The 57,283-nt window shown below is 71.5% G+C and carries 50 protein-coding genes (2 of these 50 running past the window's edge); 28 read left to right on the top strand and 22 right to left on the bottom strand.

Features of this window, described 5'->3' with window-relative positions; all coding sequences use genetic code 11:
• Together ACK8N7_RS05820 and ACK8N7_RS05825 are read right to left on the bottom strand one after the other, a co-directional pair.
• Positions 1–88: the beginning of an ABC transporter ATP-binding protein gene (locus ACK8N7_RS05820; RefSeq protein ID WP_319347915.1), read on the bottom strand. It extends 593 nt beyond the left edge of the window; only the first 88 of its 681 coding nucleotides appear in the window; the start codon lies at positions 86–88; its stop codon lies beyond the left edge, outside the window.
• Positions 85–1,176 carry an ABC transporter permease gene (locus ACK8N7_RS05825; RefSeq protein WP_500441290.1) on the bottom strand — a complete coding sequence of 364 codons (1,092 nt, stop codon included), beginning with the start codon at positions 1,174–1,176 and terminating at the stop codon, positions 85–87. The genes ACK8N7_RS05820 and ACK8N7_RS05825 overlap by 4 nt, the downstream gene beginning before the upstream one ends.
• 110 nt (positions 1,177–1,286) lie before the next feature.
• Between ACK8N7_RS05825 and ACK8N7_RS05830 the strand changes: the two genes are divergently transcribed.
• Together ACK8N7_RS05830 and ACK8N7_RS05835 are read left to right on the top strand one after the other, a co-directional pair.
• Complete coding sequence (locus ACK8N7_RS05830; RefSeq protein WP_500441292.1) at positions 1,287–2,537, top strand: sensor histidine kinase; 1,251 nt, start codon at positions 1,287–1,289, stop codon at positions 2,535–2,537.
• A complete protein-coding gene (locus ACK8N7_RS05835) occupies positions 2,534–3,178 on the top strand; it encodes a response regulator (protein WP_403211113.1) in 645 nt (214 codons plus the stop codon). The genes ACK8N7_RS05830 and ACK8N7_RS05835 overlap by 4 nt, the downstream gene beginning before the upstream one ends.
• Positions 3,179–3,200: 22 nt before the next feature.
• Here ACK8N7_RS05835 and ACK8N7_RS05840 read toward each other — a convergent pair whose 3' ends face one another.
• Complete coding sequence (locus tag ACK8N7_RS05840; protein WP_500441294.1) at positions 3,201–3,515, bottom strand: DUF5955 family protein; 315 nt, start codon at positions 3,513–3,515, stop codon at positions 3,201–3,203.
• 191 nt (positions 3,516–3,706) lie between these two features.
• Between ACK8N7_RS05840 and ACK8N7_RS05845 the strand changes: the two genes are divergently transcribed.
• Entirely contained in the window at positions 3,707–4,312 is a 606-nt protein-coding gene (locus ACK8N7_RS05845) for a nucleotidyltransferase family protein (RefSeq protein ID WP_403211115.1), read from the top strand.
• Between the two features lie 257 nt (positions 4,313–4,569).
• Positions 4,570–6,189: a malate synthase A gene (aceB, locus tag ACK8N7_RS05850; protein ID WP_403211117.1), complete on the top strand. Its 1,620-nt coding sequence runs from the start codon at positions 4,570–4,572 to the stop codon at positions 6,187–6,189.
• A 91-nt stretch (positions 6,190–6,280) separates the two neighbouring features.
• On the opposite strand, the gene ACK8N7_RS05855 is transcribed toward aceB, so the two are convergent.
• Positions 6,281–6,886 (bottom strand): SMI1/KNR4 family protein, encoded by a 606-nt coding sequence (locus ACK8N7_RS05855; protein WP_403211119.1) that lies wholly within the window; start codon positions 6,884–6,886, stop codon positions 6,281–6,283.
• A 163-nt stretch (positions 6,887–7,049) separates the two neighbouring features.
• On the opposite strand from ACK8N7_RS05855, the gene ACK8N7_RS05860 reads away from it, so the two are divergent.
• Positions 7,050–7,919 (top strand): alpha/beta fold hydrolase, encoded by an 870-nt coding sequence (locus ACK8N7_RS05860; RefSeq protein ID WP_403211121.1) that lies wholly within the window; start codon positions 7,050–7,052, stop codon positions 7,917–7,919.
• A 66-nt stretch (positions 7,920–7,985) separates the two neighbouring features.
• Here ACK8N7_RS05860 and ACK8N7_RS05865 read toward each other — a convergent pair whose 3' ends face one another.
• Positions 7,986–8,837: an SDR family oxidoreductase gene (locus tag ACK8N7_RS05865; protein ID WP_500441297.1), complete on the bottom strand. Its 852-nt coding sequence runs from the start codon at positions 8,835–8,837 to the stop codon at positions 7,986–7,988.
• Positions 8,838–8,900: 63 nt separating this feature from the next.
• Between ACK8N7_RS05865 and ACK8N7_RS05870 the strand changes: the two genes are divergently transcribed.
• Positions 8,901–9,311: a winged helix-turn-helix transcriptional regulator gene (locus ACK8N7_RS05870; protein ID WP_500441299.1), complete on the top strand. Its 411-nt coding sequence runs from the start codon at positions 8,901–8,903 to the stop codon at positions 9,309–9,311.
• On the opposite strand, the gene ACK8N7_RS05875 is transcribed toward ACK8N7_RS05870, so the two are convergent.
• Both ACK8N7_RS05875 and ACK8N7_RS05880 read right to left on the bottom strand, forming a co-directional pair.
• Positions 9,218–10,750: a YfcC family protein gene (locus ACK8N7_RS05875; RefSeq protein ID WP_403211127.1), complete on the bottom strand. Its 1,533-nt coding sequence runs from the start codon at positions 10,748–10,750 to the stop codon at positions 9,218–9,220. The genes ACK8N7_RS05870 and ACK8N7_RS05875 overlap by 94 nt on opposite strands.
• Positions 10,751–10,980: 230 nt before the next feature.
• Positions 10,981–11,976 carry a fibronectin type III domain-containing protein gene (locus ACK8N7_RS05880; RefSeq protein WP_500441301.1) on the bottom strand — a complete coding sequence of 332 codons (996 nt, stop codon included), beginning with the start codon at positions 11,974–11,976 and terminating at the stop codon, positions 10,981–10,983.
• A 186-nt stretch (positions 11,977–12,162) separates the two neighbouring features.
• Here ACK8N7_RS05880 and ACK8N7_RS05885 point away from each other — a divergent pair, with 186 nt between their 5' ends.
• Together ACK8N7_RS05885 and ACK8N7_RS05890 are read left to right on the top strand one after the other, a co-directional pair.
• Positions 12,163–12,792, top strand: coding sequence for a TIGR03086 family metal-binding protein (locus ACK8N7_RS05885; protein WP_500441303.1), 630 nt, complete (start codon positions 12,163–12,165; stop codon positions 12,790–12,792).
• 124 nt (positions 12,793–12,916) lie between these two features.
• The gene (locus ACK8N7_RS05890) at positions 12,917–13,294 is read left to right on the top strand and encodes a VOC family protein (RefSeq protein ID WP_403211133.1); all 378 of its coding nucleotides are present in this window, start codon (positions 12,917–12,919) and stop codon (positions 13,292–13,294) included.
• On the opposite strand, the gene ACK8N7_RS05895 is transcribed toward ACK8N7_RS05890, so the two are convergent.
• Together ACK8N7_RS05895 and ACK8N7_RS05900 are read right to left on the bottom strand one after the other, a co-directional pair.
• Positions 13,281–15,455 (bottom strand): hypothetical protein, encoded by a 2,175-nt coding sequence (locus tag ACK8N7_RS05895; protein WP_500441305.1) that lies wholly within the window; start codon positions 15,453–15,455, stop codon positions 13,281–13,283. The two genes, ACK8N7_RS05890 and ACK8N7_RS05895, sit on opposite strands and share 14 nt — an antisense overlap.
• A 115-nt stretch (positions 15,456–15,570) precedes the next feature.
• A complete protein-coding gene (locus tag ACK8N7_RS05900; protein ID WP_500441307.1) occupies positions 15,571–16,254 on the bottom strand; it encodes an alpha/beta fold hydrolase in 684 nt (227 codons plus the stop codon).
• 65 nt (positions 16,255–16,319) lie between these two features.
• On the opposite strand from ACK8N7_RS05900, the gene ACK8N7_RS05905 reads away from it, so the two are divergent.
• Positions 16,320–17,141, top strand: coding sequence for a chitosanase (locus tag ACK8N7_RS05905; RefSeq protein WP_403211138.1), 822 nt, complete (start codon positions 16,320–16,322; stop codon positions 17,139–17,141).
• 99 nt (positions 17,142–17,240) lie between these two features.
• Here ACK8N7_RS05905 and ACK8N7_RS05910 read toward each other — a convergent pair whose 3' ends face one another.
• From ACK8N7_RS05910 to ACK8N7_RS05955, 10 genes are all read right to left on the bottom strand, one after another.
• Positions 17,241–18,653 carry a nucleobase:cation symporter-2 family protein gene (locus tag ACK8N7_RS05910; RefSeq protein ID WP_403211140.1) on the bottom strand — a complete coding sequence of 471 codons (1,413 nt, stop codon included), beginning with the start codon at positions 18,651–18,653 and terminating at the stop codon, positions 17,241–17,243.
• 385 nt (positions 18,654–19,038) lie between these two features.
• On the bottom strand, positions 19,039–20,427 hold the full coding sequence (locus ACK8N7_RS05915; protein WP_403211142.1) for an 8-oxoguanine deaminase: 1,389 nt from the start codon (positions 20,425–20,427) through the stop codon (positions 19,039–19,041).
• 45 nt (positions 20,428–20,472) lie between these two features.
• Complete coding sequence (locus ACK8N7_RS05920; protein WP_500441309.1) at positions 20,473–21,522, bottom strand: solute carrier family 23 protein; 1,050 nt, start codon at positions 21,520–21,522, stop codon at positions 20,473–20,475.
• A gap of 68 nt (positions 21,523–21,590) precedes the next feature.
• Positions 21,591–22,514, bottom strand: a complete 924-nt coding sequence (gene pucL, locus ACK8N7_RS05925; protein ID WP_403211146.1) for a factor-independent urate hydroxylase — start codon at positions 22,512–22,514, stop codon at positions 21,591–21,593.
• Positions 22,515–22,521: 7 nt separating this feature from the next.
• A complete protein-coding gene (gene uraH / locus ACK8N7_RS05930) occupies positions 22,522–22,911 on the bottom strand; it encodes a hydroxyisourate hydrolase (RefSeq protein WP_403211148.1) in 390 nt (129 codons plus the stop codon).
• A 20-nt stretch (positions 22,912–22,931) separates the two neighbouring features.
• Positions 22,932–23,468 carry a 2-oxo-4-hydroxy-4-carboxy-5-ureidoimidazoline decarboxylase gene (gene uraD / locus ACK8N7_RS05935; protein WP_355082077.1) on the bottom strand — a complete coding sequence of 179 codons (537 nt, stop codon included), beginning with the start codon at positions 23,466–23,468 and terminating at the stop codon, positions 22,932–22,934.
• Positions 23,469–23,632: 164 nt separating this feature from the next.
• Entirely contained in the window at positions 23,633–24,031 is a 399-nt protein-coding gene (locus ACK8N7_RS05940) for a helix-turn-helix domain-containing protein (RefSeq protein ID WP_403211150.1), read from the bottom strand.
• Entirely contained in the window at positions 24,028–24,279 is a 252-nt protein-coding gene (locus ACK8N7_RS05945) for a thiamine-binding protein (RefSeq protein ID WP_015612345.1), read from the bottom strand. Before ACK8N7_RS05945 ends, ACK8N7_RS05940 begins: the two co-directional genes overlap by 4 nt.
• A gap of 108 nt (positions 24,280–24,387) precedes the next feature.
• Positions 24,388–25,581: a lactonase family protein gene (locus ACK8N7_RS05950; RefSeq protein WP_500441313.1), complete on the bottom strand. Its 1,194-nt coding sequence runs from the start codon at positions 25,579–25,581 to the stop codon at positions 24,388–24,390.
• A 123-nt stretch (positions 25,582–25,704) separates the two neighbouring features.
• Positions 25,705–26,544, bottom strand: coding sequence for a GntR family transcriptional regulator (locus ACK8N7_RS05955; RefSeq protein WP_403211154.1), 840 nt, complete (start codon positions 26,542–26,544; stop codon positions 25,705–25,707).
• 287 nt (positions 26,545–26,831) lie between these two features.
• Between ACK8N7_RS05955 and ACK8N7_RS05960 the strand changes: the two genes are divergently transcribed.
• The 17 genes from ACK8N7_RS05960 to ACK8N7_RS06040 all read left to right on the top strand — a co-directional run bounded on the left by ACK8N7_RS05960 (position 26,832) and on the right by ACK8N7_RS06040 (position 50,393).
• Positions 26,832–28,094 carry an extracellular solute-binding protein gene (locus tag ACK8N7_RS05960; protein ID WP_500441315.1) on the top strand — a complete coding sequence of 421 codons (1,263 nt, stop codon included), beginning with the start codon at positions 26,832–26,834 and terminating at the stop codon, positions 28,092–28,094.
• Between the two features lie 42 nt (positions 28,095–28,136).
• Positions 28,137–29,117 carry a carbohydrate ABC transporter permease gene (locus ACK8N7_RS05965; RefSeq protein WP_500445695.1) on the top strand — a complete coding sequence of 327 codons (981 nt, stop codon included), beginning with the start codon at positions 28,137–28,139 and terminating at the stop codon, positions 29,115–29,117.
• The gene (locus ACK8N7_RS05970; protein WP_403211158.1) at positions 29,114–29,959 is read left to right on the top strand and encodes a carbohydrate ABC transporter permease; all 846 of its coding nucleotides are present in this window, start codon (positions 29,114–29,116) and stop codon (positions 29,957–29,959) included. Before ACK8N7_RS05965 ends, ACK8N7_RS05970 begins: the two co-directional genes overlap by 4 nt.
• 58 nt (positions 29,960–30,017) lie before the next feature.
• Positions 30,018–31,631, top strand: a complete 1,614-nt coding sequence (locus ACK8N7_RS05975) for a beta-N-acetylhexosaminidase (RefSeq protein WP_500441317.1) — start codon at positions 30,018–30,020, stop codon at positions 31,629–31,631.
• Positions 31,632–31,668: 37 nt separating this feature from the next.
• The gene (locus tag ACK8N7_RS05980) at positions 31,669–33,129 is read left to right on the top strand and encodes a cellulose binding domain-containing protein (protein ID WP_403211162.1); all 1,461 of its coding nucleotides are present in this window, start codon (positions 31,669–31,671) and stop codon (positions 33,127–33,129) included.
• 239 nt (positions 33,130–33,368) lie between these two features.
• Positions 33,369–34,208: a TIM barrel protein gene (locus tag ACK8N7_RS05985; RefSeq protein ID WP_500441319.1), complete on the top strand. Its 840-nt coding sequence runs from the start codon at positions 33,369–33,371 to the stop codon at positions 34,206–34,208.
• An 81-nt stretch (positions 34,209–34,289) separates the two neighbouring features.
• Complete coding sequence (locus ACK8N7_RS05990; RefSeq protein WP_500441321.1) at positions 34,290–35,183, top strand: 2-hydroxy-3-oxopropionate reductase; 894 nt, start codon at positions 34,290–34,292, stop codon at positions 35,181–35,183.
• A gap of 210 nt (positions 35,184–35,393) precedes the next feature.
• Entirely contained in the window at positions 35,394–36,851 is a 1,458-nt protein-coding gene (locus ACK8N7_RS05995; RefSeq protein ID WP_403211168.1) for a catalase, read from the top strand.
• A gap of 546 nt (positions 36,852–37,397) precedes the next feature.
• Positions 37,398–38,444 (top strand): iron-containing redox enzyme family protein, encoded by a 1,047-nt coding sequence (locus ACK8N7_RS06000; RefSeq protein WP_403211619.1) that lies wholly within the window; start codon positions 37,398–37,400, stop codon positions 38,442–38,444.
• Between the two features lie 32 nt (positions 38,445–38,476).
• On the top strand, positions 38,477–39,169 hold the full coding sequence (locus ACK8N7_RS06005) for a 2OG-Fe dioxygenase family protein (protein ID WP_403211170.1): 693 nt from the start codon (positions 38,477–38,479) through the stop codon (positions 39,167–39,169).
• Positions 39,170–39,240: 71 nt separating this feature from the next.
• Positions 39,241–40,143, top strand: a complete 903-nt coding sequence (dapF, locus tag ACK8N7_RS06010) for a diaminopimelate epimerase (RefSeq protein WP_500441322.1) — start codon at positions 39,241–39,243, stop codon at positions 40,141–40,143.
• Positions 40,140–41,279 (top strand): pyridoxal phosphate-dependent aminotransferase, encoded by a 1,140-nt coding sequence (locus ACK8N7_RS06015; protein ID WP_403211174.1) that lies wholly within the window; start codon positions 40,140–40,142, stop codon positions 41,277–41,279. Before dapF ends, ACK8N7_RS06015 begins: the two co-directional genes overlap by 4 nt.
• Positions 41,280–41,281: 2 nt before the next feature.
• Positions 41,282–44,461 (top strand): non-ribosomal peptide synthetase, encoded by a 3,180-nt coding sequence (locus tag ACK8N7_RS06020; RefSeq protein ID WP_500441323.1) that lies wholly within the window; start codon positions 41,282–41,284, stop codon positions 44,459–44,461.
• Positions 44,454–45,857 carry a serine hydroxymethyltransferase gene (gene glyA, locus ACK8N7_RS06025; RefSeq protein WP_500441324.1) on the top strand — a complete coding sequence of 468 codons (1,404 nt, stop codon included), beginning with the start codon at positions 44,454–44,456 and terminating at the stop codon, positions 45,855–45,857. Before ACK8N7_RS06020 ends, glyA begins: the two co-directional genes overlap by 8 nt.
• The gene (locus ACK8N7_RS06030; RefSeq protein WP_500441326.1) at positions 45,854–48,265 is read left to right on the top strand and encodes a non-ribosomal peptide synthetase; all 2,412 of its coding nucleotides are present in this window, start codon (positions 45,854–45,856) and stop codon (positions 48,263–48,265) included. Before glyA ends, ACK8N7_RS06030 begins: the two co-directional genes overlap by 4 nt.
• Positions 48,262–49,077 (top strand): thioesterase domain-containing protein, encoded by an 816-nt coding sequence (locus tag ACK8N7_RS06035; RefSeq protein WP_500441328.1) that lies wholly within the window; start codon positions 48,262–48,264, stop codon positions 49,075–49,077. The genes ACK8N7_RS06030 and ACK8N7_RS06035 overlap by 4 nt, the downstream gene beginning before the upstream one ends.
• A complete protein-coding gene (locus ACK8N7_RS06040) occupies positions 49,074–50,393 on the top strand; it encodes an MFS transporter (RefSeq protein ID WP_403211184.1) in 1,320 nt (439 codons plus the stop codon). Before ACK8N7_RS06035 ends, ACK8N7_RS06040 begins: the two co-directional genes overlap by 4 nt.
• Positions 50,394–50,464: 71 nt before the next feature.
• On the opposite strand, the gene ACK8N7_RS06045 is transcribed toward ACK8N7_RS06040, so the two are convergent.
• Positions 50,465–52,084, bottom strand: coding sequence for an AfsR/SARP family transcriptional regulator (locus ACK8N7_RS06045; RefSeq protein WP_403211186.1), 1,620 nt, complete (start codon positions 52,082–52,084; stop codon positions 50,465–50,467).
• 892 nt (positions 52,085–52,976) lie between these two features.
• Here ACK8N7_RS06045 and ACK8N7_RS06050 point away from each other — a divergent pair.
• Complete coding sequence (locus tag ACK8N7_RS06050) at positions 52,977–53,717, top strand: TetR/AcrR family transcriptional regulator (protein ID WP_388409233.1); 741 nt, start codon at positions 52,977–52,979, stop codon at positions 53,715–53,717.
• Here the strand turns inward: ACK8N7_RS06050 and ACK8N7_RS06055 are convergent, their stop codons facing one another.
• Both ACK8N7_RS06055 and gcl read right to left on the bottom strand, forming a co-directional pair.
• On the bottom strand, positions 53,718–54,635 hold the full coding sequence (locus ACK8N7_RS06055) for a pyridoxamine 5'-phosphate oxidase family protein (RefSeq protein WP_403211188.1): 918 nt from the start codon (positions 54,633–54,635) through the stop codon (positions 53,718–53,720).
• 157 nt (positions 54,636–54,792) lie between these two features.
• On the bottom strand, positions 54,793–56,577 hold the full coding sequence (gcl, locus tag ACK8N7_RS06060; protein WP_403211190.1) for a glyoxylate carboligase: 1,785 nt from the start codon (positions 56,575–56,577) through the stop codon (positions 54,793–54,795).
• A gap of 284 nt (positions 56,578–56,861) precedes the next feature.
• On the opposite strand from gcl, the gene ACK8N7_RS06065 reads away from it, so the two are divergent.
• Positions 56,862–57,283, top strand: the 5' portion of a protein-coding gene (locus ACK8N7_RS06065; protein ID WP_403211192.1) for a hypothetical protein. The gene runs 289 nt beyond the window's last position; 422 of the gene's 711 nt are visible here — the first part of the coding sequence; it begins with the start codon at positions 56,862–56,864; the stop codon falls past the right edge of the window.

Genomic DNA, 57,283 nt, shown 5'->3' on the forward strand with positions numbered 1-57,283 from the left:
GAACCTCCAGGGAGACCCGGTCCAGGGCGGTGAGCCGCCCGTCGCCGTCCGGGTAGGTGAGGGTCACATCGGTGAGGGTGAGCGTCATCGGGCACTCCCGAGTGCGATGAGGGGGTCGACGGCGGTGATCCGCCGGATGGACAGGGCGGCCCCGAAGGCGCCGAGGGCGATCATGATCACTGTCGGCACCAGGACGGTCGCCGCGTCCAGCACGAACGGCACCGGCCCTCCGCCGATCAGGACCCCGGCCCCGGCGGCGAGCGCGGTGCCGAGGCCCGTACCGAGGGCGAGCATCACCACGGCCTGCCCGAGGGCGTCGCGCAGGAGGTACGGGGTGGAGGCGCCCAGCGCCTTCAGTACGGCGATGTCGCCGCTGCGCTGGATGGTCCAGACGGTGAAGAAAGCGCCGATGACCAGGGCGGAGATGGCGAAGAGGAAGCCGCGCATGAGTTGCAGCGAGCCGTTCTCCGCCTGGTAGGAGCCGATCGCGGTGAGGGAGTCGTCGAGGGAGAGGGTGCGGGTGCCGGCCGTCTCGTCCCCGGCCGCCAGGTCGGCGGAGCCGGTGGTGGTCAGGGCGATCACGGTGGCCTGCTCGGCGGGGCCCGCGCCGTCGTGGCCGATGTGCTGCCAGTCGTCGAGGGTGGTCCAGACGACGGGCGTGTGGCTGTACGAGGCGTCTCCCGCGACGGCGGCGACCTCCCGCTCCGTCCGGCCGAGCGCGATCTTGTCGCCGACCGCCGCACCTAGCTCCTCGGCCGCCTTCTCGGAGAGCACGACCCGTCCCGGACCGATCCCTTCCGGCGTTTCCGGCGCCAGGGTGCCGTCCGGTTCGACGCCGAAGGCGGAGACAGCGGCCGTACGGTCACCGGGGGCGGTGGCGTTCAGCGTCCGGATGCCCAGCGGCTGCGCGGCCCCGACCCCGGGGCGCTCTGCCCAGGCCCGCCAGTCGTCCTCGCGGACGGTCGAGTTGGCGAAGGACACCGACCGGTCGCCCGGCGGGGCGGCGAACGCGAGGTGGTCGGCGTCCAGACCGGTGACGGCCGAGACGTTCTCCCTGGCCAGGCCGGCCGTCAGACCGGACAGCAGGCCCACGAGCAGCGTGATCAGGACCACGACCGAACCCATGAGCGCGAACCGGCCCCTGGCGAACCGGAGGTCTCTCCATGCGACGAACATGGGTCCATCGTCGGCTGTCCGGGGTGGGGAGACATCGCGCGGGGGGAGGTCGTCGGATCAACCTTTCGATTGACCGGCCGCGCGGGGGCCGCCGCTACGCTGGACGGACCATGGATTCGCGTTCGCACACCCACGTCACCGCTGCCCTGCGGCTCTGTCTGCACGCGCTGCTGACGGGCCTGCTGGCCCTGGCGGCGGTCCGCGCGGTGGGCGGGAACGCACCGCACGCGGGTGCGGTGGTGGCGCTGACGCTGGTGACGGCGGGGGTGTACGGGGTTGGGGCGCTCGCGGGGGCGGGGGCGCGCGCCACCTCCGTACAGCAGGGGGCGCTCACCTCGTGCCTGCGCCCCGGGACCAGGGCGGCGGCCCTCTGGCTGGCCGGGCTCTGCGGCCTGTGGCTCGCGCTGCTCGTCCTGTCGGCGGACGCCCTGTGGGTGGCCTTCCCGCTCTACTTCCTCCAGTTGCATCTGCTGCCGACGCGCTGGGGCATCCCCACCGTCGTCGTCACCGCGGCGGCCGCGATCACGAGCTTCGTCGTACACCGTCAGGAGATCACCCCGGGCGCGTTCATCGGCCCGCTGCTCGGCGCGGCCGTCGCCGTCGCCACGGTCCTCGGGTACGACGCGCTGTTCCGGGAGAGCGAGCGGCGCCGGGAGCTGATCGTGGAGCTGGTCGCCACCCGGGCGGAGCTGGCCGAGGCGGAACGTACGGCGGGCACCCTCGCCGAGCGCGAACGGCTCGCCCGGGAGATCCACGACACGCTCGCCCAGGGCCTGTCCAGCATCCAGCTCCTGCTGCGCGCGGCCGAGCGGACGCTGCCCCATCAGGCGCCCGCCACCGCGCACGTGCGCGCCGCCCGTGAGGCCGCCCAGGCCAATCTGGCCGAGGCCCGTTCCTTCGTCCGCGCGCTGACCCCGCCGGACCTGGAGCACGGTTCGCTGGCGGCGGCGCTGGAGCGGCTCTGCGCCCGGACGACCGCGCCGGGCCTCACCGTACGGTTCGCGGTCAGCGGTATGCCGGTGGAGCTGCCGACGCCGTACGAGGTGGCTCTGTTGCGGACCGCCCAGTCGGCGCTGGCCAACACGGTGCGCCACGCGGGGGCGGGCCGGGCGGAGATCACGCTGAGCTTCATGGACACCTCCGTGGCGCTGGACGTCGTGGACGACGGCCGGGGCTTCGACCCCTCGGGGGCGCCGGTGGACGAGCGCGGCGACGGCGGTTTCGGGCTGCCCGCGATGCGGTCGCGGGCCGCCACGCTGGGCGGCACGCTGAGCGTGGAGTCGGCGCCGGGCCAGGGCACGGCGCTGGCGGTCACGCTGCCGGTGACGGGCCCGGCCCAGGACGGGGAGCGTGCCGCATGAGCGAGGGGAACGCCATCCGGCTGCTGCTCGCCGACGACCACCCCGTCGTCCGCGCGGGGCTGCGCGCGGTCCTGGACACCGAGCCGGACTTCCGTGTCGCGGGCGAGGCCGCCACCGCCGAGGAGGCGGTGGCGCTGGCGGCGGCGGGCGGTTTCGACGTCGTCCTCATGGACCTCCAGTTCGGCCCGGGTCCGGGAATGCACGGCTCCGAGGCCACGGCGGCGATCACCGCCGCGCCGGGCGGCCCCCGCGTCCTGATCCTCACCACGTACGACTCCGACGCGGACATCCTGGCGGCGGTCGAGGCGGGCGCGAGCGGCTATCTGCTGAAGGACGCGCCCCCGCAGGAGCTGGCGGGCGCGGTACGCACGGCGGCGGCGGGCCGCTCGGCGCTCGCGCCCTCGGTGGCCCACCGGCTGATGGACCGGATGCGCACGCCCGCCGAGGCGCTGACGCGCCGGGAGCTGGAGGTGCTGCAATGGGTCGGGGAAGGCCTGTCCAACCTCCAGATCAGCAAGAAGCTGTTCCTGAGCCAGGCCACGGTCAAGTCCCACCTGGTGCACATCTACGCGAAGCTGGGCGTGGACTCCCGTACGTCGGCGGTCGCGGCGGCGACGGCCCGCAGGCTGATCCGCCGCTGATTCCACCCGGCGACGCCCGGCCTCACCCGCGCGGCGGCTCCCCGAAGAGATCCACCGCGTTGCGTACGTCGCGCAGTGGAGCCGCGAGTGCGCTGACCGAGCCGATCGACCCCGCGATCAGCAGCAACGAGCTGCGCATACCCGGGATCTCCGGGACCCCGCCGACCGCGATGGCATCGAGTGCCTCGAGCTCCTCCTCGGCGATGGGCCGGTCCGGGAACTCGAAGGCGAGCGAGGCCAGCTCCCGGCGCAGCCGGGAGACGGCTGTACGCAGCTCCGCCACCCGCGGGTCCTCATCACTGCCGGTGACCCGCTTCTGCCCCACGCTTCGCAACACAGCACTCCCCCTCGCACGTCCCTGTGCCCGTGTGACCCCCGGACCCCGGGGCTGTGGCCAAGTACCGGGTTCCGCCCGCAAGTTAACGCCATGACAGGCAGTGCGCGCCACTCCACGGACAGAAATCAGGGTGCCCCCTGAGAGTGACATGCGTGTCGCGTGTGCGAATGGCTCGGTGATATCCAGGGCTCATGGCTTCTCAAGCGACGAATCCGAAGGTGGCGGGGGTGCTGCTCGCCGCGGGCGGCGGCCGGCGGCTCGGCGGCCGCCCCAAGGCCCTGCTGGAACACCGCGGCCGCCCCCTGGTCGAGCACGCCCTGCGGGCGCTGCGCAACGGCGGCTGCGGCCCGCTCCATGTGGTGCTGGGCGCGGCGGCCGACGAGGTGCGCGCTCGGGCCGATCTCACGGGTTCCGTGGCGACCGTCAATCCGGGATGGGAGGAGGGCATGGGCTCCTCGCTCCGGCTGGGCCTGGCCGCGCTGGCCGGTGCGGGCGCGGACGCGGTGATCGTCCTGCTGGTGGACCAGCCGGGGATCGGGGCGGAGGCGGTGGCGCGGGTGCGTCTGGCCTACCGGTCGCGGACGAGCCTGGTGGCCGCCTCGTACGACGGGGAGCGCGGCCATCCGGTGCTGTTCGGGGCGGACCGGTGGGCGGACATCGCGGCGGGGGCGGTGGGCGATCAGGGGGCCCGGGCCTATCTGCGGGAGCACCGCGATGCGATCACGCTCGTGGAGTGTTCGGATGTGGCGCAGGCGTACGACATCGACACCGCGCAGGACCTGAGCCATCTGGAGTGACCTTGACGGACCCCGTGAACACTCCGTACCCGCTCTGGCACGCTGCGCCGCCGAGGGGCCGTTTCTGTCGACCCGGAGAATCTCGACATCAACAAACCATTGAACTTCCACCATGAGGAAACTACTATCCACTGGTCAGAAGCCCTCTGAACCTCAGACGGCACCCACGGCCGTATCTCGGAGCCATGGCACGCCGTGCCGTCTCAGGCGACCCGGCGGCCATGAGACGCCGCCGCCCGCTGAAGGAGTGACAGCTCATGTCCGCACCAGCGCCGTCCACGCTGGCCATCGTCGATGCCGAGCCCCTGCCCCGGCAGGAAGAGGTCCTGACCGACGCGGCCCTCGCGTTCGTGGCCGAGCTGCACCGGCAGTTCACGCCGCGCCGCAATGAGCTGCTCGCCCGGCGCACCGAGCGCCGCGCCGAGATCGCCCGTACCTCCACGCTGGACTTCCTGCCCGAGACGGCGGCGGTCCGTGCGGACGACTCCTGGAAGGTCGCCCCGGCCCCGGCCGCGCTGAACGACCGCCGGGTGGAGATCACCGGTCCGACCGACCGCAAGATGACGATCAACGCGCTGAACTCGGGCGCCCGCATCTGGCTCGCCGACTTCGAGGACGCCTCCGCTCCCACCTGGGAGAACGTGATCCTCGGCCAGCTCAATCTGACCGACGCCTACGAGCGCCGCATCGACTTCACCGACCCGAAGTCGGGCAAGTCGTACGCGCTGAAGCCCGCCGACGAACTCGCCACCGTCGTCACCCGCCCCCGCGGCTGGCACCTGGACGAGCGCCACATCCAGCTGGACGGCACCCCGGTGCCCGGCGCGCTGGTCGACTTCGGCCTCTACTTCTTCCACAACGCCCAGCGCCTGATCGACCTGGGCAAGGGCCCGTACTTCTACCTGCCGAAGACGGAGTCGCACCTGGAGGCCCGCCTCTGGAACGACATCTTCGTCTTCGCCCAGGAGTACGTCGGCATCCCGCAGGGCACGGTACGCGCGACGGTCCTGATCGAGACGATCACCGCCGCGTACGAGATGGAGGAGATCCTCTACGAGCTGCGCGACCACGCCTCCGGGCTGAACGCCGGCCGCTGGGACTACCTCTTCTCCATCGTCAAGAACTTCCGTGACGGCGGCGCCAAGTTCGTCCTGCCGGACCGCAACGCGGTGACGATGACCGCCCCGTTCATGCGGGCGTACACCGAACTCCTGGTCCGCACCTGCCACAAGCGCGGCGCGCACGCGATCGGCGGCATGGCCGCCTTCATCCCCTCGCGCCGCGACGCCGAGGTCAACAAGGTGGCCTTCGAGAAGGTCAAGGCCGACAAGGACCGCGAGGCGAACGACGGCTTCGACGGCTCCTGGGTCGCCCACCCCGACCTGGTGCCGATCGCGCTGGCCTCCTTCGACGCGGTCCTCGGCGAGAAGCCGAACCAGAAGGACCGGCTGCGCGAGGACGTCTCGGTGGCTGCGGGCGACCTCATCGCCATCGACACCCTCGACGCCAAGCCCACGTACGACGGCCTGCGCAACGCCGTCGCGGTCGGCATCCGCTACATCGAGGCCTGGCTGCGGGGCCTGGGCGCGGTCGCCATCTTCAACCTGATGGAGGACGCGGCCACCGCCGAGATCTCCCGCTCCCAGATCTGGCAGTGGATCAACGCGGACGTGGTCTTCGAGAACGGCGAGCACGCCACCGCGGAGCTGGCCCGCAAGGTCGCCGCCGAGGAACTGGCCGCGGTCCGCGAGGAGATCGGCGAGGAGAGCTTCACCGCCGGCAAGTGGCAGCAGGCCCACGACCTCCTGCTCCAGGTCTCCCTGGACCAGGACTACGCGGACTTCCTGACCCTGCCGGCGTACGAGCAGCTGCGCTGACCGGTCCGGCCGAAGCTCCGTCACCGCCCCCGGCACCGCACAGCGCCGGGGGCGGTGCGGTTGTCCGGGGTCCCCGGGGCCCCCGGGTTTTTCACCCGAAGCCGAAGCGGCGGTTCAGCTGGGCCATGTCCCAGTCCACGACGACACCCTCGGACCGATCGCGCCAGTCCAGGAAGCCCTCGTCGTCGACATACGGTTCGTAGTCGCCCCAGACACCGTCGTGGAGCCCCCGGGCCGTGGACGCGAGGTACGCCCCCAATGACGCCCACGCCCCCTCGTAGGAGAACGAACCGCCCTCGTCCTTCGCGTGGTCCCCGATCCGGCCGAAGGAGGGGCCGGGCTCCTGGCTGACGAAGAGGCTGTTGCCGCATCCGTCGTGAGCGACGGGAATCCAGCGGGGCTGCCACCAGGGGCGCTCTCCCGGGCCACGCCGTTGGTCCGCCCGCCGGTACGCGCGGTACTCCTCCACGATCAGGCGGGTGCCGTGGAGCTCGTGAAGGGGCGGGAGGAGGAACCCGCCCGACCCGTCGTGCCGGGCTAGGGACGCCACCAGTTCGGCAGGGAACGCGCAGCCGACCGCGTCCTGCGCCGCTCGGATCTCCCCCGGGGTGGCCGGAGGCGGAAGATCCGCGTGGCGGACGGGGGCGTTGGCGCGGAGCCATTCCTCGATCCGGTCCCATGCCTCGTCGACGGTCATGGGCACAGCATCGCCGGGGCGGTGTGGGCCCTGCAAGGAGCCGGGGTGGTCGGGGTGTTCGGGGTGTTCGGGGTCTTCGGGGTCTTCGGAGCCTTCCATGGTGAGGTAAGGGTGAAGGGGCGCCGGCCGATGAGTTTCCGGAGCGGGGCCGGTCTGTACAGGCATGAAGACCCACACACTTGAGACCCCCGGTGCCGACCTCGTCCACGACGTGCGCGGACCGCTGCCCACCGCCGACGGGCGCCCGCCGCTGCTCATGATCGGGCAGCCCATGGACGCCGGCGGCTTCGCCGCGCTCGCGGCGCGCTTCCCTGACCGGACCGTCGCCACCTACGACCCGCGCGGACTCGGGCGCAGCATCCGTAAAGACGGGCGGACCGACCACACGCCGGAGACCCAGGCCGACGATGTGCACGCCGTCATCGGCGCGCTGGGGGCCGGGCCGGTCGAGATGTTCGCCAGCAGCGGTGGGGCGGTCACCGCGCTCGCCGTCGTGGCGAAGTACCCGGCTGACGTGACCGTCCTGGTCGCTCACGAGCCGCCGCTCATCACCCTCACTCCGGACGGCCCGGCGGCCGTGCGGGCACGGGCCGGTGTCCTGGAGGCGTACACGAAACGGGGGTGGGGGGCCGGGATGGCCGCGTTCGTGGCGATGACCTCGTGGGAGGGCGAGTTCACCGAGGAGTACTTCGCGCAGGCCGAGGCCGATCCCGCCGCGTTCGGGATGCCCACCGGGGACGACGGCTCGCGTGACGACCCGCTGCTGTCCGACCGTTCCTGGGCGATCAGCAGCTACCGGCCGGACGCCGACGCGATCGCCGCGGCCCCGACCCGCGTGGTGATCGCCGTGGGCGAGGAGTCCACGAACGTGCAGACCGGGCGCACCTCCGTCGCCACCGCCGAACTGCTGGGGCAGCGGGTGACCGTCTTCCCGAGCCACCACGGCGGCTTCCTCGACGGGGAGTTCGGATATCCGGGGAAGCCGGACGAGTTCGGGCAGCGGCTGCGAGAGGTGCTCGACGGCACCTCGTAGCCCTCGGTACGGAGCCTGTCGGCGGGCATGGCGTCCGGGCCCGCCCGCCCGGTACCGCGCGCCCGCCTAGAGGCCCAGGTCGGCCAGCCACCGGCCCGTGCTCCTGGGGTCCCGTCCGAGCAGCTTCTGGGCGGACCGCTCGGGAGCGATGGCATGGTCCGTGAGCTCGCCGAGCGCCCGGTAGAGGCCGGCGACGCCCGCTGCGGGGCCCTCGCCGAGCAGGGGCGCTATCGACGTGCCGAAGGCGGCGGGCGTGATCGCCTCGTAGGAGACCTCGCGCCCGAGGTGCTCGCCGAACGCCCCGGCCAGGTCCGGACCGGTGATCGCGGGAAGCTGTCCGACGTCGATGGTGCCGGTGACGTCGGGGCGGTCGAACAGGTCGGCGACGACATCGGCGATGTCGAGGTGCGAGGCCCAGGAGACCGGGAAGTCGGCGCGCAGCGGGTAGCGCAGAGCTCCCTGCTCGCGGGCGGCTCCGACGACCTGCGGCAGGAGCAGGTTCTCCAGGAACAGCCGGGGCCGGACGACCGCGTAGGAGATGTCGCCCGCCTCCAGCCCGTCGGTCAGCGTCGAGACCGCGCTGTCCGCCGGTTCCGGAAGCCCGCCGCCTCCGGAGCCACTGGTGGAGAAGACCACCCGGGCCGGCGACGCCTCCCGGATCGCGGCGACGATGTTGTGCGCGTACCGGACGCGGTCCGCCTCCGCGCCGAGGGGCAGATGGACGAATACGCCGGCGGCGCCCCGATAGAGGTCGGTCAGCTGCTGGGCGGAGGAGCAGTCGGCGGCGACGGTCGCCGGGCCCTGGGCTGCCGCGCCGGCGCGGCGGGCGAGGGGGACGACCGGCTTGCCGGCGGCGGCGAGCACGGAGACGACAGGGGCACCTTGGGCGCCGGTGGCGCCGTGGATCACGTAGGTCATGGACCCATTAGTGCATGTGATGCATCAGTTACTTCAACTGCACTAATGGGTTAGCGTGGAACCATGTCCACGACTTCTCTGCCCGAATGCGGCGTCGCCCGGTTCCTCACGCTGCTCGGCGGCCCGTGGGCCACGCTGATCGTGCGCGAGCTTCTGCACGGCCCCCACCGCTTCACCGAACTCCGTGACGCCCTGCCCGGGATCAGCCCGCACACCCTGACCAGCAGACTCCGGCAGTTCGAGGCGACCGGCATCGTCACCCGCACCGCGTACGCCGAGATCCCGCCTCGCGTGGAGTACCGGCTCACCCCTCTCGGTGAGGGTCTGCGCGATGTGCTGGACGCCATGGCCGCCTGGGGCGTGACCGTTCCCGAGCCCCCTCAGGTCCACACCGCCCCCAGCGCCACGAACCCGCAGATCAGCACGGCCAGGACGGCCAGCAGCGGCCAGACGAACCGCAGGTACTTGTCGTAGCCGATCTTCGCCAGCGCCACCCCGCCGATGGTGACCGCCGTCGTCGGGACCCAGAGGTTCATCCAGCCGCTCGCCGCCTGCCAGGCCGTGACGACCACCGCACGGGAAACGCCCGCGAAGTCGGCGAGGGGGGCCAGGATCGGCATCGCCAGGGTGGCGTGGCCGGAGGTGGAGGGGATGAGGAAGGCCAGCGGCAGGTTGACGAGGAAGACGAAGACCGCGAAGAGCGCCGACGACGTCCCCGAGACCACGCCCTCGATCGAGTGCAGCACGGTGTCCGTGATCTGCGAGTTGTTCATGATGACGGTGACACCGCGCGCGAGCACGATGACGAGCGCCGGGGAGATGAAGTCGGCCGCGCCCTGGATGATCGTCGAGCTGAGCTTCTGCTCGCCGAACCGGGCGACGACGCCCACCAGGACCGCCGCGACCAGGAAGAGCGCGGCCAGTTGCGGGAAGGACCAGCCCAGTTCGAAGCCGTACGGGGTGGCGTCGGCGTCGCCCGTGAGGGCCCCGGCCCACGGGACGACCGAGAAGATCATGAAGGCGAAGACCAGGGCGACGAGGACCAGGACGACCTGGTGCAGCCGGGTCAGCTCCGGGGGTTCCTCCGCGTCCGCCGCGTTGTGTTCGCGGTCGCCGGGGAGGAAGCCGGAGAGCGAGCGCTCGGGGTTCCTGCGGACGCGGTTGGCGTACCGGATGACATAGGCGATCGTCACCGCCGTCAGGACCACCCACATGATCGCGCGCAGCACGATGCCGTCGCCGAGCGAGATGTCGGCGGCGGACGAGGCCACTCCGGTGGCGAAGGGGTTGACCGTGGAGCAGAGCACGCCGATGCCCGCGCCCAGGATGATCGTGCCGGTGGCCACCATCCGGTCGTAGCCGAGGGCCAGCATCAGCGGGATGATCAGGCCGTAGAACCCGAGCGTCTCCTCCGCGAAGCCCTCGACCGTGCCGAGCAGCGAGAAGACGAGCATCACGCCCGCGATGAGCAGCGCGCCCCGGTCGCGCAGGCGGTGTGCGAGGCGGCCGATGCCCCGGTCCAGGGCGCCGGTGGCGAAGACCACCGTGATGAACGCGCCGATGGCGAGGACGAAGAGGAACACGCCCGCGCTGCCGTACAGCTCGCCGGCCAGGTCCGGGCCGACCACGCCCGTCTTCGCGTCCTGGACGCCGTAGAGGCCGTTGACCGGGGAGAGGAAGAGGTCGTTCAAGCGGTCGACGAAGCCCTGGTCGGAGTCGACGCGGTGGTACGTGCCCTGGACCGGGGCTCCGTCCTCGTTGCGGTCGTAGACGCCGGGCGGGACGAGGAAGGCCAGGACCCAGACGCCGAGCGTGACGACCACGAGGATGGTGAGGGCGCTGGGGAAGGTGAACTTCCGCCTGGCCGGGGGCTCCTCCTCCCGGGCGGGTTTCGTGTCGGCCGCGCTGCTCATGCGGTGCTCCCGCCGGGAGCGGGAGCGGGGCCGGGCCCCGATCCCGCCGCTCCTCCGCCTGTGCCACCACCCGTCTCGGTGCCGTACGCCGCCGTGTACTCCATCGGCGCGCCGTCTCCCAGGTCCATGCGTCAGCCCCTTCGGTCCTCCGGCCCTCCGGCCTTCTGGGATCAATGGACCATAAGGGGCGGGGCGCCGCACGCCTGGGAGGCGGATGGGCCGACGTCGCGTCAGTCCGCCAGGACGATCGTGGGCTGGGCCGAGAAGTCACCCCACTTGCCGTCCGGGAGCTTGGCCCTGAGTTTCACCGAGTAGCGGGTGCCGGCCGGTTCCGCGAGGTTCAGCCGGTAGGTGGCCCGGCCCTTCGGAGGCGTACCGCCCCAGACGATGGTGGTGGTCAGCTTGCCGTTCAGATAGAGCTGGTAGGCGGGGATCACGCCGCCCGTGTCGGGCTGGTCCCAGGACAGGTCGACGGTGAACTCGGCGCCCTCCTTGCCGATCTCGGTGCGCAGCCCGGTGGGGGCGGTGCTCGCGGGGGCGCCGGGGGCGGACTCGGTGGTGAGGTCGAGCGCGTTGCTGTCGGGAGAGGACTTGTCGGAGGCGTCCCGGGCCCGGACGGTGAAGGTGTAGACGGTTCCCGGGCGCAGGCCCGCGAGCTTCGCCGTCGTCTCGGAGGACGGGACGCTGTGGATCCTGGAGCCTTCCTGGTAGATGTCGTACGAGGTGACGCCGACGTCGTCCGTGGACTTGCCCCAGGTGAGGGTGGCCACGCGGCTTCCGTCGGCGGTGCCGGTCAGCTTCGCCGGGACGGTGGGGGCCGTGTCGTCCTTGGGCGGGGTGGCCTGGGTGGTGACGGGGATGGCCTCACTGGGCGCGGAGAGGTTCCCGGCCGTGTCCTTGGAGCGGACGGTGAAGGTGTAGCCGGTCGAGGCCGTCAGCCCGTTGACGTCGATCATGTGCTTGGCCGCCGGGACGCTCTTGACCTTGGTCTTCCCTCGGTAGACCTCGTAACCGGCGACCGCCTTGTCGTCGGAGGCGGCCTCCCACATGACGTGCACCGAGGTGGAGCTGCTCGCCTGCGCGGTCACGCCCTTCGGGGTGCTGGGACGCTTCGTGTCGGCGTCGGCGGTACCGCCGCAGGCAGTGAGGAGGGGGGCGAGGAGCAGGGCGGCGGAACAGGCAAACGCGGCAGATATGTGGGGGCGTTGCACGGTGGTGCCTTCCATCCGGACAGCAATGGTCCAGACCTGTATGACATGGCCTGGGGGTTGCCGACAAGAGGACGGAGAGGAACCTTCCGCTATGTGGTGGTGTGCGCCGCGCGCCCGGGCCGGTGAACCCCTCGTACCTCCGCTGCCGAGCTCGCCGTGGATCCTCCGATGAGTTCTCGGTGGCGGAACCGTCTGCCCTGTATGAACTCCGACAGCACGCACGCCTCCACCCCCGCTCCCCTCCCCGATCTGGAGCCGGCCGCCCGGCGGATCGCCGGTCTGCTCGGTGCGATCGACGACGGCCGGCTGGGCGGCCCCACACCCTGCACGGACTATGCCGTACGGGAGCTGCTGGCCCACCTCACCGGGCTGGCCGCCGCCTTCCGTGACGCGGCCCGCAAGGACCTCGGGGCGAGCACGGCCCTCTCCCCGGACTCCGCCCTGCCCGTCCTCGACGACGACTGGCGTGAGGTGCTGCCCCGGCGGCTGGAGGAGGTGGCGGCGGCCTGGCGCTCCGCCGACGCGTGGACGGGGATGACGCGGGCGGGCGGGGTGGAGCTGCCGGGCGAGGTGGCGGGGGCCGTCGCGCTCAACGAACTCGTCGTCCACGGCTGGGACCTGGCCCGGTCGACCGGGCAGCCGTACGAGGCCGGAGAGACCGAACTGCGCTCCTGCGAGGCCCTGCTGGCACCGGCCGACGACGATCCGGACGGCGAGAGCCTCTTCGGGCCGCCCGTCCCGGTGCCGGTCGGCGCCCCGCTGCTGGACCGGGTGATCGGCCTCAGCGGCCGCCGGCCGGACTGGCAGCCGGACCGGCGGCCGGGGAGCTGAGGGGCGGCGGCACACTGCTCGGTTCCGTTCCGGTGCCTCTCGCACCAAAAAGTGCGTTCTTCCACGTCAGACCCTTCGCACCTACGGTTTCCCAGTATCCGGAAGAGACCGAGGGAGCGCAGTGATGACCATCCTGAAGACCTACGCACGCCTCTGGACCGACGACCTCGACCGGGCGCTGCCGCTGCTGGAGGAGCTGACCGGCGAGCAGCCCCACCTGCGGCTGGCGTTCCACGAGATCACCCTCGCCGCCATCGGGAACTTCCTGGTCATCGGCGGCCCGGTCGAAGAACGCGCGCGGTACGGCCACGCCTCGGCCACCGTCGTCGTCGACGACCTCGACGCCCTCCGGGCCACGCTGGAGTCCGCCGACGCCACCATCACCACCCCCGCGACCAGCGGCCCGACCGGGCGGTTCCTCCACGCCCGCCACGCGGACGGGGCGGAGATCGAGTACGTCGAATGGATTCCGGAACTGGTCGGCCGGATCATCCACGCCTGACTGCGGCGCGCACCCGGGCTCGCAGCCGTTCGTCGGCGGCCTCGATCGTGCCGTCCAGCCCGGACCTCACCACTCTCAGGTCCCGCTCCCCCAGCGCCGCGAGCCGCGCCCGGTGCACGTCGGACAGGGCGTCCGCGCCGAGCGCCACCAGTGCGTCCACGGCCTCGAAGGGGGCGGTGCCCGCTTCCGCCGCGTCCAGCAGGAGCCCGGCCGCGCGCCCGGCGTCCAGCTCGTCGGGGGCGATGGCACGCAGGGCCGCCACCGCCGACGGCACCTGTCCGGGGTCGGTGAGCAGCGCCTTCAGTACGGGGACGAGCGGCCGGGCCGCCGGGCCGAGGCCCCCGGCCGCCCGGGCGGCGCGGATCAGGGTCCAGCGCCGCCAGAGCGCTTCGGTGTCGCCGAGCACCCCGGCCAGCACCGGCACCGCCTCCGCCGCGTCGCCGGTGATCCGGTGCAGGGCGACGGCGACCGCGATGTCGTCGTCCGTCTGCGGGTTGTTCCGCTCGGTGCCGGGGGCGTTGAGGGCGGCGCGCAGTGCGGGTAGGAGCGGTGCGGCAGGGGGCCCGACGGCGGCGGCGGCCGTCGCCGCCTCCCGTATCCGCTCATCGGATCCCCCGCCTCCCCCGGCACTCTCCGTGAGCCGCCCGGCGAGCAGGGGCAGCAACAGGCCGTGGTCGCCGGTCAGTTCGTGGAGCGCACGAGCCGCCTCGATCCGGTCGTCCACCGGTCCGGTCCCGGCCCGCGCGCGCAGCGCCTCGGCCACCTCCGCGCGCTGGTCGGGCGGGCAGACGGCGACCAGCACCTTGGGCAGCAGCCGGGGGTGTGACGGCAGTGCGGCGAGCAGCTCGGGCACGGCGGCGGCCGCGTCCGGGCCCCAGGCCGTGAGCACCGCCGCCAGCCGGAACGAAGTGGTGGTGCCGGACTCCGTCGTGGCGAGCCGCCGCCGGAGCGCCACCAGCAGCTCGGGGTCGTACGGCACGACCGGCAGGGACCCGGCGGGCCCGCCGCACGCGGCTCCGAGCGCCCGGGGCCGCCGCTCCGGATCCCGGGCGAGCAGGGGCGCGGCCCGTACCGGGTCGACGGCGACCAGCACTTCGAGGGCCCGGTCCGCCGCATCGCCCTCGCCCGTCGCGCGCACCGCCAGCGCGTCGGCGGCGGGAGCCCCCGACGCACCGAGCCTCCCGAGCGCCGACAGGGCACCGGACACATCGTCCGGCCCGTCGTCCACGGCCACCGATATCAGCGCGGGGGCCAGCCGCGCGGGTGCGCTGCGGGAGAGCTCGCACGCTGTCGTGGCCGCCCACACCGCCTCGGCGCGGGCCTCCGGATCGTCGCTGCGCAGCGCGGCGTCCAGCAGCGTGAGCACCGCCTCCCGGTCCGGCTCGGTGTTCCGGTCCAGCAGGGTCAGGGTGAGGTGGTGCAGGGGTTCGTTGCGGGAGAGGTCGAACCGGTCGGCGACCAGAGGGTCCAGGGGAAGCAGGGCCAGCACGGCCTCGTGGTGGGCCCGGGTCCAGGGCAACCCGATGTCCACGCAGGCCAGCACGGCCGCGATCCGCAGCTCCGGCGGGCTGTCCGGGCCGAGGGCCCCGGTCGCCGCCGGTATGGCCCCCTCGGGGTCCAACCGGGACCTGGCCGCCAGGAGTTCGGCGCGGACCAGCGGGTCGCTCTCGACGGCCGCCCGGTCCCGGAGCACCGGCGCCGCGGGTCCGGCCGCGGCCGCTCCCGTCACCCCCACCGCCCAGGCGGCGGCCTGGCGTACGGCACGGTCCTCGTGGCCCACCGAGGCCAGGAGCAGCGGCAGTTGCTCGGCGACGGCCCGGCGGCAGGCCACCTCGTCGCTCTCCTCGGACGCACTCCCGCCCGGGTCCGCGCCGCCCTCCGCTATCCCGCCGATCAGCAGGAGCACGTCCGGCGTACGGATGCCCGCCGCGGCGATCCGGGCCAGGAAGGGCACCGCCTTCGCCGAGGCCTCGTACACCGAGCCCTGGTGCAGGATGCTGCCGTACAGCTCGCTCTGCGCCTCCTCGGCCGCCGCGTCGTCGTCCCCGGCGAGGGCGCGCAGGAAGCCGGGGACGTCCTCGGCGCTGCCGTAGGCGTGGGAGTAGGAAGTCCAGGGCTGGGCGTCCGGTTCGGCGAGGAACAGGGCACGGTCGAAGTCCATGGTGCCGATCATGGCAGCCGCCACTGACAACGCCCCGGCCCCGGCATGCCCCTGTCTCCGCCATCCAAGGCCGGACCGGCCCACGGCAGGGTCGCCCCACGGCAGGACCGGCGCCTCAGCTGGTGAAGAACTCCGTGATGTGCGGGGCCACCTGGTCGGCCCGGGTCTCGTGCATCCGGTGGCCGCCCGGGACCGTGATCATCCGGCAGTCCGGGATCAGCGAGGCCATGTCCGCCTGGCGCTCCTGCGGCATACGGCTCTCCGGACCGCCGGTGATGATCATCGTGGGGGCGACGATCTCGCCGAGGCCCTCGGACGCGTCGGGACCGGGGTCGGCGAGCTGGTCGCGTACGGCGGGCACCGCGTTCTCGTCGTAGTCCACCGGGCCATCGGGCCGCCCGGCCGGGCCCGGGTCGCCGGGGAAGGGGGCCGGGGTCTCCACCAGCACCAGCCGCTCCACCCGGTCGGAGTGCTCCTGGGCCAGCAGCCGGGCGACGACGCCGCCCATGCCGTGGCCGACGAGGCCGACCCGGTTCAGCTCCAGCTCGTCGAGGAAGCCGACGACGTCCTCGACCATCAGCTCCAGGTCGTACTCGTCGGGCCAGTCACTCTCGCCGTGGCCCCGCAGGTCCAGGGCGAAGACCCGCCACTCCTGGCCCAGCAGGGGGCCGGCCGCCTCCCAGTCCGCGGCGGAACCGCCGAGGCCGTGCAGCAGCACGACGGGCGAGCCGAACGCATCGCCCCAGGTCCGGTACGCGAGGCGCACATCGCCGACATCCACAACTGACTGATCTTCCATACCCCTGACGCTACAGCCGCCGGGCGGCCGTCCGCTCCAGGGCCCCGGCCTGGCAGGCTGGGCGGGTGAAGCACATCGTCCGCGCCCTGCGCCTGCCCCTCGCCGCCGCTCTCCTCACGGCCGCCGCCCTGACCGGATGCTCCGGATCCGCGTCCCAGGATCCGGAGGCGGGGCTGGCCGACCCGGCGAAGAAGCGGATCGCCATGCAGCTGGTCTCCAGTGCGGAGAACTCCTCGCTGGACTGGGAGGCGCAGTACCCGTACATCGAGGACATCGGGGACGGCCGGGGGTACACGGCGGGCATCATCGGGTTCTGTTCCGGCACCGGTGACATGAGGAAGGTCGTCGAACGGTACGCCAAGGCGCGCCCCGGCAATCCGCTGGAGCGGTTCCTGCCCGCACTGCGCGCGGTGGAGGGCAGCGACTCCCACGCCGGGCTCGGCGAACCGTTCACGCAGGCGTGGGCGAAGGCGGCCGAGGACTCCGTCTTCCGCGCCGCGCAGGACGCGGAGCGGGACGCCGCCTATTTCGATCCGGCGGTGGAGCAGGCGGAGAAGGACGGGCTCGGGGCGCTGGGGCAGTTCATCTACTACGACGCGTACGTGATGCACGGCGCGGGTGACACGGAAGGCTCGGTCGGGTTCCGGACGATGCGCCGCGAGGCCCTGGCGGCGTCCCGGCCGCCCGCGCGGGGCGGTGACGAGAAGGCGTATCTGAACGCCTTCCTCGATGCCCGCGTCGCCGCGATCGGCCGGGAGCCTTCGCACACCGACGCCAGCCGGGTGGAGAGCGCCCAGCGCGTCTTCGTACGGGAGGGGAAGCTCCAGCTGGAGACACCGCTGCGGTGGAAGGTGTACGGGGACAGCTACCGCATCGACGGAAGCTGAGGCGCGACCGGGGCGAGGCCCCGCACCGGCCGGAGGTGAGGCACGGCCGAAGCCCCGCGCGGGACGCGGGGCTTCACCGGGCTGCGTACGGCGGATGCGTCAGTGGACACCCACCCCGGCAGCCGCCGGCACCACGTGCTCGCCGTGGTGCTGCTCCTCGTCCTCCGCGTCCGGCTTGCGGCCGAAGTGGTTGAAGGCGAGGTTCAGCACGATGGCCACGACGCAGCCGGTGGAGATGCCCGAGTCGAGGACGACCAGCAGGCTCTCCGGGAAGGCGTGGTAGAACTGCGGCGCCGCGATCGGGATCAGGCCGATACCGAGGGCCGCCGCCACGATCAGCGCGTTCTCGCCCTTCTCCATGGCGGCGGTGGCCAGGGTCTGGATGCCGCTGGCCGCGACCGTGCCGAAGAGGACGATGCCCGCGCCGCCGAGCACCGGCAGCGGTACGAGGGCGATGACGGAGGCGGCGACGGGCACCAGGCCGAGCACGATGAGGATGCCGCCGCCCGCCGCGACGACGAAGCGGCTGCGGATCTTCGTCATGGCGACGAGGCCGACGTTCTGGGCGAAGGCGCTGCACATGAACCCGTTGAAGATCGGGCTGATGGCGCTGCCCAGGGTGTCGGCGCGCAGGCCGCCCTCGATGATCTTCTCGTCGGCCGGGCGGCCGACGATCTTGCCGAGTGCCAGCATGTCGGCGGTGGACTCGGTCATGCAGACCAGCATCACGATGCACATGGAGATGATGGCGGCGATCTCGAACTGCGGGCCGCCGAAGGCGAACGGCGTGGGGAAGCCGACCACGTCGGCGTTCTTGATGGCGCTGAAGTCGGTGATGCCGGCGGGGATGGCGATCAGGGTGCCGATGACCAGGCCGAGGAGGATCGCGATCTGCTGGAGGAAGCCCCGCAGCAGCTTGCGCAGGGCCAGCACGATCACCAGGGTCACGGCGGCCATGGTGATGTTGGTCATCGAACCGTAGTCGTCCGCCGTCGCGTTGCCGCCCTGGGACCAGTTGAAGGCGACCGGCAGGAGCGAGACACCTATGAGGGTGATGACGGTGCCGGTGACGACCGGGGGGAAGAAGCGGACCAGTTTGCAGAAGTAGGGGGCGAGGACGAAGCCCAGGATGCTCGCGACGATGATCGCCCCGAATATGACGGCTATCCCGTCGTGTCCCCGGTCCTTGCCTATCGCGATCATCGGGGCCACACCGGCGAAGGAGACGCCGTTGACGAAGGGCAGCCGGGCTCCGACCTTCCAGAAGCCGATGGTCTGGAGGAGGGTGGCGATGCCTGCGGTGAACAGGCTCGCCCCCATCAGGAAGGCGGTCTCCTTGGCGGTGAGGCCGACGGCCGGTCCCACGATCAGGGGTGGCGCCACCACCCCGGCGTACATGGCGGCCACATGCTGCAGGCCGCTGGTGAACATCTTCAGTGGGGGAAGGGTCTCGTCGACCGGATGTTTCCGGCGGTCTGCTGCTTCTGCTTCTGTGACGGCATCGTCCGTCACGTCGAGGGCGGCTGCATCTGCGTCTTTGCGAAACCTGGGCTCAGCGGCCACGGCGGTTCCTCCGGTCGGTTACACGTCGTCGGCGACGTGGGGTTCAGGGAGGTGGTGCGTAAGTGGTGCGGCGGTGCTTGCGGCTCTCTCAGGTGGTGCAGGTCGTGCAGGTCGTGCAGAGGGGGGTGCGGAGGGCGCGCACGTTGGGGGCGTGCGGGCAGCGTTCATCACCGGTCCGGCGGCGCCCACCATCGGGTGCGCGTCCGCCGGACCGGCTGCCGCGGACCCCGCTCGGGTCCACGGCGGCCGGTCTCGGGCCGTCCCCCTCGACCGGCCGGTCGGGGATACCTCCGGGAGTCGTGGACAGCCCGGCGGTTGGGGGATACCTCCGGAGTCAGGCTCCGGCGGCGATCTGCGCGAGGCGGCGGGCCTCGTCGCGGGTGACGCGGGCGATGGCGTCCTCGTCCACCGTGGTGAGGTGGTTGCCCTCGACGACCGGCTTGCCGTCGACGAGGGAGAGGGTCACCGGGGCGGCCGCGCCGAAGATGAGCGCGGTCACCGGGTCGGCGATCGAGGAGTGGGCCAGGGTGTCCAGCTTCCACAGGACGAGGTCGGCGAGCTTGCCGGCCTCCAGGGAGCCGATCTGGTCGGCGCGGCCCAGTACCTGGGCTCCGCCGAAGGTCCCGAGGCGCAGGGCCTGACGGGCGTTCAGGGCGGCCTCGCGGTGGGCGCCGAGGCGGTTGATGAGGAGGGCGTTGCGCAGCTCGGTGTGGAGTTCGCCGGACTCGTTGGAGGCGGTGCCGTCCACGCCGAGGCCGACCGGGACGCCGGCGGCGAGCATGTCGGGGACGCGGGCGATCCCCGCGGCGAGGCGGGCGTTGGAGGAGGGGCAGTGGGCGACGCCCGTTCCCGTACGGGCGAAGGCCGCGATGTCGGAGTCGTTCATGTGGACGCAGTGCGCCATCCACACATCGCTGCCGAGCCAGCCGGTCGACTCGAAGTAGTCGGTCGGGCCCATCCCGAACAGTTCCTTGCAGAACTGCTCCTCCTCGACGGTCTCCGAGCCATGGGTGTGCAGCCGTACGTTCTTGCGCCGGGCCAGCTCCGCGCCCTGGCGCATCAGTTCGGTGGAGACCGAGAACGGCGAGCAGGGGGCGACGGCGACCTGGGTCATCGAGTCGAAGGAGGCGTCGTGGTGGGCGTCGATCGTCGCCTCGGTGGCGGCGAGCGCGCCTTCGAGGGTCTCGACGGCGAAGTCCGGGGGCAGGCCGCCGTCCTTCTCGCTGCGGTCCATGGAGCCCCGGGCGAGGGTGAACCGTACGCCCATCTCGCGGGCGGCCCCGATGATGGCGCCGGACAGGTCGCCGGAGCCCTTGGGGAAGACGTAGTGGTGGTCCATGGCGGTGGTGACGCCGCCGCGGGCCATCATGGCGAGCGAGCCCTGCGCGGCGGCGCGGGCCATCGGCTCGTCGATGCGCGCCCAGGTCGGGTAGAGGGCGACCAGCCAGTTGAAGAGGTTGTGGTCGGTGGCAAGGCCCCGGGTGATCCACTGGTAGAAGTGGTGATGGGTGTTGACCAGTCCGGGCGTCGCCAGGTGCCCGGTGCCGTCGATCCGCCGGACGACCCCGGTGAGGCCCTCCGGTGCCTGGCCGGCGCCGACGGACTCGATGCGGTTGTCCGCCACGACGATGTACCCGGAGGCGTACTCCGTGTCGTGGGCGTCGACGGTGGCGATCGAACAGTTCTCGATGACGATGCGCTGAGGGTCTGCCGAAGCTGCCATGGTGCTTCCTTCTTCTCTCTGTGGCGATGTGGGCACGGCAGGACCCTAGGAGGATTTGAGTGCCACAGCGGGGCGGCTGTGGGTGCCGAGATGGTGGAAGAACAGGGTTGAGTACGACCGCGACCAGGGCTCCCGCACTGATCCCGGAGCCGAGGACGGTCTGGGCCCAGGCCGGGAATCCGGCGTAGAAGGTGGGCGCGGCGAGCGGGATGATGCCCGCGCGCAGATCTCACCGAGGGCCAGCATGCCGGCCGAGGACTCCGTCATCAGGACGAGCATGACGATGCAGAGGGAGAGGATGGCGGCGGGGTGGAACTCCGGTGCGCCGAAGGCGAAGGGGGTCGGCAGGGCGGCGAGCGGTGCGGACTTCAGCGCGGAGAAGTCGGCGAGCCCGAACGGGATCGCGGCCAGTGTGCCGACGAACATGCAGACCAGCAGGGCCACTTGTTTGAGGAAGCCGCGGCCGAAGCGCTGGATGAGCAGGATGACGACGAGGGTGAAGGCGGCCAGCGCCAGGTATTTCATGGCGCCGAAGTCTTCGGCGGTGGCGTCGCCGCCCCGCGCCCAGGCGACCGGCACGGGCATGAGGGTGACGCCGATGAGGGTGATGACCACGCCGGTGACGAGCGGCGGGAAGAAGCGCAGCAGTCTGCCGAAGAACGGTCCGACCGTCAGGCAGAAGACTCCGGCGACGAGCACCGCCCCGTAGATCGCGGGGAGTTGGTGTCCGGGCGCGCTGGTCTCGGCGATGGCGAGCATCGGCGCGATACCGGCGGAAGAGGCCGCGTTGACGAACGGCAGCCGGTTCCCGGCGATCGTGCCGACCCCCACGGTCTGGAGGATGGTGGCGAGTCCGGCGATCAGAAGGCTCGCGGCGATGAGCCTGGTCATCCCGGCGGTGTCCAGGCCGACGGCCTGGCCGATGATCAGCGGAGGGGTGACGACGCCCGCGTACATGGCGGCGATGTGCTGGAGTGCGGCGGGAACGAGCCGGGCGGGAGGAAGCTTCTCGTCGACCGGGTGAACTGCCGTGCCGGTAAGGGTTTTCGGGGCTTCGCACGGGCCTTCGGCCGGCCCCGTTGCAGGCTGTGCCATGGGTGTTTCCTCCGGGATGACCGACCCCCGCCCAACTGCGGGCGGGCGGGGGCGGGTTCAGTGCCGCGTCAGAGGTTGGTCATGTCGACCGGGATCTTCGGCTCGACGCCGTCCCGGAGCACGGTGGCCTCGATCAGACCGTAGGGGCGGTCCGCCGCGAAGTAGACCTCGTTGTCGTTCTTGAGTCCGAACGGTTCGAGGTCCACCAGGAAGTGGTGGTTGTTCGGCAGCGAGAAGCGGATCTCGTCGATCTCGCTGCGGCTGTTGATGATCCGCGAACCCATTTGGTACAGGGTCTGCTGGAGCGAGAGGGAGTACGTCTCGGCGAAGGCCTGGAGCATGTGCTTGCGCGCCTGCTCGTAGGACTTCTCCCAGTTCGGCATGCGCTGCTCGTCGCTGGTCCAGTTGTACCGCCACCTGGCGGAGACGTCCGTCGCCAGGATGCGGTCGTACGCCTCCTTCAGCGTCGTGTACTTGTCCTTGACGTAGCCCCAGAACTCGGAGTTGGTCGAGTTCATCACCGTCAGGTCCTTGAGGCCCGAGATGACCTCCCAGTTCTCACCGTCGTAGGTGATCTGGGAGACGCGGGTCTCCTGGCCCTTGCGGACGAAGGAGTGCTTGACCTCGTCGGCGCCGATGAACCTGGAGTTGCCGTCGGAGGTCGCGATGCGCTCCCAGGTGTACTCCTCGATCCGGATCCGGGCCCGGTGGATCGGCTCCTGCGAGGAGACGAAGTGCCGGGCGAGGTGGATGCCGAACTGCTCGGCGGACTCGATCCCGTGCTCCTTGGCGAACGCGTACACCGTGTTCTTGGTGGTGTCGGTCGGCAGGACGTTGGCGTTGGAGCCGGAGTAGTGCACATCGTCCATGTCGCCGGAGAGGGCGACCGAGACGTTGAGGTCCTTGATGTGGTGGGTGTCGCCGTCCCGCGTGATCTTTACGACGCGGTTCTCTGCTTTGCCGTACTGGTTCTGGCCGAGAATCGTGGGCATGTCGGTGCTAGCTCCCTCGGTAAACGGAGTAGCCGAACGGGTTGAGCAGCAGCGGTACGTGATAGTGCTCGCCCGGGACGACCGCGAACGCGATGGCCACCTCCGGGAAGAACGCGCCGCTGTCCCTTACGCGGGGGGCGTCCTGCTGCGCCTCGGCTTGCTTCTTGGAAAAGTACGTCTCGGTGTCGAATTCGAGACGCACATGGGTCGTTCCTTCCGGCAGCGCCGGCAGGTCCTTGCAGCGCCCGTCCGCATCGGTGGCGGAGGCTCCGAGCGTCACGTACGGCGAGCCGCTGCCGCTGCGGGCGGCGAGCGAGACGGCGACGGACGCGGCGGGGCGTCCGATGCTGGTGTCCAGGATGTGGGTGGACACCGATGCGGTCGTGTCGGTACTCAAGACCGTCACTCTCCTTGATCTCAAGAGTCCTGCACGGGAGCTTCCTCTGCGAGGGTCTCCCGCACCAGACGGGTCAGCCGGATGCGGTTGATCTTGCCCAGTTCGGTGCGCACGATCTCCCGCTCCTGCTCGGGCGAGTTCCCGGTCCGGGACTTCACCGCGTCGCGCATCTGCTCACCGGTGGCGCCGGTGGCACAGATCAGGAAGACATGTCCGAACCGCTCCTGGTAGGCCAGGTTCAGTTCGAGCATCTCGGTCTTGAGCTCCTCGGAGGCGCCGGCCATGCCCCGCTGCTCGCGGGAGGAGGTCGGGTCGCCGGGGATCGGACGCCCGATCGGCGGGTGGCCCGCCATCGCCTCGGCCAGGTCCTCCGCGGTGAGCTCGGCCATGGCGGCGTCGCTCGCGGAGAGCAGGGCTTCCTCGGTGGCGTACGGACGGCCGGCGAGGACGGTCTCTCCCCAGGCCGCACTGGCACAGACCTCGTGCAGTGCGGGGGTGGCCTCGCCGTCCGCCAGGGTGTTGAACCGGGTGAGGCCCGGTGTGGAGCTCGAAGTCACGGGAGCCTCCGTGGCTGTTTTTCGCTGTGCGTTGTTCGGGCTGCGGATAGCTAACGCCCTCCGCAACACGACGTCAACACTTTGTTGAAATCTCGCGAACGGAGAAAGCCGCCGTCCCGGTATGCGGACAGCGGCTTTCCTGTGCGTTCGGCGGGTTCGGCCAACTACTCACCCTTGGCCGAATGTTCCCTGTTCAGGTAGTTGTACACGGTGAAGCGGCTGACGCCCAGGGCACCGGCCACCGTCTCCACCCCGTGCCGCACGGAGAAGGCACCGCGTGCCTCCAGGGTCCGGACGACGGACTGCTTGGCCTTCCGGTCCAGGTCGGCAAGCGGCATCCCGTGCCGTCTCTCCAGTGCGGCGAGGACGTGGTCGAGCGAGTCGGAGAGCTGGGGCAGCCGTACGGCTATGACGTCCTGGCCCTCCCACGCGAGCACCACGTCGTCCGGCTGGGCCTGCTCGGGGCCGAGCAGCTCGGCGCCCATCGCGTCGACGAGCGGCTTGACCGCCGATACGAAGGGGTGGTCGACGGTGACCGGAGAGTGATCGGCGGATTCGGTCACCGGCCCTCCTCCCCGATCACATTGACCTGGAGCGAGACCCGGGTGGCGCCCGAGGCCAGGGCCCGGCGCAGCAGGGAGTCCACGGCGGTGAGCACCTCGTCCGCGCCCCCTTCCGCCGTGTTGCCGAACGGGCCGACGTCCACGGCGTCGAGCCCGGCGCTCTGGATGACCTCGCGGGCCACCACCGCGTGGGCGGGCGCCTCGTCGAGATCGAAGGGCTCGGTGGTGAATTCCACCCTCAAGCGCACTGTGCCTCCCTGATGTCCTCGCCGCGGGTGCGGGCGCGCGGCTCGGCCACGACTCTAACCGCTGCACGGGACCCCGCCCGGGTGCCCGCTGGGCCCCTGCGGCGGTGGTCAGGGCAGCGGCAGGACACAGACCGCGACCGGCGCCGGGAGCGGACCGCCCGCCGGGGCCAGGGAGCCGTCGGGGCCGACCCGGAAGGCGGTGACGGTGGAGGAGCGCTGGTTGGCGGCGAAGAGCAGGGAGCTGTCCGGGGAGAGGGCGAGCTGGCGCGGCCAGTCACCGCCGACGGGCACGGTGTCCAGCAGCCGCAGGACCGCCCCGCCGTCCTCCACCGCGTATCGGGCGAGGCTGTTGGGGCCCCGGTTGGCGAGGTACGCGTACGAGCCGTCGCCGGTGACGACGAGCTGGGCCGGGTAGCCGGTGTCCGACCCGGTGGACTGCCCCACGCCCGGGGTGAGGGCGCCGGAACCGGGGTCGTACGCGCAGACGACCGTGGTGTTGTCCAGCTCGCAGGCCAGATAGGCGAAGCACCCGCCGGGGTGGAAGGTGAGGTGGCGCGGGCCCGAGCCGGGTGCCAGGGCGGCGCGGGAGACCTCGGTGAGCGTTCCGGCGGACTCGTCGAGGCGGTACGTGTGGACCGTGTCGGTGCCGAGGTCGACGGCCAGGACATGGCCACCGTCGGGGGCGGTGACGATCTGGTGGGCGTGCGGCCCGTTCTGGCCGGGGCCGGGCGGCGGGGAGCTGTGGGTGACCAGGTCGGTGCGCTCGCCGAGCGAGCCGTCCTCCGCGATGGGGTGCACGGCGACGCTGCCGGAGGTGTAGTTCGCGCTGAGCAGCCAGTGCCCGGACGGGTGGACGGAGAGGTGGGTGGGGCCGGAACCGCCGGTGGGGCGGGTGCCGAGCACCTCGTACGTCCCGTCCGGCGCGAGCGCCACGGCGGTGACCGCGCCCGCGTCCTGCTCGGCGACCGCGTAGACCGTGGCGCCGGAGGGGTGCAGGGCCAGGTAGGAGGGGTTCTCGACGCCGGTGATCACGGGTCCCGGGGTGATCGTTCCGGTGGCGGTGTCGTACGTGGCGGTGCCGATGCCGGTACCGCCGCCCTCGGCGGAGGTGTACGTGCCGAGCAGGAGGGGGCGGGTGGCGCGGGGGCTGCCGGGCGGGGCCGGGGTGGCGGTCGGGCGGGCCGTGGCGCGGGCGGGGGTGGCGAGGGCGGGAGCGGCGGCCAGGGCGGCTCCCGCCAGCAGGCCGCCGAGGAGGCTCCGGCGGCTGGGCAGGGCGGGGCGCGGGCGGGGGGCTGCGTTCATGCGAGGCACCTCGTGTGGGGGTTCGGCTGCTTCGGATGTGTCCGCCACCCTGGCGCGCCGACGCCCCAACGACAAGAGGCGCAACCGGAGTTGCACCCCGCGCAACGCCGTTCGGGCCCGGGGTCACGCGCCCGCCTGGATGTCCCCCCTGGTGGAGGAGGTGATCGCGTCGCCGTGCGCGAAGTCGCCCGGCGGGATGCCCGGGTGGTGGCCCTCCCGGTCCGGGGCGACCTCGGCGGCCGGGCCCAGTGCGAGGCGGGAGACGATCCGGTAGCGGTCACCCCGGTAGAGCGAGTGGACGTACTCCACCGGCCGGCCGGCCGTGTCCGAGGTCAGCCGCTCGAAGAGCAGGGCCGGGGAGAGCTCGGGGACGTCGAGCAGCTTGGCCTCGGCTCGGGTGACGACGGTGGGCTCGATGGCCTGGACCGCCTCGTGGACATGCACGCCGTGGGTGGTGCGCAGATGCTCGTACAGGTCGCCGCTCTCCAGCTCCTGGGCACTGAGGCCCGGCACCAGCTCGGCCCGGATGTGCAGGTGCTCGATGGCCATCGGCGCTCCGTCGACCAACCGCAGCCGCGCCACGTAGACGATCTCGGCGGCGGGTGACATCCGCAGCTTGCGGCCGACCCGGGCCCCCGCCTGGAGGGTGGTGAACTCCAGCAGCCGGCTCGACCAGGCGCCCGCCGCCTGCGGCACGGTCAGCGCCCGGTCCCCCGCCACCAGCTCCTGGGTGATCTTGGCGGGCGCGACGAACATGCCCCGCCCGTGTTCGCGCACCAGGAGCCCGGCGGCGACCAGCTCGTCGACCGCCGCGCGCACGGTCGGCCGCGACACATCGAGCAGGGAGCACAGGGCCCGCTCCGAGGGGATCGCGTCGCCGGGGCTGCGCGACTCGATCAGCTCCAGCACTGCATCGCGCGTCCGCTCCCGTTTGAGCACCGTCCCCGGCACATCCGCTTCCACGCGCTCCCCTCCCGACGGGTCCATTTTCCTTACCAGTTGACCGGGCTTTCGAGACAACTGGCCTGCTGGTCAGGCGAAGTGTAGCGCCTACCGTCGGCGACCAGGGCGGACGTGTTACGAGCACATCACCAAATCACCTTCATACGCAGGGGGTTGACGGCCTCATTGGTCTATGCCACCTTCAACCCCCATCGAGAGGTGAGCTGTCCAGTGGACTTCACTGGTCAGGTGGTCAGGTGGTCGGGCCGGACTCAGGTCGGACTCAGTTCTGCTTTCCGAGGTGAACCGTGAAGTACCGCTTGCTTGCCGGTGGGTCCGTGCTCGTCCTGACCGCCGCGCTCAGTGCCTGTGGTCCGCCGTCCGACTCCGCGGGTGGGGACGGACGGACGACGGTGGATGTCTGGCTGATGCGCGACAGCGTCTCGGACACCTTCCAGAAGGAGTTCACCGCGGACTTCGAGAAACGCCACCCGAAGATCGACGTGAAGATCCAGATCCAGGAGTGGGACGGGATCGGCCAGAAGATCACCGCCGCCCTGGCCAGCAACGACGCCCCGGACGTCATCGAGGCGGGCAACACCCAGGTGGCGCAGTTCGCCGAGAGCGGCGGGCTGCTCGACCTCAGCGACCGGACCGACGAGCTGAACGGCGAGGACTGGCTGAGCGGTCTTGCGGAGCCGGGGGCGTACGAGGGGAAGCAGTACGGCATCCCGTACTACGCGGCGAACCGCGTGGTGATCCACCGCACCGACCTCTTCGAGAAGGCGGGCATCGACGCCGCCACGATCAAGACCCGAGAGCAGTGGATCGACGCCACCGCCAAGCTCAACAAGGGCGGTACGCAGGGCATCTACCTGCCCGGACAGCTCTGGTACGCGCTGGCCGGCTTCATCTGGGACGAGGGCGGCGACCTCGCCACCGAGTCCGGCGGAAAGTGGTCCGGCGCGCTGGACACCCCCGAGGCGCTGCGCGGCATGGCCTTCTACGAGGAGCTCCAGGCGCTCGGCAAGGGGCCCAAGGACTCCGACGAGGACGACCCGCCGCAGGCCGAGGTGATGGCGCAGGGACAGGTGGCCCAGGTCATCTCCACCCCGGGCGGCGCCAACGTCATCGTGGAGAAGAACCCCGAACTCAAGGGCAAGCTGGCCTTCTTCCCCATCCCGGGCAAGACCGCCGGCACCCCGGGCTCGGTCTTCACCGGCGGCTCCGACCTCGTCGTACCGGCCGCCGCGGCCCATCCCGACGAGGCGCTCACCTTCATCAAGGAGCTGACCGGGGACGAGTGGCAGAAGAAGCTCGCCGTCGCCATGAGCTACGTACCGAACCGCACCTCGCTCGCCCCCGCCGTCGCCGGTGACCCGGGTGCGGCGGCGATGGCGGTCGGCGCCGCCAACGGCCATGCCACGCCCAACACCCCGGGGTGGGCGGCGGTCGAGGCGGAGAACCCGATCAAGGACTACATGACGGCCGTGCTCACCGGGGGCGATCCGGCCAAGGAGGCGGCGAAGGCCTCGCAGGACATCACCCGGGCCATGAACGCCGGTTCCTGACCCGGCCCCACCCGATCACCAGCCACAGGAAGGATGCGTGCCGTGCCGGTCGTCGCCGAACGGACCCCAGCACCCCGCACACCCCGGCAGCGACCGGCCCCACGCCCCGCCGCACGCAAGGAGCCGGCAGGCCGGGCGCACAGCTTCTGGCCGTACGCCCTGATCGCACCCGCCATCGGCGGCATGCTCTATCTGCTGGTCTATCCGCTGGTGCGGGCCGTCCTGATCTCGTTCCAGGACTTCCGGCTCCGCCAACTGATCGCCGGTGAGGCGGAGTTCGTCGGGCTGCGGAATTACCGCACGCTGCTGGCGGACCCGCGGTTCTGGGAGGTGGTCCGCCGCACCTTCCTGTTCATGGCGGTCAATGTCGTCCTGATCATGGTGATCGCCACGCTGGTCGCCCTGATGGTGGAGCGGCTGCGCCGGGCCGGGCGGACGGTGGTGCTCTGCTCGCTGGTGCTGGCCTGGGCGATGCCGGTGGTGGCGGCGACCACGGTGTTCCAGTGGCTGTTCCACTCGGAGTTCGGCATCGTCAACTGGGCGCTGACCTCGATCGGTCTCGACTCCTTCGAGCGCTACCCGTGGTTCGCGAACGGGACGGCCGCGTTCGCCATCCTGGTGACGCTGATCGTCTGGCAGTCGGTGCCGTTCGCCGCGATCACCCTGTATTCCGCGCTGACCACTGTGCCGCTGGAGCTGTACGAGTCGGCGCGGCTGGACGGGGCGGGCGCGGGGCGGATCTTCCGCTCGGTGACCTTCCCGATGCTCCGGCCGATCTTCCTGCTGGTCTTCTCGCTGGAGGTGATCTGGACGTTCAAGGCGTTCGTGCAGATCTGGGTGATGACCCGGGGCGGACCGGGCGACGCCACCACGATCCTGCCGGTCTACGCGGTGCAGACGGCCCTCTCCAGCCAGCGGTACGACCTGGGCTCGGCCGCATCGATGATCACCGTGGTCCTGATGTCCGGGGTGCTCGTCCTCTACTTCCGCCAGATGTTCCGCCAGGAGGACGAGACCCGATGAACACCCGTACCGTACGCCCCCGACTGCGGCGCCTCCCCCTGAACATCGCCGCCGCCGTGACCGTCGTGGTCTGTCTCTTCCCCGTCTACTGGATGATCTCCACGGCCTTCAAGCCGTCGAAGGACATCCAGTCGGCCGACCCGCAGCTCTTCCCGCACACCTGGACCCTCGACCACTTCCGACGGGCCGTGGAAGCCGACGGGTTCGCGCTGTTCTGGCGCAACAGCATCCTGGTCACGCTGGGCGCGGTCCTGCTCGCGCTGCTGGTGGCGCTGGGAGCGGCGTTCGCCGTGGCGCGTATGCGGTGGAAAGGCCGGCGGCAGTTCATGCTGATGGTCTTCATCGCGCAGATGGCGCCCTGGGAGTCGCTGATCATCCCCGTCTACATCATCTCCCGCGACACCGACATGCTCGACCGGCTGCCGACGCTGACGCTGATCTACTTCATGATCACGCTGCCGTTCACCATCGTGGTGCTGCGCGGCTTCATCGGGACCATCCCGCCGGAGCTGGAGGAGGCCGCCCAGGTCGACGGCTGCACCCGGACCGGGGCGTTCTGGCGGGTGGCGATGCCGCTGCTTGCGCCCGGTCTCATGGCGACCTCGCTGTTCGGTTTCATCACCGCCTGGAACGAGTTCGCCTACGCCAACTTCCTGATCATCAAGCAGCAGGACAACCGGACCCTGCCGGTCTGGCTGTCGTCCTTCCAGAACACCTTCGGCACCGACTGGGGCGCCACGATGGCCGCCTCCACGCTCTTCGCGCTGCCCGCCCTGGTGATCTTCCTGCTGCTCCAGCGCCATGTCACCTCCGGCTTCGCCGCCGGTGCCGTCAAGGGCTGAGAGCCCGGGACCACCCGCGCCCGTCCCCGTACGCCCGCGAACCGAATCCGGAGACCCCGTGCCCGTATCGCGCCCCGACCTCGCCCTTCTCCCCCGGCCCACCAAGGTCTCCTCGCTGGGCGGCCGGCTGGTCCTCGACCGTGACACCGCCGTCCGGGCGCTCCCGGGCGCCCAACCGGCGGCCGCCCTGCTGCGCTCCCTGGTCGGCCCGGCCGCCGGGCTGCCGCTCGCCCCGTCGCCGGAGGGACGGATCGTCCTCGCGCTGGACGAGCAGCTCGGCGGCCTCGGCCAGGAGGGGTACGGGCTCACGGTCGGCCCGCAGGCCCTCCTCCTGCGCGCCGCCCACCCGACCGGGCTGCTCCGGGGCGTCCAGACCGTCCGCCAGCTCCTGCCCGCCGAGGCCCTGTCGGGCGGAGCACCGGGTTCCGGCGCCTGGGAGCTGCCGTGCGCCGAGATCACCGACGTACCGGACCGGCCGTGGCGCGGGGCGATGCTGGACGTGGCCCGGCACTTCCAGCCGGTCGGGTATCTGCGCCGGTACGTGGACCTGTTGGCGCTGCACAAGCTGAACACCCTGCACCTCCACCTCACCGACGACCAGGGCTGGCGGATGCCGGTCGACGCCTACCCCCGGCTGACCTCGGTCGGGGCGCAGCGGGCCCGGTCGCAGAAGGGGCCGAGCGGTCCGGACGGGGCGCACTTCGACGGCGTACCGCACGAAGGGGCTTACACCAAGGCGGAGTTGCGGGGGCTCGTGCGGTACGCGGCGGAGCGCGGGGTCACCGTCGTGCCGGAGATCGAGATGCCCGGCCATGTGCGGGCCGCGCTCGCCGCCTATCCGGAGCTGGGGAACGACCCGGCGCGGAGGCTGGACGTCTGGACCCGCTGGGGCGTCTGCGACACGGTCCTCGGAGTGCACGAGGAGGTCTTCGACTTCTGCCGGGCGGTGCTGGAGGAGGTCATGGACGTCTTCCCGTCGCCGTACATCCACATCGGCGGGGAGGAGTGCCCGACCACCGAGTGGGAGAACAGCCCGGCCGCCCGGGAACGCGCGGCGGCCGAGGGTCTCGCGGACCCGGCGGCGCTGCACGGCTGGTTCATGGGCCGGATCGGCGCGTTCCTGGTGGAGCGCGGGCGGATCCCGCTCGGCTGGGCCGAGACCGGCACCGAACTCCCCCTGGATTTCACGGTGATGACCTGGCGCGACCCCTCGCACGCGCTGGCCGCCGCCCGCCGGGGCCATCAGGTGATCGCCGCCCACCACCGGGCCACCTACCTCGACTACGCCCAGACCGGCGACCCGTCCGAACCGGTCGCCCAGCCCGGCGCCCCGGTGACCCTGCGCACGGTCCACGGCTACGAGCCGGCCCCCGCCGCATGGGCGGAGGCCGAGCGGGCGCGGGTGCTCGGGACGCAGGCCCAGCTGTGGACCGAGTACGTCCGCACGCCGGAGGAGATCGAGTACCTCAGCTACCCGCGGCTCTGCGCGCTGGCCGACCGTGCCTGGTCCGGCGGGCGCGGCGACTGGCCGGGGTTCGTCGAGCGGCTGCACCACCACACCGCCCGGCTGGACGCCCTGGGCGTCCCCTACCGCCCGCTGGACGCAGGGTCGCTCGCGGCCGCGTCCGGTCCCTCGGCAACCCCCTCAGGAACAGCGCGACCCCACTCGTAACCCGTCCCCCACCACCGTTCCGGAGAGGAACACACCAGTGAACACACCAGCCGACACCCCCCGCACGAAGCACCGCAGGAGCAGGCTGCGCACCGCCGCCGCCTCCGCCGCGGCCGTCGCTCTGGCCGCCACCGGTCTGGCCGCGCTGCCGTCCTCGGCGTCGGCCGCGGCGGACGGGATCGTCGTCCAGTACCGTACGAGCGCGTCCGGCGCGAGCGCCGACCAGAGCGAGCCGTGGCTGAAGGTGCGCAACGCCGGCGCCACCTCCGTACCGCTGAGCAGTGTCAAGGTGCGCTACTACTTCAAGGCCGACTCCCCTTCCGCCGCTTACCGGTTCGCCTGTTCCTGGGCGGTGAAGGGGTGCGCGAACATCACCGGCACCTTCGGGACGCTCGCCTCCCCGACGGCCACCGCCGACCGCTATCTGGAGATCGGCTTCACCCCGGGCGCGGGTTCACTGGCGCCGGGGGCGGACACCGGTGACATGCAGCTCCGGTTCCACCAGGCGTCCTGGGCCCGGCTCGTCCAGTCCGACGACTACTCCTTCGGCCCGGAGCGGACCGCGTACGGCGACTGGTCCAAGGTGACGGCCCAGGTGAACGGCGCGACCGTCTGGGGCGAGGCGCCCGGGGGCAACGGGCCGACCGACCCGCCGGACCCCACGGACCCGCCCACCGACCCGCCGGGGGACGCGCCGAGGCTGTTCGACGACTTCAACTACGGCTCGCACACCGACCCGAGGATCAACGCGAACGGCTGGAGCGTACGGTCCAACTCCGGCGGTCCCGGAGTGCCGGGCGCGACCTGGGCTCCGGAGAACGTCACCTTCGCCTCGCAGAGCGGGAACGCGGTGATGAACCTGGAGACCTCCACGGCGGGGACGGGGGGCTCGACCGAGCACACCGAGATCCTGACGCAGTCGATGAAGTTCAAGAACGGGACGTACGCGTCGCGGGTGAAGTTCAGCGACGCGCCGCGCTCGGGCCCGGACGGCGACCGGATCGTGCAGACGTTCTTCACGATCAACGACCTCAAGGCGCCGATGGCGGACGACTACGCGGAGTACGACTTCGAGTATCTGCCGAACGGCGGCTGGGGCGAGCCGGCCAACATCCTCTACACCACCTCGTGGGAGACCTACCGGCCCGACCCGTGGGAGGCGGTCAACGCGCACAGCGAGTCCCGGCAGTCCTTCGCCGGCTGGCACGACCTGGTGGTGACCATCGACAACAGCCAGATCACGTACTACGTCGACGGGCAGCACTTCGGGACGCACGGGGCGGCCTATCTGCCCGAGCGGCCCATGTCGATCAACTTCAACCAGTGGCTGATCGACCTGGAGGGGCAGCCGAGCACCACGCCCCGCGCCTACGACCAGCAGGTGGACTACGTCCTGCATGTGAAGGACCAGGTGCTCACCCCGTCGCAGGTCAACGCGATGGTGGGGGCGTACCGCAGTGCGGGGACGACGTTCCAGGACACGGTTCCGGCCGGGTAGCGGGGGCACCCACGGCGTGAGAGCCGGGCGGGGCGGGGGTCGACTGCGGCCCCCGCCCCGCTTTCGTATGCCCCAGGGGTTTCCCGGAAGGACTTCGAAGGCGCCCTATCCACCGATTCCGTACGTCGCCGGCCGGGGCGAATTTTGCGGCACCCCCTTGACAGCCCTACCACCCCCCAGGCAATCTTCCGTTAAGCAGAAACTAACTTCCGCAATACGGAAGGAGCGCCGACATCCTCATGGGATACCCGGACCAGCGCTTCGATGTGAACCTTTCGATCCTCTTCACGGAACTCCCGCTCCTGGAGCGTCCCGCGGCAGCCGCCGCGGCGGGCTTCACGGCGGTCGAGCTGTGGTGGCCCTGGATCGAGACCCCCACCCCGCCGCAGGCGGAGCTCGACGCCCTCAAGAAGGCGCTCGACGACGCCGGCACCCAGCTGGTGGGGCTGAACTTCTACGCCGGACAGCTCCCCGGCCCCGACCGCGGCGCGCTCTCCGTGCCCGGCACGGAGTCGGACCGCTTCCGGGCCAATATCGAGGTGGCGGCCGACTTCGCCGCCTCGGTCGGCTGCACGGCGCTCAACGCGCTGTACGGCAACCGCGTCGAGGGCGCGGACCCGCAGGTGCAGGACTCGCTCGCCCTGGAGAACCTGGTGCTGGCCGCCCGCGCGGCGGACCGCATCGGGGCGATCCTGCTCGTCGAGACCCTCAACAAGCCGGAGTCGCCGCTCTACCCGCTGGTCAGCGCACCGGCGGCGATCGAGGTCGTCGACAAGGTCAACGCGGCGACGGGCCTCGGGAACGCCAAGTTCCTGCTGGACCTGTACCACCTGTCGATGAACGGCGAGGACCTGAGCCAGGCCATCAAGGCGTACGCCGCGAAGACCGGCCATGTGCAGATCGCCGACAACCCGGGCCGCGGCGCGCCGGGCACCGGCTCGCTCCCACTGGAGCAGCTCCTGGACGAGCTGAAGGACGCCGGTTACGCGGGCTGGGTCGGCCTGGAGTACAAGCCGGGCGACCGGCCGAGCGCCGAGTCCTTCGACTGGCTCCCGGCGTCGGCCCGAGCGGCCGGCTGACCGGCCGCGGACGGGCCGGGCGGACCTCGCGGGTCGCGCCCAAACCCCTCACGTACACACGTTTTTCAGGAAGGCACCCTCATGAGCAACAACCTCCCCAAGGTTGCGTGGATCGGTCTCGGCATCATGGGCTCCCCCATGTCGGAGAACCTGATCAAGGCCGGTTACGACGTCACCGGATACACCCTGGAGCAGGACAAGGTCGACCGGCTGGTCGCCGCCGGCGGCACCGGCGCCCCCTCGATCGCCGACGCGGTCAGGGACGCGGATGTCGTCATCACGATGGTGCCCGCATCCCCGCAGGTCGAGGCCATCGCCTACGGCCCCGACGGCATCCTGGAGAACGCGAAGCGCGGCGCGCTGCTGGTGGACATGTCCTCCATCACCCCGCAGACATCCGTGGACCTCGCCAAGAACGCGGCCGAGAAGGGCATCCGGGTCCTGGACGCGCCGGTCTCCGGCGGCGAGGCCGGTGCCATCGAGGCGGTCCTGTCCATCATGGTCGGCGGTGAGCAGACGGACTTCGACGCCGCGAAGCCGCTCCTGGAGGCGCTCGGCAAGACCATCGTGCTCTGCGGCCCGCACGGCTCGGGCCAGACGGTGAAGGCGGCCAACCAGCTGATCGTCGCGGTCAACATCCAGGCCTGCGCCGAGGCCGTGGTCTTCCTGGAGAAGTCCGGGGTCGACCTCGCCGCCGCGCTGGACGTCCTCAACGGCGGTCTGGCCGGCTCGACCGTGCTGACCCGCAAGAAGGACAACTTCCTCAAGCGGGACTTCGCCCCAGGCTTCCGGATCGACCTGCACCACAAGGACATGGGCATCGTCACCGACGCCGCCCGCAACGTCGGCGCGGCCCTGCCCGTCGGCGGTGTGGTCGCCCAGCTGGTCGCCTCGCTGCGCGCCCAGGGCGACGGCGGCCTGGACCACTCGGCGCTGCTGCTCTCGGTCGAGCGGCTCTCCGGCTCCCAGGTCTGACCCTCCCCCGGCCCCGCAAGGGGCCACGGCCCGGATGACGGGCCCCCTGATCTCCGGGCCGCGGTGGCGCTGACACCTGTCCTGTCGCGCCCAGGCGCTGCCGCGGCCCGGAACCAAACACTTCGTTTTCAACAAACTGTTGACGTTGTCTCGTGGCGAATCTACGCTCCTCAAGCCGTCAGCAGCTCGTACGAAAGGTCATCCCGCCACATGGCTAAGCGTGTGCTCACGACCGAGTCAGGCGCCCCGGTCGCCGACAACCAGAACTCCGCCACCGCCGGTGCGGGTGGACCGATCCTCCTGCAGGACCAGCACCTCCTGGAGAAGCTCGCCCGTTTCAACCGTGAGCGCATCCCGGAGCGCGTGGTCCACGCCCGCGGCTCCGGCGCGTACGGCTACTTCGAGGTGACCGACGACGTCACCGGCTTCACCCGCGCCGACTTCCTCTCCGAGGTGGGCAAACGCACCGAGACGTTCATCCGCTTCTCCACCGTCGCCGACTCCCTCGGTGGCGCGGACGCGGTCCGCGACCCGCGTGGCTTCGCCCTCAAGTTCTATACGAACGAGGGCAATTACGACCTGGTCGGCAACAACACCCCGGTGTTCTTCATCAAGGACCCGATCAAGTTCCCCGACTTCATCCACTCGCAGAAGCGCGACCCCTTCACGGGCAAGCAGGAGCCGGACAACGTCTGGGACTTCTGGGCGCACTCCCCCGAGGCGACGCACCAGGTCACCTGGCTGATGGGCGACCGCGGCATCCCCGCCTCGTACCGCCACATGAACGGCTACGGCTCGCACACCTACCAGTGGACGAACGCCGAGGGCGAGGCCTTCTTCGTCAAGTACCACTTCAAGACCAACCAGGGTGTGCGCTCCCTCTCCGGCGAGCAGGCCGCCGAGCTCGTCGGCAAGGACGCCAACTCGCACCAGACGGACCTGCTCCAGGCCATCGAGCGGGGCGTCAACCCGTCCTGGACGCTGCACGTCCAGGTGATGCCGGCCGCCGAGGCCGCGGAGTACCGGTTCAACCCGTTCGACCTCACCAAGGTGTGGCCGCACAGCGACTACCCGCTCCAGCGGGTCGGCCGGCTGGTGCTGGACCGGAACCCGGACAACGTCTTCGCCGAGGTGGAGCAGGCCGCGTTCTCGCCGAACAACTTCGTGCCCGGCATCGGTCCGTCCCCGGACAAGATGCTCCAGGGCCGGCTGTTCGCCTACGCGGACGCGCACCGCTACCGCCTGGGCGTCAACCACACCCAGCTGCCGGTGAACGCCCCCAAGGCGGCCGAGGTCGACAACTACGGCCGCGACGGGGTGCACGCCACCCGCTACGGCTCGCGCCACGACAAGAACTACGAGCCCAACTCGTACGCCGGTCCGGCGCAGACCGACGCGGCGCTCGCCGCCCCGCTCGCGATCCACGGCTGGACGGGCACGCACGAGGCGCCCGCCCACACCAAGGACGACGACTTCTTCCAGGCGGGCGAGCTCTTCCGGCTGATGTCGCAGGACGAGAAGGGCCGCCTGGTCGCCACCATCGCCGGAGGCCTCTCGCAGGTCACCCGCGACGATGTGATCGAGAAGAACCTCGCCCACTTCCACGCCGCCGACGCCGACTACGGCAAGCGCGTCGAGGAGGCCGTCCGCGCCCTGCGCGAGGACTAGGCCACTCCCCAGACCCTGCCCGCACCGCGCACCCGGATGAGGGGTGCCGCGCGGCGCGGGCAGGACGACGAGGCCGCGGCGGCTGTGCGATGCCAGTGCGGTGGTGAAGGTCCCGGGGACCGTCTTCTGACCTGAAGGAGACGCCCTCCCCCGGGGCCGATCGCCGCCGCCGCGGTCCCTGTCACCCGAGCGAAGCCCCTGCGCACCACCTGTGCGTCATCCCTGATCGAGGGCGCGCAGTACGGATACGGTCCCGTACTGCGCGCCCTCTTTGCCATGCCTTGACCGGGGTCCCGGCCGCCTCCACCGGCACCCCGCCCGGTGGCTTGAATCCATATAGACCGCGTACAGAGTCTGCCCAGAGCCCTGCGTGCAGTATGGGCGCGCATTGACCGCCTCTGCCGTTCTGGCACACACCCTGCCCCGCACCTGTGGGCCGCGTGCGGTGCGATCCCCCTTCCTTCTCTCTCCTCAGCACGACAGACGGCTACCCGCACGACACGTACGGCACGTCACAGTCACCAGGTGAAATACAAGGGGAAGCAGATGCTCGAAGTTGGTACTTCCCGGGTCGAGACCGAGCCCGCCACCAGTTTTCTGACCACCGTCGACGAGGTCACCGCATTACTCGCCACGGCGGCCGACAAGGTCGACTCGCAGTTCGCGGGCGAAGCGCGCACCGCCCTGCTCGGCCGAGTGGCCGAGATCAACAAGGCCGCGGCCGCCAATGACCAACAGGCCCTTTACGCGCAGCAGTTCCTGCTCGACCGGGTCTACCGGCTGCACACCAAACTCACGGACCAGGAGACGGCCGAGGGCTCGGTCGTCGTGCACGAGATCGGCCGGCAGCTGGAAGCCGCGACCGCCGAGGCACAGGACCGGCTGATCGAGCCGGGGCTGCTGGAGGAGGCCCCCACCGAACCGCGGGCCTACCTCTCCTGGCTGAAGAAGACCGCGCGCGAGCACCGGGTGTACAAGCACCCGTACTACCACGAGTTCATCCGCAACCGGGCCACCGAGTCCGACCTGCGCAACTACGTGATGCAGGAGTCCGTGGTCGACGGCCGCTTCGACGATCTGCTGGCGATGATGCAGGTCGGTACGGCGGGTGCGGCGAAGATGGAGATCGCCTCCAACTTCTGGGACGAGATGGGCAACGGCGACCACGCCCAGGTCCACACCACCCTCTTCAACAAGATCTTCGAGGTCTTCGAGATCCCGGACGAGGAGCTGGAGCGCTCGCTCACCGCCAACTCCCTCCTCAACGGCAACCTCGCGGTGCTGCTGTGCCGTTACCGCGCCCTGTACCCCGAGGCCGTCGGCTACCTCGGCATGACCGAGTGGATGGCGCCGGACCGGTTCGTCCAGGTCGTGCACGCCTGGGAGCGGCTCGGCCTGCCGGACGTCGGCATCGTCTACCACCGCCTGCACATCACCATCGACTCCCAGCACGCCCAGGGCTGGTTCCACAACGTGGTGCTGCCCGCCGCCGAGTCGCCCCGGATGCGCCGGGCCATCGCCCGCGGCATCCTGTGGCGGCTCAACTCCTCGGCGACGTACCTGGACGAGCGCATGCCGTCGATCACCGCCTGATTCCACCACCACCCACCAGGAGGGGAGAGCACATGCCGCTCGGCGCCGAAGGATTCACCGTCATCGACCTGCCCGAGGTCGCGCCCGACATCCTGCCCAGCTACGACGACTGCCCGGTCGACGAGTACATGGGCAACGGGACCCGTTTCAAGCGGTTCTCGCAGTACAAGCTCGCTCCCGCCGAGGACGAGAGCTGGTCGTTCAAGCGGCTTCCGCACCGCGACTACACCACGTACAAGAAGTTCAACTCGGTCGGCGGCGGCATCCGCCGCGTATACGAGCCGATCGAGGTGGACTTCACCCCGCTGATCTCCGAGGGCATCCGCGAACTCGGCCTGGACCGGTCCGAGCCGTGGCAGATCAACGTCCACCAGAACCGGACCCGTGCCGAGGGCGGCAGGCCCGGCCCGCTCACCCCGGAAGGGGTGCACCACGACGGGCACGAGTTCGTCATGATCGCCATCCTGAACAAGGTGAACGTGGCGGGCGGCACCACCCGGCTGTGGAAGCCGGGGGCGGAGGCGCCCTTCTGGTCGGGCACGCTCGACGCCGGCCAGGCGGTCCTGCTGGACGACCGGGGGCTCGCCCATGACGTCACCGACGTCCTCTCCGCCGACGGCGGACCGGGCCACCGCGACATCGTGATCATCGCCTTCTCCCGCTGGGCGGAGAAGTGGTACGGCGAGGAGCACGACGCAGCGGCACTCGAAGAGCAGGACGCCTGATGTACGGGGCCGTTCCCGTCCGGACCTCACCGGGAACGGCCCCGTCCCCCGCCACCTACCTGAGACGAGTCATGACCGACTTCTTCAAGTATCAGGCACTGGGCAACGACTACGTGGTGATCGACCCCCGCTACACCGACGTCCCCGTCACGCCGGAGTCCGTACGGCTCGTCTGCGACCGGCACTTCGGCATCGGCGCGGACGGGGTGCTGCACGGCCCGCTGGAGGAGCCCCGCCCCGGGGTCCCGGTCCCGCTGGCCCTCTTCAACTCGGACGGCACCGTCTGCGAGCGCAGCGGCAACGGGCTGCGGATGTTCGCCCTGCACCTGGCCGAGCGGGAGCCGCAGGCCTGGGCGGGCGGTGAGCCGTTCACGCTGCGCACCGGCGCGGGCGACAGCCCCGTACAGATCCTCGACGCCGCCGCTGGGATCGTACAGATCGGCCTGGGGAGGCCCACGTTCGATGCAGCCGCCCTGCCGCTGCTGAACGAGGACGGCACCCCCGCCGAGGGGCCGACGCTCTCCGTGCCACTGACGGTCGGGGAGCACAAGCTCACGGTGACCGCACTCCACAACGGCAACCCGCACACCGTGGTGCCCGTGGCCGAGCCCACCCCCGAACTGGCCCGAAGCCTGGGCCCGCTGATCGCCGGGCACGCCCGCTTCCCGAGCCGCACCAATGTGCAGTTCCTGCGGGTGGTGAGCCGCGAGCTCCTGGAGATCGAGGTATACGAGCGTGGCGCCGGTTACGCGCTGGCCTCGGGCAGCAGCGCCTGCGCCGCCGCCTCCGCAGCCCGCGAACTGGGCCTCTGCGACGACCGGGTGGAGGTCAGGATGCCCGGCGGCAGTGTGAGCGTGGCCCTCGCCCTGGACGGGTCGGTGACCCTGACCGGGGAATCCCAGCAGGTGGCGACGGGTGTGTTCGCCCCGCCGCTGCGCGCCCGGCTGGGCCGCACCCCGGAGGCCGGCCGATGACCGCCGCCGGAACGGCCGGCGAGTACCCGATGCAGCGGTGGGTCTTCGAGGACGCCGCCGGACGCTTCGACATCGACCTCGGGGACAGCAACATGCTCCCCGGACGGCTCGACGAGCTCACCGTGGACCCCGGCCTGGAGCTGGACTACGGGCACGACCGGGGCATCGGCGCGCTGCGCGACCGGGTCGCGGACCTCTACGACGGCGACCCCGCCTCCGTACTCATCACCCAGGGGGCGCAGCAGGCCCTCTACCTCGTCTACGCCTCCCTGCTCGCCCCCGGGGCACAGGTGATCGTCTTCCGTCCGGGGTGGCAGCAGTCCTGGGACATCACGGCCGATCTGGGCTGCCAGGTCGACTGCGCCCCCTACCGCGAGGATCTGACCTTCGACGTGGAGGCCGCCGCCGCGCTGGCCGGCCCCGGTCTGCGGCTGATCGTCGCCAACTCCCCGTGCAACCCGACCGGTCGGCGGATCGCGGACGCGGACCTGAAGGGGCTGCTGGAGCTGGCGGAGCGGCGGGACGCCTATCTGCTGCTGGACGAGGAGTACGCGCTCGACCTGAGGGACTCCCCCGCGCGCTCCAGCGACCGGGTGATCTCGGTCTCCAGCCTCTCCAAGGTGTACGGCTTCCCCGGTCTGCGGGTCGGTTGGCTGTACGGGCCGCCGGAGGTCGTCGAGGGATGCGCGCGGCGCAAGTTCCTCTCCACCATCGCCAATTCGGTGCTCTGCGAGACGCTGGCCTGCGACGTCCTGGACCACCGGGACCGCTATCTGCGCCGCTACGCGGAGCTGACCGGCCAAGGGCTGAAGCTGGTACGGGAGTTCGCGGACCGCAACGCCGACGCGGTGCAGCTCGTGGAGCCCGAGAACACGCCCTTCGCCTGGCTCCGGCTGACCACCGGGGAGCAGCCGCTCGCGCTGTGCCGCCGGGTGCTGGACGCCGGGGTGCTGCTGATGCCCGGCGAGACCCTCGGGGCCTTCGACGGCTTCCGGATCTGTTTCGCCCGCGATCCCGAGGCCGTGACCGAGGGGCTGAGACGGATCGAGCCGCTGCTCCGCCCCTCCCCCCAAGTTCCCCCGTCCGCTGCACCACTCAGCGAACAGAACAGCAATCTGCCGAACGGAGTCCTGTGACCATGAGCGCGTCGGACGCTGACGAGTCCCGTATGCATCTGTCCTTCGGGCAGGAGCAGTTGTGGTTCCTGGACCAGATGAACCCTGGGGAGACCACCTACAACGTCCCCACCGCCTACCGGCTGCGCGGCCCGCTGGACCTGCCCGCGCTGGAGGGGGCGCTCAACCTCCTGGTGGCCCGCCACGACCAGCTGCGGGTGACCCTGCACGCGGTGGACGGCGTCCCGCACCAGGTGATCGCTCCGGCCGAGGACACCCCGCTGCCGCTCACCGACCTGTCGGGGCTGACGCCCGAGGAGCGGGAGCAGGCGCTCGACGCGGCCCTGAAGGCCGAGGCGGACACCCCGTTCGACCTGGCGGCGGGCCCGGTCCGCCGGTTCCAGCTGTTCAGGCTGGCCGAGCAGGAGCACGTCCTCTCCCTGAACTACCACCACATCGTCACGGACGGCTGGTCCGGCGGGGTGATCAGCCGGGACATCACCGAGGCGTACCGGCAGCTGCGGGCGGGCCTCACCCCCGATCTGCCGGCCCCGGCCGCCACCTACGCCGAGCATGTGGAGCGCCAGCGGGAGCAGCGCGCCTCGGGGCAGTGGGAGAGCGAGCTGGACTTCTGGCAGGAGCGGCTGGCCGGTCTGGAGGCGCTGGAGCTGCCCGCCGACCGGGTCCGCCCGGCGGAGCCCACCCGGAACGGCGAGACCTTCACCGTCAGCTTCCCCGCCGACCTGCTGGGCCGGGCGCGCTCCCTCGCGCAGGAGCAGGGCGCCTCGCTGTACATGGTCGTGGCGGCGGCGCTCAAGGTGGTGCTGGCCCGGTACAGCGGTCAGGACGACATCGCGATCGGGGTGCCGATGCTCGGCCGTACCGATCCCGAACTGGAAGACGTCGTCGGCCTGTTCATCAATATGACAGTGCTGCGCTCGGACCTCTCCGGGGGGATCTCCTTCGCCGAGCTGATCGAGCGGATCGCCGACAACAACCTGGATGTGTACGACAACCAGGACGTGCCCTTCGACCATGTCGTCGACCGGGTGCAGCCGGTGCGGGACGCGGGTCGCAACCCGCTGTTCCAGATCGCCGTGCAGCTGCTCGGTGAGACGACGACCGGGGACGCGCTCCAGCTGGACGGGCTGGAGACCGAGTCGATCCTGGTCTCCGGCGGGCGCTCCCGCTTCGACCTCTCCTTCAGCTTCATCGAGGGCGCGGACCGGCTGCGGCTGATCGTGGAGTACGCCACCGACCTGTACGACCGCCGCCGGGTCGAGGCGATGGTCCAGCACTTCGAGACCGCGCTGGGCGCTGCCGCCGCCGACCCGGACACCCCTGTCTCCAAGCTGCCCCTGCTCTCCGAGGAGGAGCGCCGGGAACTGCTGGAGGCCGGGCGCGGGGCCGACTTCGACTACCCGACCGAGCCGGTGCACGCCACCATCGCCCGGATCGCCCGGGAGCACCCGGAGCTGGTCGCCACGGTGTGCCGCGGCAAGGAGATGACGTACGGCGAGCTGATCCGGCGGGCCGGGAAGCTGGCGCGGCACATCCGCTCGCGGGGTGTGAAGCAGGAGCAGGTCGTCGCGATCGCGATGGACCGGGACCTGGACGCGCTGGTGGCGATCGTGGGCGTGATGGTCTCCGGGGCCGCGTACACGATCATCGACCCGTCGCACCCGAACGCGCGCCTGGACCACATGCTCCGGGACACGGCGGCGCCGCTCGTCATCACCCGGGACGCCAATGTGGGTGATCTGCCGCCCTCCGGCGGGTGGGAGGTCCTGCGGATCGACACCGAGTGGGAGACGGTGGAGGCCGAGGCCGACGACGTACCGCTGGAGGAGTGGGCGGAGCCCTCGTCCCTCGTCTACGTCCTCTACACCTCCGGCTCGACCGGCAAGCCCAAGGGCGTGATGATCGAACAGCGCGGGCTGCGCATGTTCATCGAGGCCTACCGCAGGACGTTCGGCGAGTGGGGCCACGAGGACCGGCTGCTCCAGCTGCCCGCGCTCACCTTCGACATGTCGCAGGGCGAGATCTTCGCCGGTCTGATCAGCGGTTCCGCGATGGTGCTGGTGGCGCCGGAGGACGCCTCGTCGCCGGAGTCGCTGGGGGCGCTGATGCGCGATCAGCGCGTCACCTACGCGGGTCTCTCGCCGGCGATCCTCTCGCTGGTGGAGGCGGAGCCGTACCCGGACCTGAAATACATCATGGGCGGGGCGGAGGCGCTTCCGGCGGAGCTGGTCAACAAGTGGAACCTGCCGGGCCGCAAGTTCGTGAACCTCTACGGGCCGACCGAGGCGTCGGTGGCGACCACGGAATACCTCTGTGAGCACCGTGAGTGGAAGTCCTCGCCGCCGATCGGGCGCCCGGAGTTCAGCCGGCTGCACTACGTGGTGGACAAGGAGTTCAACCTGGTGCCGGTCGGCGTCCCGGGTGAGCTGCTGATCGGCGGGGACGACGGCCTGTCGCGCGGCTACCTCAACCTGCCGGAGCTGACGGACGAGAAGTTCGTGCCCGACCCGTTCCTGGGCGAGGGGCGTGTCTACCGCACGGGTGACCTGGTGCGCTGGACGCCCGAGCTCCAGATCGACTTCATCGGGCGCCTGGACAACCAGGTGAAGCTGCGCGGTCTGCGCATCGAGCTCGGTGAGATCGAGTCGGGGCTGCTGACCCACCCGAAGGTCCGGATGGCGCTGGTGCTGCTGCGCGAGGACGACGGGGAGAAGCAGCTCGTCGGGTACTACACCGTCCTCGGGGACAGCTCGCCGACGGTGGCGGAGCTGCGGGACCACCTGGGGCGGACGATGCCCGAGTACATGGTGCCGACCGCGTGGGTGGAGCTGGAGGAGTTCCCGCTGACCCCGGCGCGCAAGATCAACCGGGCGGCGCTGCCCGCGCCGGTCAGCGCGGGCGGTGCGGCGGACGCGTACATCGCCCCGGTCACCCCGACCGAGGAGAAGGTCGTCGAGGTCTTCGGGACCGTGCTGGCGCAGGAGCGCGTGGGCACCGGTGCGAGCTTCTTCGAGCTGGGCGGCAACTCGCTCCAGGCGATGCGGGCCGTCAGCCGGCTGAACAAGCACTTCAAAGTGAAGGTCAACGTCCGTCTGCTGTACGGCGGTGCCACGGTCGGCGCGCTCTCGACCGCCATCGACGAGCTGGTGGCGAAGGCCGGAAAGGCGGCCAGCCGTGCCTGAACCCGTCCTTTCGCAGGCGGAGCTGGCGCAGCAGGGGGCGGCCGCGCTGAGCGCGGCCGATCCCGAGCTGGCGCGGCTGCTGGACGCCGAGGTGGTGCAGCAGCATGCGACGCTCGCCATGGTGGCGTCCACCAGCATCGCCGACCCCTCGGTGCTGGCAGCCGCCGGATCGGCCCTCTCCAACGTGACGGCCGAGGGCTATCCGGGAGCCCGCTACCACCCCGGTTCCTCGCAGTTCGACCTGGTGGAGCGGCTCGCCGTGGAGCGGGCCAAGCAGGCGTTCGGCGCGGCGTACGCCAATGTCCAGCCGCACTCCTGCTCCTCGGCCAACCAGGCGGTGCTGGCCGCCCTGGTCCGCCCGGGCGGGACCATCCTCGCCCTGGACCTGGACTCCGGGGGGCACCTCACCCATGGCTCCCCCGCCTCGGTGACCGGGATGCACTACAAGGCCGTGCACTACGGGCTGGACCACGAGGGGCGGATCGACTACGGGCAGGTGGCGGCGCTGGCGGAGCAGCACCGGCCGAGCGTGCTCATCGCGGGGGCCAGTGCCCATCCCCGTACGCTCGACTTCGCGCGCTTCCGGGCGATCGCGGACTCGGTGGGCGCGTACCTGGTGGCCGACATCTCGCACATCGCGGGTCTGGTGGCCGCCGGGGAGCACCCGACGCCGGTCGATCTGGCGCACGCCACGACGACCAGCACGTACAAGCAGCTCGGCGGACCGCGCGGCGGGCTGATCCTGATCGGGCGTGAGCACGCGACGCCCGGCCCCGACGGCCGCACCCCGCTGTCGCGGCTGATGCAGCGGGCGGTCTTCCCGCTGTCGCAGGGGACGCCGAACCCGGCGGCCATCGCGGCGAAGGCCCGGGCTCTCGCGCTGGTCACGGAGCCCGCGTTCAAGGAGACGATGCGGCTGGTCGTCGACAACGCGGTGGCGCTCGCGGACTCCCTGTCGGCGCTGGGCCACCAGGTCCTGACCGGCGGCACCGACAACCACATGGTGCTGATCGACCTGACGGGCCGGCCGATGACCGGGGTGGTCGCGGAACGGGCCCTGGAGGAGTGCGGGATCCTCGCCAACCGGAACCGGGTCCCGGACGACACCCGGCCGCCGCTCGTCACCAGCGGGCTGCGCCTGGGCACCAACATCCTGGCCCAGCGGGGCATGGGCCCGGCCGGGATGCGCAGCTGTGCCGCGCTGCTGCACCGGGTGCTGGAGGCGACGACGGTGAAGAACGAGCGGGAGTACGTGCTCGACGCCGGGGAGCGCGACGCGGTCCGGGCGGGTGTGGCGGAGCTGTGTGCCCGCTACCCGCTGCCGCTGGGGGCGGTGTCCGGGGCGCGCTCCACGACTCCGGCGGCCTCCGGTGCGCGGGCGGGAGGGGTGGCGTGACGCTCCATCAGGATGGTGGCGCCGGGCCCGTCCCGGCGCCCCCCGCGCTGCTGCCGACCGACCGGCCCCGGCAGAGCGAGCCCGCCGGGTGCACCGCCCGTCAGCGGCTGGTGCTCGACGGCGCGGCCGGGGCGGCCCCGGAGGAGCTGCTGCTCGCCGGGTTCGCCGCGCTGCTCCACCGGTACACGGACCAGGCGGAGTTCGGCTTCCGGGTCCGCACACCCGGTGCGGGCTCCTTCCGGCTGAGCTGTGCTCTCGGCGAGGGGACGACACCGGCCGGGCTGGCCCGGTCCGTCCTGGAGGGCCGCGAGCCGGTGGCGGAGGGCGAGGAGCCTGCCGACTTCGAACTGGTGCTGCTGCCGCGCAACGACGGGTCCTACGTCCACCGCATCGTTCAACTCCGTTATGACGCGACCCTGTTCGACCAGGAGACCGTTCTGCGGCTGCTCACCCACTTCCGCACGCTGGTGGAGGACTCCCTCGGCCGCCCGGATGTCCCCGTCTCCCGGCTGCGGCTGCTCACCGACGGCGAGCTGCGCCGCACACTGCTGGACTGGAACGACACGGCGGCCGAACTCCCGCACGAGCGCTGCCTGCACGAGGCGTTCGAGGAGCGGACGGCCGCCACCCCGGAGGCCGTCGCGCTGATCCGTGGTGCGGAGGAGTGGACGTACGGGGAGGTCAACGCGGCGGCGAACCGGCTGGCGCGTCATCTGCGCGGGCTCGGGGCGGGCGTCGGCGGCCGGGTGGGGATCTGCCTGGACCGGTCGCCCGATCTGCTCGTGGCGGTGCTGGGCGTGCTCAAGTCCGGCTCCGCCTATGTGCCGTTGGACCCGGACTATCCGGAGCAGCGGATCGCTTCGATGGTGACGGGCACCTCGTGCGCGGCGATCGTCTCCCGCAGCGGGTTCGCGTCGCGGCTCGCCGAGGTGGGTCCGCAGATCGTGGAGCTGGACCGGGACGCGGCCCTCTGGGCCGACGCCCCGGCGGAGGACGTCGACAGCGGGGTGACGCCCGGGGACCTCGCGTACGTCATCCACACCTCGGGGTCGACGGGGGCGCCCAAGCCGATCGCGCTGCGCCACCGCGGGGTGATGAACAACATCGCGGACCTCAACTCCCGTTATGCGGTGGGCCCCGGGGACCGGGGGCTCGCCCTGTCGTCGCCCAGCTTCGACATGTCCGTCTACGAGTTCCTGGGGCTGACGGCCGCCGGGGGCACGGTCGTGCTGCCGGAGCCCGCGCTCGCCAAGGACCCGCAGCACTGGGCCGACCTGCTGGCCGCCCACCGGATCACGGTCTGGAACTCGGCCCCGGCCCTCCTCGAACTCGTCGTCGAGCAGCTGGAGCAGGCCGCCGCCCCGCCGCTGGAGGCCCTGCGCCTGGCCCTGCTGGGCGGGGACTGGGTGCCGCTCTCACTGCCGGACCGGACGCGCCGGGCCGCTCCCGGGCTCCGGTTCGTGGCGCTCGGCGGGGCCACGGAGTCCTCGATCCACTCCACGGTGTACGAGGTCGGCGAGGTCGATCCGGCGTGGACGAGCATCCCGTACGGGCGGCCGATGGCCAACCAGCGCACGTACATCCTGGACGGATCGCTCCAGCCGGTGCCGCCCGGTGTCGCGGGCGAACTGCATCTGGCGGGCATCGGCCTGGCCACCGGCTATCTCGACCGGCCGGAGCTGACCGGGGAGCGGTTCTTCGACTGGTCCTGTGGTGAGGTCACCGGGGAGCGGCTCTACCGGACGGGCGATGTGGCGCGGTACGGCCCCGACGGGCTGATCGAGCTGCTCGGCCGGTCCGACTTCCAGGTCAAGGTGAACGGCCACCGCATCGAACTGGGCGAGATCGAGGCGGTGCTGAGGTCCCACGAGGCGGTCAGGGAGGCGGTCGTCGCCACCCGCAGGGACGCGTCCGGTGATCTGCGGCTCGTCGGGTACGTCGTCCCGCACCCGGGCCGGACGGTCCGGGCCCGCGTGATCAGCGCCCATCTCGCGGGCGCCCTTCCGCAGTTCATGGTGCCGGGCGCGGTCCTGGTCCTGGACCGGCTGCCGCTCTCCGCAAACGGCAAGACCGACCGCAGGGCGCTGCCCGCACCGCCGCCCCCGGACGACGGGGAGGCGTCCTACGCGGCGCCGGCCACCCCGTCCGAGAAAGCGGTCGCCGACATCTTCTCCACCGTGCTGTCGGCCCCCAAGATCGGGGCGAACAGTTCCTTCCTCGCGGCCGGCGGCGATTCGCTCCAGGCCATGCGGGCGGTCAGCCGGCTCAGCAAACACTTCGGGATCAAAGTGAACGTACGTCTGCTCCACGGGGGCGGCACCGTCAGCGGTGTCGCCGCCGCCATCGATCAGCTCCTGAACTCCGCTCCCCCTTCGGCGGAACCGAACGACGGAGGCCGGAAACGGTGACCGCCATCCCCACCGAGAGCCTCGTCCCGCTCCGCGCGGACGGCGATCTGCCGCCCGTGTACTGCGTCCACCCGGTCTCCGGGTCGCCGTACTGCTACGCCGACCTGGCCCGGCGCATCGACCCGGGCTCCCCCGTGTTCGGCTTCGAGGCCCCCGGCTTCGACGGGATCGACGAGCCCGCCCAGTCGATCCGGGAGCTGGCCGAGGTGCACACCGCCACGCTCAGGGCCGCCCGCCCGCACGGGCCCTACCAGCTGCTCGGCTGGTCCCTGGGCGGGGTGGTGGCCTTCGAGATGGCCCGGCTGCTGGCCGCCGAGGGCGAGGAGGTGCCGCTGCTGGTCGTGATCGACGCGGCGCTGCCCGGCACCCAGCCCTTCCCACCGGGGCCCGCGCTGGTCCGGTACTTCCTCCACGACTTCCTGGGGCTGGTGAGCGGCGGGGCACCGGAGCTCGACAAGGCGCTGGCCGCCCTCGATCCGGCGGCGGGGCCGCAGGAGCGGCTCGATGCCATCGCGGACTCCGGGACCGTACCGGAGGAGTTCGACGCGGAGTTCCTGCTGGAGCGGTTCACCCTGTTCAGGGCGCACGCGCACGCGATGGTGGACCATGTCATCGACGGGGCCCACGACGGCCCGACCACCCTGGTCAAGGCCGAGAGGTCGGAGCCGCACCTGCTGCTGTGGGAGCCGTACGCGAGCCGGCTCGACCAGCACACCGTGCCCGGCGACCATCACTCCATCTGGCGGGAGCCGGGGCTCGTCGCCATCGCGGATATCGTCAACCAGGCACTGCGCAGGGGAGCTTCGGTGTGAGCGAGGACAGCGGCCGTAGTGACGGGGGCACCGCCACGGCGAAGGAGGAACAGGCCCCACCGCCCCGAAGCCTGTGGCACAACCGGGACTTCCTGGTGTTCTGGGTGGGCGAGGGCCTCTCCCTGTACGGCACCCAGATAGCCAACCTCGCCCTGCCGCTCACCGCGGTCCTGGTCTTCGAGGTCGGACCCGAACAGCTCGGCATGCTCCGCTTCGCCCAGCTGGTGCCGTTCCTGGCGCTCGCCCTGGTCTTCGGGGTCTGGGTGGACCGGGTGCGCAAACGCCCGGTGATGCTGGGCGCGAACATCGTCCGGATGGTCCTCATCGCCCTGGTGCCGCTGCTGTACCACTTCGGGCTGCTGACCCTGCCGCTGCTGTACGTGCTGGCGTTCGGGGTCGGCACGGCTGCGGTGCTCTTCGACGTCAGCTGGATGAGTTACGTACCGGTGCTGGTGAAGGACAAGCGGAGTCTGCTGGAGGCCAACACCAAGCTGAACGCCACGCTGTCGTCGGCCGATGTGGCGGGCCCCGGGATCGCGGGCACGCTGGTCACCGCCTTCTCGGCGCCCGCGGCGATGGCCGCCAACGCGTTCTCGTACGCCCTGTCGGTGATCTCACTGCTGCTGGTCCGGGCGCCGGAGCCGGATCCTCCCGCCCGCACCGAGAAGCGGCAGTTGCGCGCCGAACTGGCCGAGGGGCTGCGCTGGGTCTTCGGCAACCGGTGGCTGCGCGCGATCGGGCTCGTCGGCTGCTCCTGCAACTTCTTCCTGACCATGGTGCAGTCGCTGTTCCTGCTGTACGCGGTGCGGGACAAGGAGCTGTCGGCGGCGACCGTCGGCTTCGTCATGGGCGCGGCGGCCGTGGGCGGTCTGCTCGGTGCGCTGATCGCCGGGATGGTGGTGCGCCGCCTGTCGGTGGGGACGGCCTACCGGGTGTCGGTCTCCATCATCTTCCTGGGCCCGCTGCTGATCCCGGCGGCGGGCGGCCCCTCGTGGCTGCTGGTGGGGCTGTTCGTCGCCTCGTTCTTCCTGGAGTACTTCGGCTCCAGCATCTCCAACGTGATCATCGTGAGCCTGCGGCAGACCATCACCCCGCAGCCGCTGATGGGCCGGATGACGGCCGCGATGCGGATGCTGCTGTACGGCGGCGGGGCGCTCGGCGGCCCGGTCGGCGGGCTGCTGGCCGGGGTACTGGGGCTGCACGCGGCGCTCTGGATCGCGGGGGTGCTCTCCGCCGCGATGCTGGTGCCCATCATCCTGTCGCCCGTCGGGAAGCTGCGGACCATGCCGACCGGGCCGGAGGAGCTCCCGGCCTGACCCGGCTGCCTGTTCCCCTGTCTCCTGCGGGGCGGATGCGGTGGACCCGCGTCCGCCCCGTCGGCCGTCGGCTACCGCAGGACGACGGTCCGGACGTCGGCCATCTCCACCTGTGCGGGCGCCGGTGCCTCCCGTCCGGTCCCGGACTCCCACTCGACCAGCCGGATCAGGGCCGCCTCGCGGTTCCTCGGCGACTCGCGCTCCGCGCACGCGGCGGCGAACCGCTCGACGATGGCGGAGAGCGGGACGGCGGGGTTGGCCGACAGCTCCTCGGCCGCGATCCGCAGGGCCAGCGGCAGTCCGCCGCAGAGCCTCACCAGCCGCACCGCGGCCGCCTCCTGGCCGCGGAGCCGGCCGCCGCAGAGACTGGTGAGGAGCGACGCCGCGTCATGGTCGGCCAGCGGCCCCATCGTGAGGACATGGGCGCCGTCGCGGGCGGCCAGCCCGCTGAACCGCTGCCTGCTGGTGGCCAGGACACAGGACGAGCCGCGCGGTATCAGCGGCCTCAACTGGTCGGCGCCGAGGGCCTCGTCCAGCACCACGAGCATCCGGCGGCCGTGCAGCAGGCTGCGGTAGAGCGTGGTCCGGCCGGCCATGTCGGCGGGCATCCGGGAGCGCTCCACACCCAGGCTGACCAGGAGCTGTTCCAGGGCGTCCGACGCGGTCAGCGGCCGGCCCTGACGGCCGGTGCCGCACAGGTCCACATAGAGCTGCCCGTCCGGGAAGCGGTCCAGCAGCCGGTGGGCCAGCTCCAGCACGAACGCCGTCTTGCCGACACCCGCGGGGCCGTCGACGACGGCGATGGGGGTGCTCGCGCCGTACACGCAGCGCTCGTCGTCCAGCAGCTCCTCGAAACGGGAAAGTTCGGCGGAGCGCCCCACGAAGCCGCGCGCCTGCGGGGGGAGTTGGACCGGTCGGGACAGGTCGGGGGCGCCGCCGGGGTGTCTTCGTACGGGGCGGGGGGCGGCGGCCTCCCCCTCGCGGCGCAGCCTCGGGTGACCGGCCAGGATCTGCTGGTGCAGGCTGCGCAGTTCGGCGCCGGGCTCGATGCCCAGCTCCCGGTTGAGCAGCTGCCGGGTCTCGGTGTAGACGGCCAGCGCGTGCGCCTGGCGTCCGCTGCGGTAGAGGGTGAGCATCAGCAGCCAGCGCAGCTTCTCGCGCAGCGGCTCCTCCCCCACGGCGGCGGAGAGTTCGGTGACGGCCTCCGCGTGGCGGCCCGCGTCCAGCATGTCGGCGGCCCACTCCTCGACGGCGGTCAGCCGGAGATCCCGCAGCCGGGTCCGCTCCACGGCGGCGAAGGGTCCCGGGACCCCGGAGTAGGCGTCACCGCGCCAGAGGGCGAGAGCCTCCTCGTACCACCGCACGGCCTCGTCCGGGCTGCCCCCGACCCGCGATCTGCGGGCCCTGGCATGGCGGCGGGTGAAGAGCGTGGCGTCCACCTGCTCCGGGTCCATCCGCAGGCAGTAGCCGCCGGAGACCGAGGTGAGTATCGCCCCCGCCTCGCGTCTGCTGCGCCCCGGTTCCAGCGCGCGACGCAGCCCGGCCACATAGGTGTGGACCCCGTTCGTCGCGGTCTGCGGGATGTCACCGTCCCAGAGGGCGTCGACGATGTTGTCGACACCGACCACCTCGCCCGCCCGGCTGGCGAGCAGGGCGAGCACCGCGCGCTGTTTGGGAGGCCCCAGAGGCACTTCCTGGCCGTCCCGCCAGACACGTACCGGCCCTAAGAGCTGTATGCGCAACGGTTCCCCCGACGTGGCCAACACTCGGTCGCCTCCTGAGATCGTGATGAGTGCGCACCGCGCCGCGTCGGCGCGGTGACTGGGTGACGGGATCCGGGGTGCGGCTCGCACCGGGTCCCGGTGGGGCACCCCGGGGAGGCGCCCCGGGGCGGACCGGATCCACGGCGTGGCTGTGGACCGGCCGGTCCGGCCCGCGGGCCCTCCGGGAAGGGTGGCGGGCAGGGTGGTGGAGCGGGCGCGGCTCCGGGTGGTCGAGCCGGGGAGCCGGGCAGGGCGGAGCTCAGGGCCAGTGGCCCGGACACGCCCGCGGCATCGCGCTCCGCGTGGACGTTTCCCCCGCGATTCCCCCGCGGGGTGAATGACATCGGGTGGAATTGAGACACCCGACAGGATTACGGGCGGCCCGTTTCCTTTCGCCGCCCGCACCTGCCTTAACGATCAACACGGCCTCGCCGCAGATGACCACTTCAGGCGCCTCTCTTCCGGCCATTCCTGTATCCATAAGACGTACGCGTAAGATAACAGTAGCGGGACGATAGTGGGTTGTCACTCACGCCTTTTCGCACTGCTGTAACAGGCCAACTCCCCCTGTGCGGCAGACCTGTGGCGGTACGCGAGGTCATCCCTGACGCGTCCGCGCACTTCACAGCGGTGACCGTGCATTCCCCCGTCGTCCAGTTTATGTGCAGCACCCTTCTGTCAAGCTTTCCCTTCCAGGTATTCACCCGCCCGGCATGATGCCGCCGCCTTCCCTGCCCAGGACGCGGATTCGCCCGAGTGGCCGGAACAATCGGCCCGATCCGGCCGGTTCGCAGGTTGCCTCGCGAAGAAAGATGGATGTATGGAGTCCCGCATACAGCGCTCCGGCCGGACCGGCCGCCCACCCCGCCTCTCGCAGGAGGCGATACTCGTCGCCGCGCAGCGCATTCTCGACACGGAGGGTCCGGAGCGCCTCTCCATGCGCCGGCTGGCCCGGGAGATGTCCAGTACGGCCATGGCGCTCTACCACCACGTGCAGGACAAGGACGAGCTCCTTCTGCTGCTGCTCGACGCGCACGCCAGGCGCTACCCGCGCCCCGAACTGCCGAGCGAACCGCGCACCCGCCTCCTCGCCTCGGCCCAGGTGCTGCACGACCTCCTCGCGGACTGCCCGTGGATCGTGGAGGTGCTCTCCTTCGACGACTTCGTCAGCGAGTCCGCGTTATGGATCGTGGAGAACATCGTCGACGCGGCGGTCGAGTGCGGGATGGACCTGGAGGACGCCGTCTACGCCTACCGCGTGATCTGGCACTACACCACGGGCGAACTGGCCATCCGGGTCAGCCGGGAGCGCGTCCAGGCCCGGGCCGAGCGCCCGGAGTACCGTGAACACGCGCTGGAGTTCCTGGACTCGGTGGATTTCCCCCGCCTGAACGCGGTCGGCAGGCGGTGGGCCGGGCTGACCTCGCGGGACGATCACCGCAGGGGCCTCGAGGCGGTCGTCGCGGGGCTGCTGGAGCAGAAGGCCGGAGTGACGGCGGGGCAGCAGGCCCGGGTGGAGCGGGTCCCGGCCGATGCGGTGCACGCCTGCCCGTGCTGCTGACTACCCCGGGGCCACCGGCGGGTTGAACCGGGAGAAGTCCGGATCGCTCCAGCGGAGCCGTACCGCGTCCCTGGTCTCCTGGACGGCCTTGATGCGGAACTCCACGATGCGCTGTACGCCCGGTACGGCGGCCGCCTCTGCGCCGTCCCAGACGGTGTGGGCGGTACCGGAGAGCTGGAGGAGGTCGCCGGTCTCCCAGTCGGGCACCAACAGCCCCGCCTCTGGGTGGAGTTCGAGGTTGCCCAGGGTGAGGAACATGGCGTTGCCGGCGTAGTCGGGCCAGCGCAGCCGGGTGGGCGAGAGCACCTGGAGGAAGCCGGGGTTGCCGCCCCGGTGCGAGGCGTCCGCGTCGCCGTCCGGGGAGGCGGTGGCGATGAAGAAGCTGTCGGAGGTGGCGAGGGTGAGCTGCTGGACGGTGGTCAGCTCCGCTCCCCGCCGGACCGCCGTGCGACGGCCGCCCCGGTCCGGCGGGAGCAGGATGCAGTCGCGCTTCTGGAGGTACTTGGGGCAGTTGCCGATCACCTGGTCGAGCGCGATCCGTACGCCGTCGGCCTCGGGCGACGAGGTCCCGTTGAGGCGGATACGGCGGCGGGTGGCCGGTTCGATGGCGATCATGCCGACGCGGGTGCCGCTCTCCCGGAGCACCGCGCCGAGCGGGTCGTCGGCCGCGGGCAGTGCGCCGATCGTCAGGGTCCGGGGGTCCGGCACCCCGAGGAAGCCGGGTTCGCCGTCGAGCAGGGTGGACCAGAGGCGTCCGGAGGCGTCGGCCGCGCCGACGACGATCATCGGCTGCCGGGCCAGGAACACCGCGGCGGCGTCGGGCACCGCGTCGCGGATGGCGCGGAGCGAGCCGGCCGCCGGGTCGCGCAGTCCCGCCCGGTGCTGCACGGCGAGTTCCCCGTCGTGGTAATCGGCCATGATCCGCTCCCCGCCCTTCGCCCTCCGGCCGGCCCGTGTCCGCCCGGTGTCGCGGACAGGCCCTAGGCCCCCGGCGACTGTACCTCCGGACAGGGGCAGGCCCCCGCGCCGGAGAGGAATCCGGGGCGGGGGCCTGGCTTGGGAGGGTGACGGGTGGTCAGGACACCGTCAGCGGGCGGATCGCGGTGGGGGCGTGGGACGGGTCCGTGGCGATGTCCTCGAACTCGTTGACCGAGGCGATGTCGGTGCCGCTCATCGCGATGTTGGTGACCCGCTCCAGGATCGCCTCGACGACGACCGGGACCCGGAACTCCGCGGCGAGCTTCTTCGCCTCCTCGAAGGCGGGCAGCAGCTGGTCCGGCTCGGTGACCCGGATGGCCTTGCAGCCGAGGCCCTCGACGACCTTGACGTGGTCGACGCCGTAGACGCCCAGCTCCGGGGAGTTGAGGTTCTCGAACTCCAGGTTGACCTGGAAGTCGATGTCGAAGTTGCGCTGCGCCTGGCGGATGAGCCCCAGGTAGGAGTTGTTCACCAGGACGTGGACGTAGGGGATGCGGTGCTGCGCGCCGACGGCCAGCTCCTCCAGCATGAACTGGAAGTCGTAGTCGCCGGAGAGGGCGACGACCGTGCCCTCCGGGTCGGCGGTGGCGACACCCAGGGCGGCCGGGATCGTCCAGCCGAGGGGGCCCGCCTGGCCGCAGTTGATCCAGTGGCGCGGCCGGTAGACGTGCAGCATCTGCGCGCCGGCGATCTGGGAGAGCCCGATGGTGGTGACGTAACGGGTCTCGGGGCCGAACGCCCGGTTCATCTCCTCGTAGACGCGCTGCGGCTTGAGCGGCACGTTGTCGAAGTGGGTGCGGCGCTGGAGGGTGGCTTTGCGCTCCTGGGTGGAGGCGGCCCACACCGAGCGGTCCTTGAGCTTGCCGGCCGCCTTCAGCTCGCGCGCCACCTCGACGAAGAGCGTCAGCGCCGCCTTGGCGTCGGAGGCGATGCCGAGGTCGGGGGCGAATATCCTGCCGAGCTGGGTGGGCTCGATGTCGACGTGGACGAAGGTGCGGCCCTGGGTGTAGACGTCGAGCTTGCCGGTGTGACGGTTGGCCCAGCGGTTGCCGATGCCGAGGACGAAGTCGGACTCCAGGAAGTTCGCGTTGCCGTAGCGGTGCGAGGTCTGCAGGCCGACCATGCCGGCGTTCAGCTCGTGGTCGTCGGGGAGGATGCCCCAGCCCATCAGGGTCGGGACGACGGGGACACCGGTCAGCTCGGCGAACTCCACCAGGAGCTCGGAGGCGTCGGCGTTGATGATGCCGCCGCCCGCGACGAGCAGCGGGCGCTCCGAGGCGTTCAGCATCTCCACGGCCCGCTCGATCTGCTTGCGGGTGGCGGCGGGCTTGTGCACCGGGAGGGGCTCGTACAGCTCGGGGTCGAACTCGATCTCGGTGAGCTGGACGTCGATCGGCAGGTCGATGAGGACCGGGCCGGGACGGCCGGTGCGCATCAGGTGGAAGGCCTGCTGGAAGACGCCGGGGACCTGGGCGGCCTCCAGGACGGTGGTCGCCGCCTTGGTGACCGGCTTCGCGATGGAGGCGATGTCGACGGCCTGGAAGTCCTCCTTGTGCAGGACGGCCGTCGGGGCCTGGCCGGTGATGCAGAGGATCGGGATGGAGTCGGCGATGGCGGAGTACAGACCGGTGATCATGTCGGTGCCCGCCGGGCCCGACGTGCCGATGCAGACGCCGATGTTGCCGGCCTTCGCCCGGGTGTAGCCCTCCGCCATGTGGGAGGCGCCCTCGACGTGACGGGCCAGCGTGTGCTGCACCCCGCCGGAGGCCTTGAGGGCCGCGTAGAAGGGGTTGATCGCCGCACCCGGCACACCGAACGCGTTGCTGACGCCTTCGCGCTTGAGGATCTCAACTGCCGCACGGGCAGCGGTCATACGAGGCATTGAGTGCTCCTGCTCGGGATTGGTGGAGTCGGGCTCTGTCGCGCCACCTGAGAGCACCAATTCCGTATTGCGGAAATTCAGTTCTGCTATACGGAAGTAATCTAAAACGCGGCGCGGTCGCCGTCAAGAGCGGGCGCCTCCGCCGGGCCGGGGGCGGCACGGCGACCGGCCGGCGGGAAGTACTCCGATTCCCTCCCCAGAACCTCGCTCCTGGTGGACGATGGGGTGACGAGGGAGGCACGGAGCGCAGTCGTCTGGCGGGTCCGTGCCGGAGGGAGACGATCGTGAAGTCCGTGCCGGTACGGTGCCCGGTCTGCAGCCGGGACCACGCCTACGTCGCACCGGCCTACCCGTGCCCGTGCGGAGCGCCCACCGCCCCACCGCTGCTGCCCGGGGCCCCACCGGTCCCGGTCACCCGGCGCACCTGGGACGAGGACTGGGTCACCGTCCGCTGCACGGCCTGCGACCGGCGGGACCAGTGGCCGCAGCCTGAGCTGTGCTGCCCGTGCGGCGCCCTGCTGCGGATACCGGTGCGGCCGGTGGGCGAGCCCGCTCCCCCGGCCGGTCCCGTCGCCCCGGCGCACATCCCGCTGCCGCGCACCGCCGCGCACCCGCGCCCCTCGTTCCGGCCCCGGACGATCCGTACCGGCCATGACGCGGTGAGCGCGGCCGCCCTGTATCTCACCTGGCTCGGCTACCGCGAGGT

Origin of the sequence: Streptomyces griseobrunneus, assembly GCF_046713465.1 — a bacterium.
Lineage (GTDB): Bacteria > Actinomycetota > Actinomycetes > Streptomycetales > Streptomycetaceae > Streptomyces > Streptomyces microflavus.

What these genes read in the sequence shown, in the direction of transcription:
- ACK8N7_RS06005 (WP_403211170.1), top strand. Translation starts at nt 38,477, where the DNA reads ATGCCGCTCGGCGCCGAAGGATTCACCGTCATCGACCTGCCCGAGGTC.
- ACK8N7_RS05995 (WP_403211168.1), top strand. Translation starts at nt 35,394, where the DNA reads ATGGCTAAGCGTGTGCTCACGACCGAGTCAGGCGCCCCGGTCGCCGAC.
- ACK8N7_RS06000 (WP_403211619.1), top strand. Translation starts at nt 37,398, where the DNA reads ATGCTCGAAGTTGGTACTTCCCGGGTCGAGACCGAGCCCGCCACCAGT.
- gcl (WP_403211190.1), bottom strand. Translation starts at nt 56,577, where the DNA reads ATGCCTCGTATGACCGCTGCCCGTGCGGCAGTTGAGATCCTCAAGCGC.
- ACK8N7_RS05885 (WP_500441303.1), top strand. Translation starts at nt 12,163, where the DNA reads ATGAACTCCGACAGCACGCACGCCTCCACCCCCGCTCCCCTCCCCGAT.
- ACK8N7_RS05890 (WP_403211133.1), top strand. Translation starts at nt 12,917, where the DNA reads ATGACCATCCTGAAGACCTACGCACGCCTCTGGACCGACGACCTCGAC.
- ACK8N7_RS05880 (WP_500441301.1), bottom strand. Translation starts at nt 11,976, where the DNA reads ATGGAAGGCACCACCGTGCAACGCCCCCACATATCTGCCGCGTTTGCC.
- ACK8N7_RS05835 (WP_403211113.1), top strand. Translation starts at nt 2,534, where the DNA reads ATGAGCGAGGGGAACGCCATCCGGCTGCTGCTCGCCGACGACCACCCC.
- ACK8N7_RS05845 (WP_403211115.1), top strand. Translation starts at nt 3,707, where the DNA reads ATGGCTTCTCAAGCGACGAATCCGAAGGTGGCGGGGGTGCTGCTCGCC.
- ACK8N7_RS06020 (WP_500441323.1), top strand. Translation starts at nt 41,282, where the DNA reads ATGAGCGCGTCGGACGCTGACGAGTCCCGTATGCATCTGTCCTTCGGG.
- ACK8N7_RS05860 (WP_403211121.1), top strand. Translation starts at nt 7,050, where the DNA reads ATGAAGACCCACACACTTGAGACCCCCGGTGCCGACCTCGTCCACGAC.
- ACK8N7_RS05870 (WP_500441299.1), top strand. Translation starts at nt 8,901, where the DNA reads ATGTCCACGACTTCTCTGCCCGAATGCGGCGTCGCCCGGTTCCTCACG.
- aceB (WP_403211117.1), top strand. Translation starts at nt 4,570, where the DNA reads ATGTCCGCACCAGCGCCGTCCACGCTGGCCATCGTCGATGCCGAGCCC.
- ACK8N7_RS05875 (WP_403211127.1), bottom strand. Translation starts at nt 10,750, where the DNA reads ATGAGCAGCGCGGCCGACACGAAACCCGCCCGGGAGGAGGAGCCCCCG.
- ACK8N7_RS05915 (WP_403211142.1), bottom strand. Translation starts at nt 20,427, where the DNA reads ATGGCAGCTTCGGCAGACCCTCAGCGCATCGTCATCGAGAACTGTTCG.
- ACK8N7_RS06050 (WP_388409233.1), top strand. Translation starts at nt 52,977, where the DNA reads ATGGAGTCCCGCATACAGCGCTCCGGCCGGACCGGCCGCCCACCCCGC.
- ACK8N7_RS05830 (WP_500441292.1), top strand. Translation starts at nt 1,287, where the DNA reads ATGGATTCGCGTTCGCACACCCACGTCACCGCTGCCCTGCGGCTCTGT.
- ACK8N7_RS05990 (WP_500441321.1), top strand. Translation starts at nt 34,290, where the DNA reads ATGAGCAACAACCTCCCCAAGGTTGCGTGGATCGGTCTCGGCATCATG.
- ACK8N7_RS06015 (WP_403211174.1), top strand. Translation starts at nt 40,140, where the DNA reads ATGACCGCCGCCGGAACGGCCGGCGAGTACCCGATGCAGCGGTGGGTC.
- ACK8N7_RS05855 (WP_403211119.1), bottom strand. Translation starts at nt 6,886, where the DNA reads ATGACCGTCGACGAGGCATGGGACCGGATCGAGGAATGGCTCCGCGCC.
- ACK8N7_RS05985 (WP_500441319.1), top strand. Translation starts at nt 33,369, where the DNA reads ATGGGATACCCGGACCAGCGCTTCGATGTGAACCTTTCGATCCTCTTC.
- ACK8N7_RS05920 (WP_500441309.1), bottom strand. Translation starts at nt 21,522, where the DNA reads ATGGCACAGCCTGCAACGGGGCCGGCCGAAGGCCCGTGCGAAGCCCCG.
- ACK8N7_RS05825 (WP_500441290.1), bottom strand. Translation starts at nt 1,176, where the DNA reads ATGTTCGTCGCATGGAGAGACCTCCGGTTCGCCAGGGGCCGGTTCGCG.
- ACK8N7_RS05865 (WP_500441297.1), bottom strand. Translation starts at nt 8,837, where the DNA reads ATGACCTACGTGATCCACGGCGCCACCGGCGCCCAAGGTGCCCCTGTC.
- ACK8N7_RS05950 (WP_500441313.1), bottom strand. Translation starts at nt 25,581, where the DNA reads ATGAACGCAGCCCCCCGCCCGCGCCCCGCCCTGCCCAGCCGCCGGAGC.
- ACK8N7_RS05895 (WP_500441305.1), bottom strand. Translation starts at nt 15,455, where the DNA reads ATGGACTTCGACCGTGCCCTGTTCCTCGCCGAACCGGACGCCCAGCCC.
- ACK8N7_RS06055 (WP_403211188.1), bottom strand. Translation starts at nt 54,635, where the DNA reads ATGGCCGATTACCACGACGGGGAACTCGCCGTGCAGCACCGGGCGGGA.
- ACK8N7_RS05970 (WP_403211158.1), top strand. Translation starts at nt 29,114, where the DNA reads ATGAACACCCGTACCGTACGCCCCCGACTGCGGCGCCTCCCCCTGAAC.
- dapF (WP_500441322.1), top strand. Translation starts at nt 39,241, where the DNA reads ATGACCGACTTCTTCAAGTATCAGGCACTGGGCAACGACTACGTGGTG.
- pucL (WP_403211146.1), bottom strand. Translation starts at nt 22,514, where the DNA reads ATGCCCACGATTCTCGGCCAGAACCAGTACGGCAAAGCAGAGAACCGC.
- ACK8N7_RS05900 (WP_500441307.1), bottom strand. Translation starts at nt 16,254, where the DNA reads ATGGAAGATCAGTCAGTTGTGGATGTCGGCGATGTGCGCCTCGCGTAC.